This window comes from Lamprobacter sp. (assembly GCF_034860625.1).
Classification (GTDB): Bacteria; Pseudomonadota; Gammaproteobacteria; order Chromatiales; family Chromatiaceae; genus Lamprobacter.
In genome coordinates this window covers 1-48,228 of record NZ_JAYESN010000031.1, presented here as the reverse complement: position 1 = coordinate 48,228, position 48,228 = coordinate 1, and the positions used below count along the sequence as shown (strand labels likewise).

The window sequence follows — 48,228 nt, the reverse complement described above, 5'->3', positions numbered from 1 at the left end:
CGCATCGCGGTGCGCACGGTCTTGCGCAGCTTGGCGGTATCGAGGCCTCGCTCGGTCACATGCGCGGCCAGATTGACTGATCCCAGGTTGCAGACCGCGATCTCGCGATCGTTGGTGTGCAGGGTGATCTCGGTGCAGAGGTTCGAGCTATGCACCTGCCCGACGTGCTGATTGGTGTAACGCAGGTTGCAGGGGTCCTTGAAGGTGATCCAGGGATGGCCGGTCTCGAACAGCATCGCCAGCATCTTGCGCCAGAGGTCGACCGCCTTGATGCGCTTGGTCACCTTCAGCTCGCCACGCTCGGCGCGCGCCTCGTAGCCGAGATAGGCCTGCTCGAAGGCCTGCCCGGTCAGGTCATGCAGATCTGGCGTCTCGTCGGGTGAGAACAGGGTCCAGTGCTGATCCTCGGCGACGCGCTTCATGAATAGATCCGGCACCCAGTTGGCCGTGTTCATGTCGTGGGTGCGGCGGCGGTCGTCGCCGGTGTTCTTGCGCAGCTCGACGAACTCCTCGATGTCGATGTGCCAGGTCTCGAGATAAGCGCAGACGGCGCCCTTGCGCTTGCCGCCGTTGTGCACCAGGGCAGCGGCGGTCATGTAGCTCTCATCGCCCTCGACTTTGAGGTCGTGGACTTCCGCCACGGGCGTGATTGGCTCGACCGCCTTGACGCGGGTAAACAGCCAGTTGCCGAGCCGGAACCAGTTGTGCTTGGTCAGCGCGGGCACGTCGAGCAGAGCGGCGATGCGCGGGTCGGCCGGGATACGCAGATCGAAGGCGCGGCTGACGCCGGTGAAGGCGATCACGCTGCCGTCCGAGCGGGCGCCCTGATGATCGCCGGCGCGCTCGCGATATTGGCCGGCACAGGGGATGCCGAGCCGCAATAGCTGATAGCGCAGCCCCTCTGCCAATAGCGCCGACGTACTGGTGAAAGAGATCTCCTTGCCACGGCTGATGCCACCGTCGGTCTCGAGCAGGCCCTGGATCAGCGCCAGCGCCTGATGGTGTGGCAGATGGCTGAAGCGCCGAGCGATGCGCTTGTTGCGGGCGGCGTCGTACAGGTCCTCTTCGGTGAAGGGCAGGAGCGCCAAATCCTCGCCGACCCAGCGCCCGGTGGTCGCGCAGCGGGCGAGACCGCGACCGATCGCCCACTTGATCTGCAGAGAGGTCTCGCCACGGACGTTTTCCCAGTAATGGATGCCGCGCGCGTCAAGATACTTGCGCACGAATTGCAGATGATTGCCATCAGAGGCCGGATTGCCGGAGACCCCAAATTCCCGACCTCTGGTCAGATGTCCATCGCCAAGCAGGATGCCATAGAAGCGCGCGTCGTCCTCAGTCAGCCCTTCAACCGGCACCACCTCACTCGGGATGACTTGTGCGACATAGTCGCCGGCGCTGAGCGCTCCAGCCTCGACCCAGTCGGGCCGATAGCGACCGTTCTCGATCTGGTTCAGGGTGCGCTCGATCGACTGCTCGGCTGGCACGCCCGGGATGGCCCAGAACGGATGCCCCGCAGTGACCTTGAGATCATTGACCGAGTGCTTGACCCGCACCTGGACCATGGGCGCATCCTTCTGCGCGTAGACGAAATGTTCGCTGACCTCGCGGTAACGCCCGCGCTGACCGAGCACCAGATCGCCGACCTTCACATCAGCAATCGACTTGGGGCCGTCGGCGGTGAAGACGGTGGTTTCGGGCGCGAAGCATTGGTTCACGGCCACCGCCGTATCATTCGCCACCTTGAGGAAGGGCACCACTCCCTGACTCTTGCCATTGGTGCCCTTGATATGCGCGCCCATGCCGCGCACGCGGCTCCAGTCGTTGCCGAGGCCGCCGGCGAATTTGCTTAGCAGGGCGTTATCTTTGATGGCGCCATAGATGCCATCGAGATCATCCGGAACCGTGGTTAGATAGCAGGAGCTGAGCTGTGGGCGCAGGCTGCCGGAATTGAACAGGGTCGGCGTGCTGCTCATAAAGTCGAAGCTCGACAGCAGCTCGTAGAACTCGATCGCACGCTCCTCGCGGTCGATCTCGTTGATCGCCAGCCCCATTGCCACGCGCATGAAGAAGGCTTGCGGCAACTCGATGCGCGGGCCTTCGGCCTTGTGGATGAAGTAGCGGTCGTAGAGGGTCTGCAGGCCGAGATAGGTGAATTGGAGATCACGCTCGGGCTTGAGCGCGGCACCCAACCGGGCCAGGTCGTAGCGGCTGAGCTGCCTGTCAAGCAGCTCCAGATCGCCGGCGGTCTTGATGTAGGCGCTGAAATAATCGGCATAGCGCTCGCCGAGATCGGCCTGGGTCTCGACCCCGACCGCCATGCCCAACTCGCCCAGTGCCTCGCGCCGCATCACATCGAGCAGCAGCCGCGCCGCGGCCTGGCTGTAGGCCGGCTCGCGCTCGATCATCGCGCGTGCTGACATCACCAGCGCTTGGCCGACATCGGCTTCTTTGACCCCATCGAACAGGTTACGCAGTGTGTCGGTGATGATCGCTTCGTCATCAACCCCATCGAGCCCCGCAGCGGCCTCACGCGTCAGTCGGCGCAGGCGCTCGACGTCCAGCGCTCGCGTGCTGCCATCGGCGAGGGTGACGTTGATGCCTGTCGCCTCACTGGCCGCCGAGGGCGTCGCGCTGGCGGCCTTCTCGGCACGCTCACGGGCACGGGCGTCGCGATAGATCACATAGTCGCGTGCGACCTTGTGTTCACCGGCGCGCATCAGCGCCAGCTCGACCTGATCCTGGATATCCTCGATATGGACGGTACCGCCACCTGGTAGTCGGCGGGTGAGCGCCGAGACCACCTGCTCAGCAAGCTCGTCGACCAGATGATGGATGCGACTCGAGGCGGCCGCGCCGCTGCCCTCGACCGCGATGAAGGCCTTGGTCATGGCGACCTTGATCTTGCTCGGGTCGAAGTGGGTCACCTTGCCATTGCGGCGGATGACCTGGACCTGCCCCGGACGATGGCTGGCGACCTCACTGTTTGAGCTCAGCGCCGAGATGGCAGCCGAACTAGCAGCCGAACTAGCAGCCTGAGATGACTCCGGCTCGACGCGAGGCTGGTGCAGGTTGGGCGTTTGCGCAGTGGCGTCGGTCTTCTCGGAGGCGGCGGCCATGGTTCAGTCCTCGTCTGATGTTGTCTGGTGCGAACGCAAGAAGGACCGCTCATCGGTCCGAATCCGGAGATTGCGGCTGGGCCTGCGGCTGAGCGACAGTCGGGCAGTGCCACTGTCAGCATGTACGATCGGCCCTTGAGGCGGCGGTTTTAGGCAGCGAATCTCCCACCTGTGGAAAAACAGAGGTGGCCACCGCGAGTGCATCGAGGGTTCGCGTTGAGGTTTCGCAATATATACCCATCAGGCTAGCTGTCAACCACTACATCTTGTGGTTTAGCTGTGATTATCCGCGTGGGCACCCTGTGTGCGAGCTGTGGATAATTGTGTTTAATTCAGCGTTTGAGGGCGCCGTTGAGGGGGTTTGCTGTGGATAACCTCGGCCTGTCGTTGGCCCTTGTTGGCTTGGGCCGAGACGGCATCAGCAGCGCTATACTCGACCCACGCCGTTTGCCCAGATGGGACGCTGCGGCGCACACTCGAAACAACACCAAATAGCGCCGTCCGAGCCAAGCCACTGCGGTGATGGCCTTGACGGCACAACGGAGGAGACTGTATGAGCCGAACGATGCTGCGCACCTGCATAACCCTACTGGGTTGTGCGCTGGCGATGCCGTCGCTGGCCGACACGGCGACTGAGCGCTCGAGCGACATCGGCCCTGGGGCTGCGGGTGTAACACCTGCCGAGTCCTCAGAGGCGGCCCCAGCCGAGACGCCAGCCGAAACCCCAGCCGAGATTGCCAAGCGTGAGTACGATCAGGTCTTGACGCTGACGCCAGATATCGAGCGCGGGCGCAGGGTTTATCTCACCTGCGCCGTTTGCCACTTGCCGGAAGGCTGGGGCAGCGTCGATGGGATCTATCCACAGATCGCGGGTCAACTGCGCACGGTGATCATCAAGCAGCTTGCCGACTTCCGTACCGGCAATCGCGACAATCCGCTGATGTATCCATTCTCCGTGCCGGAGATCTTGGGCGGTCCGCAGGAGATCGCCGATGTTGCCGCCTATGTCGCCGCATTGCCGATGACGGCGAACAATGGACTCGGGCCAGGCACCGACTTGGCGCTTGGCGAGCAACTCTATGGTGAACATTGCGCCGGTTGCCACGGTGCGGCTGGCGAGGGCGACGAGGCTGAGCACATTCCCGCCCTTGCTGGGCAACATTACGCCCATCTGATGCGGCAGTTTGATGCCATCCGCAGCGGTGAGCGCAAGAATGCGGACTCGAAGATGACCGACGAGATCAGGGACATCAACGCGCAGCAGCAGTCAGCGATGCTGGACTATACCTCCAGGCTAAGGCCTGCCGCCGACAAGCTCGCAGCCGAGGGCTGGCTGAATCCGGATTTCCCCCATTATTTGCGTGATGCCATGGGATTGCGGGTGGCGCCGCCGGCAGTGCTTGCTCCCGCGGCATCCGGCGCAGAGGAGTCGAAGCACTAGCCGGCGTTGGCGCGTGCCCGGCGCTTGGCATGGTAATGGGCTCCAGGTGAGCCCTAGGTGGTCTGGGATCGCTCAGCGATCCGATACTGATCCCGACCCGCTCGCTTGGCTTCGTACAGCGCCATATCGGCTCGATGGATCAGGCCCTGGAGCGATTCGTCGGGCTCGCGCTGTGCGACGCCAAGACTCGCGGTGACTTTGAGGGGCGCGTCTGCATCGATGTCGAACGCATGCTGCCCAATGTCGTGGCGAAGCCGCTCGGCTAGATTGGTCGCACCCGCTTCCGTCTGACCGATCACAAGGACCAAGAACTCCTCTCCGCCAAAGCGCACCGGAACGTCGACACTGCGACACTGGGCTCGGATCAATTCGGCAACCTGTTCCAGTACCCGATCTCCGGCGCTATGGCCATAGGTGTCGTTGATCTGCTTGAAGTGGTCGAGATCGATCAGCACCGCAGCGACCGGCGGCGCCATGTCGCGCTCCTGCAGGGCTAGGTGGCGTTTCATCACGTCCTGCATGTAGACGCGGGTGAAGAGTTTGGTCAGTGGATCACGGATTGAGCGTTGATAGGCGCGCTCGCGCTCGAGATCGATCGAGCGATAGATCACTTCGCGCTCAAGCGCGATCTTCAGCGGCTCGACCATCTGCACGATCAATTGCGCGATGCTAGAGGTGATCAGGGGGCGCTGAGCGAATGCGAGGATCGCCATCGCGTCGATCTGCTCACTGTCTTGGGCCGTGAGTGGAACCGCGATCGAGGCCGCTTGTGGGTCGGCCTCCGGCTGCATGCAGAACCCTTCGGCATGCAGTTCGTGGTTGGCCATTCTCCCGTCCTCGACATGTGCGCGCCGCCAATCGCTGAGCGTTTGTCCGATGAATCGACAAGGCTCTGGAGTCGAAGGGTCGACGATACCGACGAAACGCGCCTTTGCCGCGAGCGACAGTACCTGACCATCCGGCAGCGCCGCATAGTAGTCGATCCGCTTGACCGGCAGATTGCGCCGAACAACCTCGAGGAGTCGGGTCGCAATGTCGCGGAAATCGCGATAGAGCAGCATCGTCTCGGTAATGTCACGCAGCGTTCGGTTGAGCTGCGAGAGCCGCCGAATATCGGTATCACCCTGTCCGAGCAGGTACAGGCCGCAGTCCAAATGCCGGAGCTTGTCGATGATGAAACCGACTAGATGCTGCGGGATGATGGAGCCATGCTGGGCGGCGATCATCTGTACCGGGTAGCGCTCGATCTGGTTCAGCGCATAGTCGAGGATGTCACTGCTCGGCATGTAGTGCTCGTGGAATGGGCGGACCGCGTCGAAGTGCGATTCATCGAGGGCGACCAATTGCGGCGTTTCGGTGAAGCCGCCAAACAGATCGCTCGAAAAGAGCAGGCCGGTGCGGCGCTCGAAGCTGCAGAAAGCGCCCGGGAAGTGCGCATAGGGCGTGAAGATGAATTCAAGCGTGCGATCCTCCAGCTTGAGCTTCCAGTCGTGTTCGTCGATCAGCCAGAAGGGTAGTTTCAGGCCGTAATGCTTGAGCAGCGTCTGCGCTCGCCAATGGGTCACCACCGCGGCGTCGCTGCGCGTATTGAGCTCATCGATCAAGGGAAGTGCCGCCGCGATGTCGGGATCTTGATGATGGCAGACGTAGTAGCGAATGGAACTGAGCGGCGTGACCTCCTCAATCTTGCGCAGCGTGTGGGCAAAGGTCAGGCGCGACCCAGGATCAAACAACACCGATTGGTCACCTTGCTCAAGCAGGTAAACATGGCACTGGAACTTGTCTTCTGGGATGACATGGCCGACCCACCAGATGCGATCTGCGATCTCGATGGCGTGATGGGTGTCCGCGTGACGGAGGGTTTCGACTGTTGCTAGCATCGCTCGCTGAATCGTTAAGCGGCGTCCGATGCCGGGCTGAAGAAGGCTCCCGTGGTGTCCAGAAGCACTGCATCCTGGGTGCGAGTCAGTGCTCTCGGACCATGGTTCGGTGGTTGACGCCTGCCTCGCAGATGGAGTGGTCTAAGACTGCGCCAAATCGGCCAGCTTCTGCAACTCGTTCGCGTTGATCTGACCGGGCTCAGGTTGTCAATCGGCCTAAACTTGGGCCTAAACCTGACCAGATCGCCCGCTGATCGCCGCCGATGCCATCGGCGAGACATCCTTGGGTGATAGCTCTGTTGGGCAGGTTTCGGTATGGGGCTCGGTGCGATCCTGGGTGCGATCAGGATGCGTGTCGCGGGCCGCCAGCAGTCGGTAGATGCTCGGCGCCAGCAGCAGCGAGACTAGGGTCGAGAAGCTGAGTCCAGCGACAATCGTGACTGCGAGCGGACTCAGCATCTCCGAGCCCTCGCCGATACCGAGCGCGAGGGGCAACATGCCGAAGACCGTGGTGAGGGTCGTCATCAGGATTGGCCTTAATCGCAGTCGTGCCGCCTCGATGATGCCTGCGTCGCGTGGGTCGCCCGCGCGCCGACGCAGCTCGATGAACTCGACCAGCACGATCGCGTTATTCACAACGATGCCGGCGAGCATGATCATTCCCAGCCAGACCGGCATCGATAGGCCGGTGTCTGTCCAACTCAGCCCGAGTGCCACGCCGATCAGCGCGAAGGGCACCGAGAGCATGATGATCAAGGGATTGCGGAGGGATTCGTACTGCACAGCCATCACCACCAGCACGAGAAACAGGGCCAGCCCGAGCAGGCGTCGGCCAATGTCCTGGCCCTGCTGTAGGGTCTCCAGGCTGCCGGCTTCGTAGAAACTGTAACCGGGCGGTAGCGGCACCTCGGAGGCCGCCGCCAGCGCCTGCTCGATCGCGGTGCCTAGCGTCAGGTCGCCGCCGACCGATGCGCTGATCTCGACGATACGCTGCTGGCGATCGCGCAGAATCGTCTCCGGCTGCGGCAGGAGGTTGACCTGAGCGAGGTCGCCGAGTCGGATCGGTCGCCGGCCGGCATCTAGCCTGACATCACCTTCTAGGCGCTCGCGTCTGCCAGGCTCGCGCCCGAAGAGGATGATCGACTCGAGATCTCCTGGGGCTGCGATCGCCTCGCGATCCAGGCGCAGGCGCACATCGATGCTGCGGTCGCCCTCGATCAGCTCGGTGATGACCTGGCCCTCAAGCGCAAGGCGCAGGACGTGGCCGATGTCTTGCACGTCCAGCCCATGGCTTGCAGCGCGCTGCCGGTCGATCTCGATCGAGAGCTCGTGTGTCGGCTCCTGATTGGAATGCTGCAAATTACGCAGGCCATCGATGCCATTGAGCCGCTCGACAATCTGGTCTGCGAGCGCGATCAAGGTGTCGAGCTCGGGACCTTTCAACCGCAAGCTGAGATCATCATCGCCGCGATTGAAGCGGATGCCGCGAATGCCGCGGGTAAAGAGATAGACCCGAAGTCCTGGGATCGCTGCAGCCTTGATCTCTTCTTTCACGCGTTCGATCCAGTCACCGGTGCGGATGTTGCGCTCGGCAAGCGGGGCGAGTTGGACCTGAAGACTGGCGCGGTGGCTGTTTTCGAAGCTCGATCGGCCGAAGACAAAGCCGCCGACGGTGGTGAAGATCGAGCGGGTCTCGGGTTGGGCCTCGACGATAGCCTCGATCTGGCGGGTCAATGCGTCCATCTGCTCCAGGTTAACCCCGCTATCCGCGCTGAGGCTGATGCGTATATCGCCTTCGTCCAGTTCTGGCAGGAAGGCGGGGGCGGTTGAGATCAAGCTCGGCACTGTCAATAGCAGGGCGGCGACGAATGGAGGCAAGACCAGCCAGGGCCGCGGTAGCAAGCGCTGCAGCAGCCAGCGATAGCCGTTTTCCAATGCCTGCAGACTACCGTCGATGGCGCGCCGGAGTGGCCCCAGGGGGGCGCCCTCGGGCCCAGTCTCTGGCCCGCTCGGTATCTGCCGTGCGAGCGCTGGAACCAGCGTGAGCGCGACTACCAAAGATGCGACGATTGCGGCTGAGATGGTGAAGATGAGCTCGCGGAACAGGAGTCCGATGAGACCGCCGATGAACAGGAACGGCAGCACGGCGGCCAGGTTGGTGGAGGTGGAAGCGATGATTGCGCCAGTGACCTCGTGCGCGGCATGACTGGCGGCTATGCGCGGCGGCTCGCCGCGACGCTGGTGACGATGGATATTCTCGAGCATCACGATGGTGCTATCGACCAGCATGCCAATGCCGAGCGCAAGACCGCCGAGGGTCATGATATTGAAGGTGAGCCCGAAGGCGGCCATCAGGATGAAGGTGACCAGGATCGCGATCGGGATGGCGCTGCCGATGATCAGGGTTCGGCGTAGGCTGCCCAGGAACAGGTAGACCACCAGCATCGCCAGCAGGGCGCCGCCGACGGCGGCCTGGATGGCGTTGCTCAGCGACTGGCGGATGTAGCGGGCCTGGTCATCCACCTTGGCGATTTGAAGATCATCAGGCACCAGGCCCTCTTCCACGCGTCGAGCGAGCTCCGCATCAACAGCCTCGACCACGGCAACCGTGTTGCTGAGCGGTTGTTTCTGAATCGAGAGCTTGATCCCGGGTGAGCCGTTGAGTCGGATGCGCAATCGCTCCTCAGCGCCGCTGTCGAGCACCTGCGCTACCTCACCGAGTCGCAGCTGCTCGGCGCCGCGGCTAGCGGCATCACCCAACGGCAGCGCGGCGATCTGCTCGACCGAGTCGAAGCGCCCTGCAGTGCGCGCGCTGATCTCGCCATCGCGCATCAGTAGACGTCCAGCGGGAAGATCACGATTGGCGGCTTGCAGCCGGGCTTGCAGATCGAGCACATCGAGCCCGAGACCCGCGAGCCGACATTGATCGACGCTGATGCGGACCTCGCGCTCGGGTCCGCCGCCAACCTCGGCTGCGGCGACGCCAGGCAGGGTCAGCAGTTGGCGTCCAAGGTCATAGTCGACCAGGTCGCGCAGCTCGATGGGATCGCGCAGCGCTGAGCTGATCACGTATTCAGCGACGGGTAATTGGAACGGATCGCGCTTAAAGATGATCGGCGGCTCGATGCTGTCCGGTAGAAAACGCTTGGCGCGGTCAAGTCGAGCGCTGGCATCGCGCAAGGCCTGATCCACATCGTCACCGTAGCGAAACGAGAGGTCGATGGCGGACCGGCCTTCGCTGGTGCGCGATTGAATCGCGATCGCGCCCTCGGTAATGGCGAGCTGCTCCTCCAATTGGCGGGTAACCTCGTCTTCCATGACCGTTGCCGGTACGCCAGCGTCAAGCACGCGAACCCGGACATCTGGGTAGGTGATCTCTGGCAACAGATCAACGTTGAGTTGTTCGAGCGCGAAACCGCCGAGCACCATCACCGCGAGTGTCATCATCACCACGCCGATGGGATGTTGGACAGACCAGGTCGAAAGTCCTGAATTCATTGATGATTCCGAAAGCAGCAAGCGATCTGCGGTTGAGCTGCGGCGCTGGTGCTGGCCAAGGGTTCAGTCGGCCCTCTCTGGGCGGGCATGCAACCAATGTGATCCAATCCGCAGACATGAGGGGGTGGGTCGTGGATAATATAGAAACCGTCGGGTTCAGACGGTTCAGCGCTTGCCCTTGGCAAAGACCGTCCGATGGGCACCATCGTTTCAACGCCAGACCGAGTCTATCGAGCACATGTCACTGAAGCGCCGCGGCCGACAACCCGATCTCTTCAAGGTTCTTGTGATCGCGTTGGCGGTTGGCATGACCCTAACGCTTGGCTACCAGATCAATCTGTATCATCTTGGCCAGATCCAGCCGATGGCCGAGCGCACACTCGTACCGCCCATCATCGATGGCTAATCGGGGACCGCGGGCGTGAGCCAACCACATCCGCTGAGGGTTGGGGTCGTCGGCGTTGGCTACCTCGGGCGCTTCCATGCGCTCATCTATGCTCGCCTCGCCCAGGTCGAACTGGTCGGAGTCTGTGATACCAATGCTGAGCGCGCCGCAACGGTCGCTGCGGAAGCCGGCTGCGCGGCTTGGGATGATCCGCTAGCGCTGATCGGACGGGTCGACGCCGTCAGTATCGCGGTGCCGACCAGCGCCCATCATGCCGTTGCCTGTGCCTATCTCGAGCAAGGCGTTCATGTGCTCCTTGAAAAGCCGCTCGCGGTCGATGCCCGCGAGGGCGCGGAGATTGTGCGCCTGGCCGAGCAGCAGGCGGCGGTCTTGCAGGTCGGGCATCTGGAACGCTTCAATGCCGGGGTGATGGCATTGGCCGCGCGCATTGATCGACCGCGCTACATCGAGGCGCAGCGGATGGGTGGTTTCGTCGAGCGCGCGACCGATGTCGATGTCGTCGCTGATCTGATGATCCATGATCTCGACATCATCCTGGCCTTGGTCGATGCCGAGCTCGTCGACGTTCGGGCCGTTGGGACCCCGGTGCTGACCCCGCGTGTCGATATCGCCAGCGCACGCCTCGAGTTCAGCAATGGAACCGTCGCTAACGCTGTCGCCAGCCGCGTCTCGGATAAGAAGACCCGGCGTATCCGCGTGTTCCAGTCGCAAGGCTATCTGTCCCTCGATTTCATCGGCCAAACCCTAGACAGCGCGGTGCCGGAGCAACGCGAAGCCGGTCAGCGCCCCGAGATCCAGCGCGCTCGGGTGATGGTCGAACCAGTTCAACCGCTCGATCGTGAGCTCGAGGCCTTCATCCACTGCGTGAAGCATCGAGCGCGGCCACTCGTCGATGGCCGTACCGGGCTGCGAGCGCTTGAAGTCGCGTTGCAGGTGCAGGCCAGCATCGCCGATCAGCAACGCGCAATCAGCGGTTGAAAGGCGCCTGTCGGGATCATCACTTGCTCGGGGTCGTCTTGCGGTGGTGCGCCTGCACCATCGCTGCTGCAAGTGCGATAGCTGCGCTCAGGCTGCCGAGATGCGCACGGCCAGTTCCGGCAATGTCGAGTGCCGTGCCATGGTCGACCGAGGTCCGAATGATCGGCAAGCCGAGGGTCACATTGACCGCTTGTCCGAAACCGAGATGCTTGAGTACTGGCAAACCCTGATCGTGATACATCGCTAGCACGGCGTCGGCCTGCTGAAGCCGGTGCGGTACAAACAGCGTATCAGCTGGTAAGGGTCCCTGCAGATCCATGCCCTCCGCCAGCAGCCGCGCGATCACCGGCATGATCACCTCTTGCTCCTCCTGTCCGAGGTGCCCGCCCTCGCCGGCGTGCGGGTTCAGTCCACAGATCAGGATGCGTGGTTTGGCGATGCCGAAGCGCCCGCGCAGGCCGTCGACCATGATCCGGATGATGCGTTCAAGCCGCGGCTCAGTGATGGCCGCTGGCACCGCTGCGAGCGGCAGATGGGTCGTCGCCAAGGCCACCCGCAGCCCGGGGGCTGCGAGCAGCATGACCGGGGTGGGGATGGGCTCCTTGTCTTGCTGGCAGCGCTCGGCAAGGAATTCGGTGTGTCCGCTGAAGGCTAGGCCGGCGTCGTTGATGATGCCCTTGTGCACGGGGCCGGTCACCATGGCGTCCCAGCGTCCGCTGAGACAGCCGTCGCAGGCAGCGCTTAATGTGTCGAGCACATAGGCAGCGTTTGTCGGGCTCAGCTGGCCTGCTTGTGCTGGGCTCGCAAGCCTAGCTGTGGCGTCGAAGAGAAGCCTGCCTGATGCCGAGGGTGCTGGCGGGCGCTCCGGGTCGAAGGGCTCCAGAGCGAGTGGGAGTCTGAGCCGCTCTGCCCGTTCGGCCAGGAGCGCTGGATCGCAGACCGCGACGAGCTCCTCCTTGTGCTCTTGTTGTGCAGCTGCGATACAGAGGTCAGGGCCAATCCCGGCCGGCTCGCCCGGGGTCAGCGCCAGCCGGGGAGTCTCAGTCATCGAGCTCATCCAGGCGAACCTCCACATAGGCCTCGTCACGCAGCCGCTGCAGCCAGAGCGCTCGCGTCTCTTCCGCCTTGCGTAAGCGGAGGGCTTCTTTGGCACGCAGCCTGAGTAGCTCATCGGCCGTATCTTGGTCGCGACGCTCGGTGACCTGGACGATATGCCAGCCGAACGGGCTCTCGAACGGCTGGCTGATCTCGCTGGGGCCGAGTGCGTCCATCTCACGCTCGAAGGCTGGCACAGTATCGCCGGGGCTGACCCAGCCGAGGTCGCCACCATTCAGGGCCGAGCCGGTGTCGTCGGAATGTGAACGTGCCAAGGTCGCGAAGTCGTCGCCGCCGAGGATACGCTGGCGCAACTGCTCGAGCCGCCGCTGAGCGTCTTGGTCTGACACGACCTCACTGGTGCGGATCAGGATGTGTCGCGCCTGGGTTTGCCTGATTGGTTTGGGGGTCTCTCCTTTGATATCGCTGATCCCGATGATGTGAAAACCGCTCGGGCTGCGGATAGGGTCCGTGACCTCGCCGCGAGCCAGGGTTTGCGCTGGCTGCGCGGCCAGGCTGGGCACCTCTCCGACCGGGAACCAGCCGAGGTCGCCGCCATCCTGGGCGCGAGCGCCATCCGACTGTGCGCGTGCGAGCGTGGCGAAGTCTTCGCCCTGCCGGATGCGTCTTGCGATAGATTGGGCCTGATTGCGGGCCTGCTCGACCTGATGCTGACTCGCCTCCTCGGGCAAGGCGATCAGGATGTGGTTGAGCCGCACCTCACTGCGCGTGATCAAGCTGTCGCGTTCGGTCTCGACAAAGCGATCGACCTCCTGATCACTGACTCGGACCTCTTTTACCACCTCCTCTTGTTGCAGCCGCGAGGTGATGATTTGGCGGCGGGTGTCTTCGCGAAACGCAGCGAACGACAGGTTGTTGGCCTCGAGAGCGTCGCGCAATTCCATCAGACCCATGCCATTGCGGGATGCGATGTTGGTCAGCGCCTCGGTTAGGGTGGCCTCGTCGACCTCGATACCCAAGGCTTGCGCACGCTGTATTTGCAGCCGTTCTAGGATCAACTGCTCGAGCACCTGCTCTTCGAGGGTGGCGGTGTCGGGCACGGGCGCGCCGCGTGATTGCAGCTCCGGGATGAGCAGCGCGATCTGGGTGTCCAGCTCGCTCTGCACGATCACATCGTCATTCACCACGGCCACGATCTGATCGAGCGGTTGTATCTGGGCCTGGGCCCAATGACCGACCCCGCTGCTTGCCATAGAGAGGCTCAGGAGCACGACCAGTGACGGCAGAATGGAGCGCCGTCGGCCCTTAATCGACTGGATAGCCATAGACTTCTCGTTGCAAGAAACTGTCGACGGAGCTGCCAAAGGCGCCTAGGCCTGCGAGCTCCACTTGTAGCATCACCGAGGTGTTTGCTGGGCTGTCGGTGCGGTTCTTGGAGTGACGCCCGAGCAGGCGTATCTTCCAACAACACTGGCCAAACTCGATACCGGCGAAGGCGTCATTGGTTTCCTCGGTCTCGAGCGAATAGAGCCAGCGGCCGACGACGTTGACCGCGTTTGAGACGGGCATTCGGAAGGAGAGATCCGTGGTCTCAAAACGATTGTCGATGCTGGTGCCGCGATCAAAGCGATAAGCCAGGTTCACCAAGCGCTCGGCATTTGGCTCCCGGTATTGCAACTGCAGGGTGCGGCGGCCCCATTGATCGGTCTCTTCTGCTGGGTCCCACTCCAAGCTTGCGCGCCCGCGCCAGCGATCGAAGAGCTGTGCTGCGACCTCGCCGGTGATCGGCGACTCGTCTGCGACCTCCGTCGGTCCGACGACCTGCACGCGCCGATCGGCAAAGTAGAGGATGCGCCCAACGCTCAAGCGCAGCATCTCCTCCCCGGTGCCCGCATTCAGGAAGCGCGAGCTCAGTGCGGTCGTGACCTGATTGGCGTCGCCGATCCGGTCGCGCCCAGTGAAGCGATTGCTTCTGAACAGGTTGGAGAAGGTGAACGTCAAATCAGCGCTATCGAAGACCGGAGTCGCCGACTGATCTTCATAAGGGGTATAGAGGTAGTAGAGCCGCGGTTCTAGGGTCTGGAGCGCATCGGTGCCAAACCAATCGGCGTCGCGCTCGAAGACCAGTTTGCCATCAACCTCGACCGTGGGTATCGAATGACTCGGCGAGGTCGGCTGGCCCAGCGCCGCGTTGGACAGGTCGTAGCCGCTGAGGTTGAGTGAGAGCCTTGGGATCAGGTGTCCATAGCTGCGCCGAAGCGGCAGGCTCAGGCTGGGCTGCATCGCCAGGCGTTGACCATAGACAATGTGGTTGTGATCGAAGTAATCGTACTCGGCGTTGACGCTGGCGATGAGGCCGGCACCCACCTCGACCGGGCTGAGGTTAAAGATCACTTGCGGCAGTCGGCCATAGGGTCGTTGCTCAGGGGTGATCTCAGGGTCAACCGTCTGGTAGCCCTGAAGGGCTGTCTGCAGTGACCAGCCATCGCTAAAATAGCTCACCGTGCCACGTTGCAACAGTTGGCGGGTACTGGTGATATCCAGCCCGTTACCGAAATCTTCGAGATAACTGTCGTCAGAGACCGCGCTGAATTCGAGCAGTGTGCTGAAACGACCCAGCCAAGTGCCGTTTTCCTCCAGATTCAGCGCCCAGCGCGCGCCGTTTCCGGCGTACTTTGCGTCGTCGGGGATGAATTCGGCCTCGATCCGGCCGCTGTCGTGACGCGTCAGGTAGCGCAGCTCGGTCCCCATCAGCAGACCACGTTCACTGAGGAAATGCGGCGAGAGGGTCATATCCAGGTTCGGAGCGATGTTCCAGTAGTAGGGCGCCACCAGCTCGAGCCCGCTTGCGTCCGAGGTGCCGACGGTTGGGGTCAGGAAACCGCTGCGGCGCCGACCATCAATCGGGAAGCGCAGGTAGGGCGTATAGACCACAGGCACGCCTTTGATCCGGAGCCGGGCATCTCGGGCAACGCCGATGCCCTCGTCTTGGTCCAGCTTGAGCGTTGATGCCTTGATCGACCAGGCGTTGCTGCCCGGTGGGCAGGTCGAGTAGACCAACCCGCTGTAACGCGTCTGGTCAGAATTCAGTAGTTCGGCGAGATCCGCCGTACCGCGCAGATTCGCGCTTTGGGAAAACCGATAGCTGACATGCTGCATCTGGCCCTGAGAGGTCTCTAGATTGAGTCGGGCCTGGTCACCGATCATCCTCAGCCCAGGCCGCTCCAGCAGGGTCGCACCTTGGGTCTCGATATTGCCGCTGTTGCGGTCATAGGTCAGGCGATCGGCCATCAGGCGTTCTCCTGCCCGACGCAGGTCGACCCCGCCGCTGAGCGTGAGGATGCCGCTGTCCCGTTGATAGGCGAGGGCGCCGGTATCGATCTCGATCGGGGTATCCGGGGCGAGTGGAGCTGTCATCGGCGCCGAGCCGAGTCGAGCGGGGCGGGGACCACAGAAGTCCCAGTCTAGGCCATCGTGCAGCAGCGCCTCAGGGTCTACCCGGCTCGCCGGTTCAGCGCCTGGATTTGGCAGCTTGTCTGAAGCCTTTGGCTGATCGAACGCTGACGACGTCTCGCGAGTCTCAGCTTGGTGCTCCGAAGCCGTTGTTGTCGGCTGCTCGAGCACAGCGCCGCGGAGCTGCGAGGCGGGCGGTGGGATGGGGTGAGCTGATGGCGCTTCGCTCAGCGCTTGGAGCCGCGACTGAGCCCAAGCCAGCGGAACACTGAGCGTTGAGAGTGCAAGCGCAGTCATTCCCGCGAGAAGTCGTCGGCGGTCCGGAGCAGTCATGCGTTCGATAGCTGGTTGCAGAAAGGCGCGTGCCGGGCGCGGCAAAATCAGTGTAAGGTCGCACATCCGCCGCAGCGCGGCAAACTTGGGGTGCTCTTGGGCCATTGCGGCCCGTCCCCCGTTAGGACTTAGCACAGTTGGCGATCAGGGGGCGTAGTGTCGCGCGAACGAGAGGTCTTATTGCAGCAATGGCTGGCCAGGGTGTTGCCGAATGGCGTCGGAAGGCTTGTGCCAGCCTCAGCCGATGCGAGCTTTCGCCACTACTGGCGTTTTGACTACCAGGGGCGGACTCTGATCGCCGTTGATGCCCCGCCTGAGCATGAGGATAGCGCCCGGTTTGCGCGACTGGCCAGGGCGTTTCGCCATGCGGGCCTGAACGCGCCCGAGGTGTTGGCGGAGGATCACGCGCAGGGGTTCATGGTCGTGACCGACCTTGGCGGGCGAACCTATTTGAGCGAGCTGACTCCAGCGCGGGCTGACTCGCTGTATGCGGATGCGATCGCCGCTCTGATCAAGCTGCAGCTTGGCCTCTCGAGCCAGGGGCTGCCGGTCTACGATGAGCCCTTTCTGCGCCGCGAGCTGGACCTGTTCAGCCAGTGGCTGCTCACCGAGCTCTTAGGGATTCACCTGGGCGATGCTGAGGTGCAAGCCCTGGAGCGACTATGTGCTCGTTTGATCGAGAACGCACTCGAACAACCCCGGGTCGCGGTCCATCGCGATTTCCATAGTCGCAACCTGATGTTGACCGACAAGGCCAATCCCGGGGTGCTTGACCTGCAGGATGCGGTCGCCGGCCCCATCACCTACGACTTGGCCTCATTGCTGAAGGATTGCTACATCGGCTGGCCACGCGAGCGGGTGCTGGGTTGGGTCTCGCGTTACGCCGAGCGCGCCGAGGCCGCCGGGCTCCTGAAGGCTGCGGATCAGCCTCGGCTTTTGCGCTGGTTCGACCTTATGGGTGCCCAGCGTCATCTCAAGGCAGCCGGCATCTTCGCGCGCCTAGCGGTTCGTGATGGCAAGCGCGGCTATCTGTCCGATCTGCCGCGCACGCTGGGCTATCTGCAGGAGCTCGGGGCGCTCTACCCGGAGCTGCAGCCCCTGGTAACGCTCATCGATCAGCGCGTTGTGCCACGTTTAATCGCCCGGTGACCAATATCGCGTCGATAAAAGGCGCCCTCAAACTGAATCTGGTCGGCGCGTCGGTAAGCGTTGTCGGCAGCCTCGCCGACATTTGCACCGAGCGCAGTGACGCAGAGCACGCGGCCGCCATTGGTCAGGATACGCTCGCCGTCGCGCTGGGTGCCGGCATGGAAGACTTTTGTGGTTGCGCTGCCATCGTCCGGCTGATCTAGACCCTCGATCCGATGTCCCTTCGCAGAGTCGCCGGGATAGCCGCCCGCGGCCATCACCACACCTAGCGCTGCCTCCTGGGTCCAGCTTGCCCGCACCCCGGCGAGCTGGCCATCGGCGGCGGCTAGGCAAAGCTCGACGAGATCGCTGTCTAGGCGCATCAAGATCGGCTGGGTCTCGGGGTCGCCGAGTCGGCAGTTGTACTCGAGCACGCGCGGTGCGCCATCGGCGTCGATCATCAGCCCGGCGTAGAGGAAGCCAATGTAAGGCATGCCTTCGGCGCGCAGACCGGCGACGGTAGGACCGATCACCTCACGCTGGATGCGTTGCTCTAGCTCGGCGGTGACGATGGGGGCTGGCGAATAGGCGCCCATACCGCCGGTGTTCGGGCCGTGATCGCCCTCATCACGGGCCTTGTGGTCCTGCGAGGTCGCCAGTGGCAGCACCTGCTCGCCGCTGACCAGGACGATGAAGCTGACCTCTTCGCCGAGCAGCTTCTCCTCGATCACCACCCGATGCCCGGCGCTGCCGAAGCGCCCTTGGCCGAGCATTGCCTCCACGGCCGCGCGCGCCTCGTCAAGGTCCTCGGCAACCACTACGCCCTTGCCGGCGGCCAGGCCATCGGCCTTGACTACCACCGGCGCGCCAACCTGGTCCAGATAGGCCATGGCCTGATCCCGATCGGAGAAGGTTTGATACGCCGCGGTTGGGATGCCGTGGCGGTGCATGAAGGCTTTGGCGAAGTCCTTCGAGCCCTCGAGCTGCGCGGCTTGTTGCGAGGGGCCGCAGCAAGGCAGGCCGGCCGTGACGAGCGCATCGCTGACGCCAGCGACCAGCGGCGCTTCTGGGCCGATGATGCAGAGCTCGACCTGATGATCGTTGGCGAATGCGATGAGTCCTGCGGCGTCGGTCGGGTCCAGGTCGACATTCTCGACCCCCGGCTCAGTGGCGGTGCCGCCATTGCCGGGGGCGACAAAGACCCGGTCGGCCTGCGGCGATTGAGCGGCCTTCCAGGCCAGGGCATGCTCGCGGCCACCGGAGCCGATGATGAGGATATTCATGTGCTGTTCTACCGAATGAGGGTGACTGTATGAGGATGACTGTATGAGGATGACTTCCGCCTTCTTGAGGATGGCAGTGCGACTGCAGCGGGGGCTGTCCTTCCGCGCCGGACGGTTCAAAGCCCGCATGATACCGATGCCAGCCTGAGACGGCAGCGGCTGATGATCGACCCAAGGTTGCCGCGAGCCGCTGGGGGAGGTCGGTATATACTGCCGCGGTTCCCACTGATGATTCGCGTTAGGGCCTGTGCCGACTTGGCGCTGATATGACGCGGACGGGCAACCTGAATGCTCTCACTGAATACTCTCACCGTAATGTTCTCACCGAATGCTCTAGGGGAAACGCCATGCATCTGCAGCCCGTGATCCTATCCGGAGGCTCCGGCACCCGACTCTGGCCACTCTCGCGCGAGGCCTATCCGAAGCAGTTCCTGCCCCTCACCGGCAGCAACAGCATGCTGCAGGACACGGCGTTGCGGCTCGACGGGCTGGTTGATGAACATCCGCGTCTGGGGCTCCTGCTGCGCGACCCGATCATCGTCTGCAACGAGGCGCATCGGTTCCTGGTGGCCGAGCAATTTCGGTTGCTTGGGCGCTCCCCGGCGGCGATCCTGCTCGAGCCGTTCGGGCGTAATACCGCACCGGCGCTGACGCTGGCCGCGCTCGCGGCGGCTGTGGTTGGCGCAGCGGGTGCGGTTGGCGCGGCCAGCGAAGATGACCCGATCTTGCTCGTCGCCCCTGCCGACCATGCCATTGCCGACGGCGAAGCCTTCCGCCGCGCGGTCGCCGATGGCGCCCTGCTGGCCGAGCAGGGCGCGGTGATCACCTTCGGCATCGTGCCGGCCAAGCCCGAGACCGGCTACGGCTACATCCAGCAGGGCGAGAAGCACGCTGACGCTGAGCTGAACGGCACCGCCTATCGGCTGCACGCCTTCGTCGAAAAGCCAGATCGCGAGACCGCTGAGCGCTATCTGGCGAGCGGCGAATACCTCTGGAACAGCGGCATCTTCATGCTCCGCGCCTCGGTCTGGCTGAATCTGATCCGGCGCTTTCGGCCCGAGATCGCCGAGGCCTGTGAATTGGCGATGGCAGCGGGCCGGGCTGACGGCGAGTTCCGTCGGCTGGAGACCGCGGCGTTCAAGGCCTGCCCGAGCGATTCGATCGATTACGCGGTGATGGAGCGGCTCTCGCAGGCCGATGCCGCGCCCGAGCATCCGGCCATCGTCCTGCCGCTCGCTGCCGGTTGGTCCGACGTCGGCGCCTGGTCGGCACTCTGGGAGGTGCGCGAGCAGGATGGCGAGGGCAACGTGCTCGATGGCGATGCCTTCGTGCATCAGTCGCACAACAATCTGCTGATTGCGCAGAGCCGACTGCTCGCTGCAGTTGGGGTCGATAACCTGATCGTGGTCGAGACCCCGGATGCGGTCTTGGTCGCTGATCGCGAGCGTGCGCAGGACGTGAAGGCGGTGACCAAGTTCTTGAGCGAGTCACAGCGCAATGAGCACCGCCACCATCAGCGCGTGCACCGCCCCTGGGGCGCGTTCGAGTCGATCACCATGGGCGATCGCTACCAGGTCAAGCGCTTGACGGTGAAGCCCGGTGAAGCGCTCTCGAAGCAGATGCATCATCATCGCGCCGAGCACTGGGTCGTGGTCTCCGGCACGGCGAAGGTGACCAACGATGACAAAACTTTCCTACTGACCGAAAACCAATCGACCTATATTCCGGTGGGTGCCACCCATCGGCTGGAGAATCCTGGCACCATTCCGCTCGAGATCATCGAGGTGCAATCTGGCAGCTATCTGGGCGAGGACGACATCGTCCGCTTCGACGATCTCTACGATCGCGGCGGTGACAGCGGTTGCTGAGCGGGTGATGCGCATCTGCTTTTTCCATGCCTCAGGGCTTTCCGCCCGGCCCTTTGCTAGCGACCGCTTGAGCATCATGGCCAGCACTGTGCCGACGGGCAACGCGCTTGCTGAGGCTTGAGTAGCCGTGTCGCCACTGGCCGCGCCGGCTGGCTTCGGCTACTATCGCCAACTTTTGTCTGCGGGGCACCAGCATGGGCTTCAAATGCGGCATCGTCGGGCTGCCCAACGTCGGCAAGTCGACCCTCTTCAACGCGCTCACCAAATCCGGCATTGCGGCGGAGAACTATCCCTTCTGTACCATCGATCCGAATGTCGGCGTGGTCGCGCTGCCGGATGAGCGGCTCGACGTCATCGCCGGTATCGTCAAACCGGCAAACGTCATCCCCACCACCATGCAGTTCGTCGATATCGCCGGGCTGGTGGCTGGGGCCTCCAAGGGCGAGGGGCTTGGCAACAAGTTTCTCGCCAATATCCGCGAGACCGATGCGATTGCGCATGTGGTGCGCTGCTTTGAGAGTGAGGATGTGGTGCATGTCGCCGGTCGCGTCGACCCGCTTGGCGATATCGAGGTGATCGATACCGAGCTCGCGCTGGCGGATATGGAGACGGTCAGCAAGGCGTTGGATAAGGCGATCAAACAATCCAAGACCGGCGACAAGAGCCAATTGGCGCGCAAAGCCGTCTTGGAGCGGGTTTCAGCCCAGCTTGACCAAGGGCGCCCGGTGCGCGCGCTCGAGCTCAGCAGCGACGAGCGCGCTGAACTGCGCGAGTTGTTCCTACTGACGTCAAAGCCCACCATGTACATCGCCAACGTCGCCGAAGATGGCTTCGATGACAACCCGCTGCTCGAACGTATCCGCGCGCATGCGGCGGAAGAAGGCGCCGTGGTCGTGCCCGTCTGCGCGGCTATTGAGGCCGACATCGTTGAGCTTGAAGAGGCCGAGCGGGTTGAGTTCATGGTCGACCTCGGATTAGACGAGCCGGGCCTCAACCGCGTGGTCCGCGCTGGTTATCGGTTGTTGGGGCTTGAGACCTACTTCACCGCCGGTCCCAAGGAGGCACGCGCTTGGACCATCCCAGCCGGCGCCACCGCGCCACAGGCCGCAGGCGTGATCCACAGCGACTTCGAGCGCGGCTTCATCCGCGCCGAGGTCATCGCCTACGATGATTTCGTCGCCTGCAAGGGCGAGCAAGGCGCTAAGGAAGCCGGCAAGCTGCGCAGCGAGGGCAAGGAATACATTGTCAAAGACGGCGATGTGGTGCACTTCCGCTTCAATGTCTAGCGTGCAGCATGGCTGGCCCCACCAGCCGCCCGCGCTAGTCTTGCGGGCCCAACGCTGCTTGACCATGCCTCAGCGTCACGCTAAAATCCGCCATCTTTCTGGCTACGTAGCTCAGTTGGTTAGAGCGCAGCACTCATAATGCTGATGTCGCTAGTTCGAATCTAGCCGTAGCCACCAGAAAAGCAGAATCAAATCAGCCGCGTCAATGCGGCTTTTTTGTGCCAGGTGGGTTGGATGCGCTGATCGTCGTTGAGTAGCCCGGCCCACCAAAAGGCGACCAGCGCGGCGACGCTAGCAGGACAAGGCTGCAGCGCGCGCGGGCAGGTCTCGATGGCGCGCAGGTCCAGACGAGAGATCCTCGGCAGATAGAGGTTCGGCGCCGTTGTGGCGGGCCAGGCCGCCTCATCGAGGGTGCGCGCGAGCATACACTTGATCCAGATCGTCGGGCCGGTGCGCTCGGCAGGCACATGCTCGCCGAGGGTCAATAGCTCTGGGAGCAGCTCGCGCAGGCGCTCGGCCAGGCGCTGCCACTGGTGCTCATGGTCGGTCCAGAGCACAGCCGCCGGACTTGAGACACAGCCGGATCACCCGTCGGAACCCGGCAGCATGACCCAGTCTAACGCCGGCGCGATGGGCGGCACGCCATGATCGAACGCGCACTGGACCAGGAACTGCTCCAGCTTGTCGCGCATGGCGGGGTCGATGCCGATGATCTCGCCCCGGTCGTCGACACCGAACACCACCAGCCCTCCCTCGGTGTTGGCCATCGACACGAAGACCTCGGCGATCGCCTTTGGTGCCCGCCCCGAGAGCCGCTTCGATACCCGCACCGAGATCGCACTCGATGGTGAGTGGAATCTGCATCCCCTGGTGCAGTGGGGACCTTACAAGACCTGGAGCTTCCACTACCGACTCAACCATTCCTGTTTGCGCCAAGGGCCGCGCGCCGAGGTACCGCTCTTCTCCGGCAGTACCTGCGTGATCTTGCCTGTCATCTCCATCTTGCCTGTTGCCTCCGCAGTGGCGTTTTCGTGAGTTAGGGATCATGGTAATAGCGCTGTCTTGAGGATGCGCTGAATCCCTGACTCATGTAGCGGTGACGCGATCCTTCCTGCTTCAGCGCAACATGCTCGGGTTCTACATCATCATCATGTAGTCGTAAGCTCCAGGTCCGCAGCGGCGTTCGAGCTGTTTTAGGATCTGTCGCTGAATCGCTGGAGTATCGTTGGGGCCATTGATGTAGAACGGCTTGCCGTTCTGGCCAAAGGTATAACTCACCGGGCATGCATTCGCCTCGATGTCACCGAAGATCAAGCGTGCGATCCGGTAGTCCGCATGCGGCTCGAAACCGAGATCCTTGGCATAGGACAGTGCCCCTTCGACGATTTTGCGTGCGCAACTCGGATGCTGAGGTTCCATGGATTCCGCGGAGTTCGAATGGATGCGAGCCAGAATTTCTGGATACTCAGCTGCTTCGACGATCTTGTACAAGGCGTTTTTGACGCCAAGACAAAAGACATCCACGAGGATTCCTGCGATCGCATACCGACCATCGGGCAGATGACGAGACAACCAAACCGTGCCAATGCCTTGCTCGAAGAGAGTCGTCGGGACGAACACGTCAGCGATAGGAGCCTGGCCCACCCCGGCCCATTCGCGAGTCAACGACAGTGCACCGGAGGAGGTTCTGACAGACTTCGTCTTCGTTTGCTGACGTTTCTTTTCTCGTTTAGCTCGCTTTTTTTGCAAAGCTTTTTGGTCAAGCGCCATTGGGACACCCTCATGTTCGGGAAATGATAGGGGTAACGCTCACTGAGGGCAGGTCATCAACATCCAGACGTCGAGTCGATGAGCCCCTGTGCGTTGTCTGTGTCGAGGCCGGCATGATAACAGCGCCAGTCACATCCGTAGCGCGTCACCGCCCCTGTAGGTTTGCGAGCAACCTTGAGCGACTGAGGACCCCGTAGTGTTTATAGATGCGTTGCATATGGCGGTTAACCGTATGCGGGCTCAGCGCGAGTCGCGCCGCGATCTGCTTTTCTGACTCGAGTGCCGACTAGTGCTTAGCTGTGAAAATCCTGATACCAAATGCCCAATCAAGCCGCGAGCGGCTTACCGGTATCGATCCAGCGAAACGGCTTGGCGAGCTTGCAAACCTCGGCGAGGAATGCGTTGTCGGCCAGAACTTCGAGGTCGTCGAGGGGCTGGTTGTTTTGGTCACTGGTCGGATAGCTCATAACTCCCGGTACCTCACTACATATGCATTCTCCATCCCCTGTAGCCGCGTAATCCGCTGCTGTCGCTTGAGCTCCCAGGCATCCGGTGGATCGAGATTGTTCCAGGCTGTGAAGAGCTGCTCATCCTGCCATGAGAGCCGGAATCCATAGGTATCGCGCATATAGAACATGATCCGTGCGATATCGCCACGGAGTGCATCCGGCGGCTGTGCGCGCCTGCTGCCGGCATCGATGCGGATGTCGCAGGCGCCATAGCGCTTGCCAGTGGGGACCATGCCCCAATTGTAGTCGCGTCGGTCGCCGTTGATCATGCCGACCGCGGGGATCAGATTCTGCAGGTCGTTGTGCGCGACGAGGAAGGTCTTGTCCACTTTTAGGCAGCAGGCTCTGCCGGACATCAAGGTGCCATTCGCTTCGCGGCAGGCCCGATAGGCCTCGGGCTGGCGCCAGCAGCGGCGGAAGTTGCCGAATTGGGCGGCGGGAAACACATGCTCGGCTTCCACCCGCCGCGCGCGCTCCGTGCTGGCGAAGCCCTCGAGCCCGCAACTGCGCAGGTTGACCTGGCGCCGCCCGTTGTAGCTGCAGTCGCAATAGGCGGTCAGCCGGTGCCGGCGATAGACCTTGTCGTAAAGCAGCTTCTTGGCGGCCGAAAAGGTGCCAGCCACGCGTGGCAGGTCGCCACCGCCGGCGGGCAGGGTTGGCTGCGGCCACCACTCATCAATGAGGCCGCCAAGCAGATCGCCGAAAAGCGTCCTTGGGTCGGGCAGCAGGTCGCCGAGGCGCGGAAGCATTGCGCCCAGGTCGATCTCGCCGGCATGCTCAAGGCTGTCTGCAAGCGCATCCTCGCCTTGTTCAAGCAGTTCGGCGCCGGCATGGCCTAGCCAGTCTGCGCCTGTGTCGATGACGTTGCTGCCGACATCGATCAGCAGCGTTCGCACCTCGCGCGCAATGGCGATCGCCCGCTGGGCATTCGGCGGCCAGTCAGCGCTGACCGACGCTGGGATGAACGAGACCGCTGAGACCAGGGCCAGCCCGATCGCGATGTCGCGCAGTTTGGTGCCGACGAGGCGCAGCCTAGCCAGGCTGCGCGAGGGCGACATCGCGGATGAGTTGCGTTGCTGAGCCGCGGAGCGCGGGCTGTTGGCGGGGCGGGATCGGCTGCGGCGACCGTTAGGATTGCTGTTGGAGCGGGATGAGGAATCGGTGGAACGGCGAGACATAGGGGTTCAGGTGATCGGGACCGGCGATTGAAAAAGACGGCTATCTTCGTTGATAGTCGGCCCTGCTCGGGATAACGTTGCGAATGCCGCCCCTCGGGTTCTCGACATCGCCGTGATAACGAGGCAAGAGAATCAGGTGTAGATGATCAATGCTTCTGCCCGCTGCCCGGCCATCGTTGTTGCCAACCGTGTAGGCGTCAGGCTTGCTGCCTAGGAACGCCAGCCGTAAGACGGTCTGAATAGGCTCTTTTGGCCGATCTTTTAGGTCATCCCGAGCCAGCATCTCTTGATAAAGCGCCCTCAGGTCGGTGGTTTCAATGGCGGCTTTGACGCCTCGAATCGCATCAAAGTAGTCGGCCTGTTCACGCTCATTGAGATCAAAAATGGACAAGACGTGCCGCCTGGGGATGACCAAGGCGTGCCCGGGATTGGCGGGATTTGCATCAAAGATCCCAATAAATGACCTGTTCTCGTAAACGAAGGGATCGGCCTCGCCCGCTGCCACCCTGCAAAAATAGCAAGCCTGGCCTTCTGGTCTGTTGTTCATGGCAGGGTCCTGGTGTTGCGACTGTGAATGTTGTGCAATTCATCTTTCGGGAAGGCGATCGTGCCGCCCGCCTGCGCTTGGAGCCGATCAATGCAAGAGACCTCATTACTCTCCCAACTCCGAACCTGGTTCCTGCAAGGCATTGCCCTGCTCGCGCCACTGACCATCACCCTGGCCCTGTTGATCTGGCTCGGCCGATCGGTGGAGCTGTTTGTGGGCGGGCTGCTTCGCCATCTGTTGCCAGGGTCTTGGTATGTTCCGGGGATGGGTTTGGTCGCGGCGCTGATCGTGACACTGGCGGCGGGGCTGCTCGCCAACCTGTTCTTGGTGCGCTGGCTACTCGAGCTCGCCGAGCGCGTGCTGGATCGGATTCCGCTGGTCAAGAGTCTATTCCAGGGGCTGAAAGACGTCGCCCGGTTCTTTGCACGGACGGGCGACCAAGACTTGGGTCGGCCGGTGGTGGTGACCTTGCCGGTTGGTGATGCCTCGATCCAGTTGGTCGGATTCATGATGCAGGAGCACGCGGAGCTGCCTCTTGCTCTGGCGAAGAAGGAGGCTGAGGTTCCGGCTGGCACTGAGACGCCGGCAGATACTGTGGCGGTTTACCTGCCGATGAGCTATCAGGTCGGTGGTTATACCCTTTATCTCGATCGCAGCAAGGTGCGACCGCTTGCCGTGGGCGCGGAGCAGGCGCTGCGATCGGTGATTACCGGCGGCGCACTGAATGAGGAAGCGGGTAGCACAGTGAAACATGGCTCCGTCAATCCCATTGGTGCTCGCCGACGGATAAAGCGGGACCAGGAATCGCGGGACCAGGAATCACGAGCCTCCGAGCGAGGATGAGACAGGCTGAGAGGCCTGGCCAACCCTGGTGTGCGGGGCGCGATTCAAGGCCGTTGGATGTCCATCGGGTTTGAGCGAAGCGGCCAAGCGCTGAGGTCACCAGCAACATCCGTCACCTGGAAACGGACGAAGATCGACTCGGTGAGCCAGTCTTCCTGACGGGCTGCGCGCAGGGCTCGATGGTGTGGGCTCTGTTGGTAGGCGAAGGCGCGCATCTGCTCGACATCCTGCCAGATGCTGAAGGTGGCCAGGGTGCGCAGCGGACCCTCGCCAAAGCCGATATGAAATAGGCAGCCGGGGGCCTGGCGCAGATGCTGGCGAATCCCAGGCACGGAGCGCCAAAAGGCCCGTACCCGTTGCGGGCGCACACGGGCATGGGTCAGCACCGCAAATGGACCCGTGGGACCTTCCGCCCGGCGCTCGCTGCTGTACTCGAAAGGCTCGCCTCCATCCCAGGTGCCGTGGCCGGAGAGCGGCCGCAGCCTGATATGGAGCTGTGCCTGGCTCGGTTTGGCAATGCGCTGATAGAAGCGGCTTTGGCGTAAGCGCTGGTCATCGGCTGGATCGGGCAGCGCGCTCATCAGGCAGTAGGTGCGCGGGTCAGGCAGGATCGAGAAGCCATCACCGCCCCCGCAGCCCATCAGGCGAACATCGCCTGCGGGCAGGTCGTCGCCGATGAACAGGCGGCGAAAGCCCATGACCATGAACGCGACGGGGCTGTAGCCGAGTGGGTAACGGAAGAAGCTGAAGGTGACGCGATTGCTCGGCATGCGGCGGGACGTAAAGTTGGCGAAACGGGTGTTGATGACCTGGTAACCGGGTGACCGGTGACCGGGAATTGCGTCAGGCGTTGGATGAGACAAGTACCCTTGCCATGCCCGGCCCGAGCCAGAACTCGAAGGGCGCGGGCAACTCGGCCATCGGCCAGTCTGGTGAGAGGTCGCGAATCGGACCCGGCGACTGGATCAGATGGCGCAGGTCATCACAATAGAAGCGCTGGCGCGCCCAGGGATCTTTGTTGATGATCAACAGGGCCTGGCCTTGGCCATCGTCTGCATGCTTGCGCAGCACCAGGACTGCCGGGTCCGGGTGATCGAGCCGCTCGATGCGGCCTTCGCCATCGAGCACCGGCACCGCGTCCTTGATCGCGTTGACCTGGCGAATGAAATCCGTGAGATCCAGGTTCGGTGTCTCCCAATCGTCCGCCGTCGTCTCGACCACATCGAGGCGGCGGCGGAAGCCGAATTCAAAGCCCATCGGGATCATCACGCCGCTCGCGAACAGGGCGGTGAACAGGTAGCGCTGGCGCAGGGCATCCGCGTTTTGGTGGAACTCCTCATACATCCGCGGCGTGTCATGGCTCTCCGGAAAGCCGATCGAGGGCGCAATCTGGCGCGTGAGTTCGTATTGATCGAGCAGCCAGTTGCCGTTGAAGTCCCACCACTTGGCGCTGTTGAAGATGGCGTCGAAGCCGGCCCCGGCGGTCTCGCGGGTCTGCTCCGGGCTGCAGCCCAGGGTTTCGGCGACGAAGAGGGTATCCGGATGGCGATCGCGAATCTGGGTGATCAGTTGCTCCCAGAGCGCGGCCGGTAGCTGATAGGCCGCATCGCAGCGGAAGCCGCGGAAGCCGAGCCCGATCAGATGCTCGACCAGGCGCACGAAGTAGGCGAGCAGACCATCCGGATCATCGGCTTGCTGCAGCGCGCGCTGATGATCGAATTGCGCCAGATCGCGCCAGACCACCTTGTTGCCGTTGGCCTCGACGCAGAACGGATGCGCGATGCGATTGTGGTGGCGGACGAACCAGTCGGGATGATCGGTCACCAAGGGGCTGTCTTCAGCGCAGTGATTGATGACCAGATCGATCATCAGCGAGAGCCCCTGCTCGCCGGCGATCTCGGCCATGGCCTGGACTTGAGCGTCTGGCTCTAGGTTGGAGTCGGGGGAGAGCAGGGCCTTGTTGATGGCGAAATAATCGGCGATCGAGTACAGGCTGCCGGAGCGGCCGAGCTGCTGGATCGGGTTGACGAAGATCCAGTCGAACCCCATCGCCGCCGCGCGCTCTAGGTGCGGTGTCCAGTGATCGAACGGGCCGGCGAGCAGCGGGAACAGGTTGTACAGCTTCATTCAGTGTTTCGCTCTTAGTCCTTGGGTTGGTTCTTGGGCTGGCGTTCTTGTTGATAGCCCTGCTCGAATTCCTCGGCGCCTTGCTCGACGGCGTTAATGGCCTTGCCCGTCGTCTTGCCAGCCCAGGAGCAGGCGCCAAGACTGCTCGATAGGATCATCAGGGTCAGAGCGTAGAAAACAGTTCTCTTCATAGGGAGCTGCCATAGCGGTTTCTGGTTTCAACTGGCGCTTAGTATACCCGCGGAGCTGATGTGAGCGCCTGAATCCTATTGGCCCTGTTCGCGCGATCGGGCGTGCTCGGGTTGGATACGGTTTTGGCAACTCGCTTTTCCAGGGTGACACCGCGCCATGGGCGTTAGCGTTTAGCTGCTTAGGGCCTAGCTGCTAAAAGCCTAGCCGCGAACGTCCAGTCAGGTTTCGTAAGCTGATAGACTGGACGCACTTTGCGAGACACTGATCCTGTTCAGGACGAGAGACAAGAGCTATGCGCGTGCACTTTGATCCCGGTGGAACTCCCGATGGTCTGCTCGCCGCGCTCCATGCGCTGACCGCCGAAGGCGCCATCGGCGGCCTGATGGTGCTGGCCTGTGACGCCAACGGTTGGCAGCCGGAACAGCTCGATCCGATCCTGCAGGCCTGCGAAATACCCCTGTTCGGCGGGATTTTCCCGCAGGTGACCCACCAAAACCAGAACTATGAACGCGGCACCTTGTTGATCGCGTTCGGCGCCGTGCCCGAGGTCGCCTGCGTGCATGGACTGAGCGACGCGGAGGCGGATTTCGACGAGCGGGTCGAGCTCGCGACCGAGCACTGGCCCGAGCCGCCGGAGGTGACCACGATGCTCGTCTATGTCGATGGGCTGTCGAGCCGGATCAGCGCGCTGGTCGATGGCTTGTTCACCAACTTCGGCCTGGAGAACAATTTCATCGGCGGTGGCGCGGGGTCGCTGAGCTTTCAGCAAACCCCCTGCATCCTCACCAATGCCGGGCTGCTGGCCGATGTCGCCGTCCTGGCGCGCTTGCCGATCCGCAGCCATCTCGGTGTCACGCATGGCTGGCAGCCGATTAGCGAGCCAATGAAGGTCACCGGCGCCCAGGGTAATGTCGTCATGACCCTGGATTGGGAGCCGGCCCTTGACGTCTACAAGCGCATGGTGGAGGCGCATAGCGGCCAGGTGATGCATGCGGAGGAGTTTTTTACGCTGGCGAAATCCTATCCCTTCGGCATGACCAAGCTCGACACCGAAATGGTGGTGCGCGATCCCCTGATGGTCGCCGACGGAAGCCATCTAGTGTGCGTCGGCGAAGTGCCCGAGGGGGCCTTTTTGCGGCTGCTCAATGGCACGCCAGACAGCCTGATCGCCGCCGCGACCAAGGCGCGCGAGCTGGCTAATCCTGAGGAGGTTGGCGAGGAGGCGGCAAGCTACCTGTTCATCGATTGCATCTCGCGTGTGCTGTTTCTCGGTGAGCGCATCGTCGATGAACTGAATGCGGTCGGGCAAGAGCAGCCGGTGAATGGAGCCTTTACCCTCGGCGAGATTGCCAACACTGGCGACGCTTTCCTCGAGTTCTATAATAAGACATCGGTGTTCAGCATCTTGTTCGACGAGGTGCTGTCGACGAGAAGCCTTTAATGAGACAGAGCTGATTAGACACAGGTGCTGACAGAATCCTTGTTCATCGTCCTTTACCGCGTCGACAGCGATTCGGCATCGGGGCGGCATCCGCGGTAATGACTCATGCAAGAGACCCCAGCCAAGATCCTCCTGGTGGACGATGACCCCACGATTCGTCTGCTGATTCAGTATGGCTTGACACGGGCCGGTTATCAGGTGACTGAGGCCAGCAATGGCCTTGAGGCCCTGGAGTGCTTCGAGACCGCCAAGCCCGATCTGATGCTGATCGACGTCAGCATGCCCGAGTTGGATGGCTTCGAGACTGTCGCCGCGATTCGCCGGCGTGAGGGGGGCGAGATCATCCCCCTAGTCATGGTGACGGGCTCCGATGACAACGAGTCAGTGACCAAGGCCTTCCATGCTGGCGCGACCGACTTCATCACCAAGCCGATCAATCTGCCGATCCTGACCCAGCGGGTGCGCTATGCGCTCGCCAGTGCCGAGCGTGAACAGCGCCTGCGCCGCATCCATCTGGAACAGCAAAGCGCTTGTGAACTGGCAAAGCTGGGCTTTTGGCGGCTCCAGATCGAGACCGGGCAGCTGCAATGGTCGCAGGACGCAGCGACCCTGCTTGGACGCTCCGCGGCCATGCCGACCAGCGTTGCCGCACTCATCGAGGAGGCGCGGCCAGATCAGCGTCAACGCCTGCGGCAGGCCTTCGATCAAGCCGGGACGCGGGCGGCGGGGCTGGATCTAGAGATAGAACTGGCGCGCACCGGCAACGCCTGCATCATCAAGCTGCAAAGCAGTCCACAGATCGAGGATGGCGTCATCGTCGGCGCCTTTCAGGATGTGACCGCTCTGCGCGCGTTCGAGGATCAGACGCTCTATCTGGTCGAGCATGACGAGCTGACCAATCTGCCGAATCATCGGCTGTTCTCCCGCTTGCTCGCGGATCGGCTCGAGCGCGACCAGCACGCCGAGGCGCGCACTGGCATGCTGGTGATCGATATCGATCGCCTGCATCGCATCAACGAAGCCTTTGGTCCAATGCAGGGCGATGAGGTGATCGTCACCCTGGCCAACCGGCTTCGACAACTGCTGCCCTCCAATAGCCTCTTGTGCCGGCTCGAGTCGGACAGTTTTGGCATGGCGATCCCGCTGGAGAGTACCGATCTCCCGACGCTCCAAGCGCAACTCCTGAGCCAGTTGATCCTGTCCTTGCCGATCAATGGGCGCGAGATCTATATCGATTGCAGCATGGGCCTGGCCATCCATCCCGACGATGGTCAGGAGGCGGCTAGCCTGATTCAGGCCGCGCAAGCGGCGGAGCGAGAGACCAATCGGGATCAGAGCCGGCGCTTCATCCAGTTCTCGGAGATTCGCGAGGCGCGTGAGGAAGGGCGGGTGATTCTCGAAACCGATCTGCGCCGCGCGCTCGAGAAGCAGGAATTCTTTCTCGTCTACCAACCCCAGCAGTGTCTGGCGACCCAGCGTATTGAGGGCGTGGAAGCCCTGTTGCGATGGAATCACGCTGAGCGCGGGATCGTGTCGCCGGTGGATTTCATCCCTATCCTGGAGGAAACCGGACTCATCCATGAGGTCGGTGATTGGATCTTGGAGGAGGCGGTTCGCCAAGCCGTCGACTGGTTGCAACAGGGGCTGAATCTGCGGATGTCGGTCAATCTCGCCGCGGCACAAGTCGAGAACCCGCAACTGATCAATCGCTTGTGCGCGCTCGTCAAGGACTATCAGCTGCCGCCCGGGAACCTCGAGCTCGAGATCACCGAGAGCACCGCGATGCAGGTGCCGGAACAGACCCTGCTCAATCTGCGAAAATATAAGCAGTGTGGTTTCCGAATCGCGATCGATGATTTCGGCACGGGCTATTCGTCGCTATCCTATCTGCTGCAATTTCCGCTGGATACCTTGAAGATCGATCGGGCCTTCGTCAAAGAGATCACCCGCGGCAAGCGCAATCGCGCGATTGTCACCGCCCTCAGTACCCTGAGCTTCCACCTGGGATTGACCACCATCGCCGAGGGCGTCGAGCTCGAATCCCAACGCGATTATCTCGATGCGCTGAACATCGATGAGATTCAGGGTTTCTTGATCGCTCGCCCGCTCGTGCCAGAGCAGTTGTTTGAGTTCATGAGCGCCCACGACGCCGATGCCCAGCCGAGCCCTCGGCAAGCCCGAGAGCCGTCATGACCGAAACGGATAACCACAAAGAGTTCGAGATCCTCTATGAGATCTCGCTGGCGATTGGCCACAGTCTGGATCTGCAGGCCATGCTCAAGCAGTCCGTGGGCACGATCATGCGCCAGTTGAACTGCCAGGCTGCCCTGGTCTTGCAATACGCATCCGATGATGACGAGCAGGTCAGGAATGGGCGATCGCGAGAGCCATCGCATGAGCAGGCGCAAACGTGCGCGCAGGCAGCCTTGACTTGGAATGATCTCTATGTGGTGCCGAAGACCGCGCGCAAATCGTCTGAATTGCAGGACTTCGTCACCGAATTGAAGCTGCCGAGTCATCAGGCCGAATTCGAGGTTTGGCAGACGGCGGCCGAGGCTGGTGCCTTGCCGCACGTGAGCGAGCGCAGCACCTCGACCTACTGCGCCTTTTATCTTGCGAAGATCGGCGTACTCATCCTGAAGCGTATCGGCCCGAGCCTTTCTCGCAGTCTGCTGCTGTCGTTGAATGTCTTAATGGACAAGTTGGCGTATTCGGCGCTCGCCTGCCTGCACGATGCACAGCTGAAACAGCAGATCGAGGCTGCTCAAGCAGCTAATGTGGCCAAAAGTCAGTTCCTCGCCAACATGAGCCATGAGATCCGCACGCCGATGAACGGTGTGATGGGGATGCTGGACATTACGCTAGAGACCGAGCTTCAGCCACAGCAGCGTGATTATCTCCGCCAGGCGCGCTTGTCGGCGCAGCATCTGCTCGAAATTATCAATTTGATCCTGGATCTCTCCAAGATCGAAGCGAAGAAATTCAAACTGAAACCGGAACCGACCGACCTGTTCGAGTTCATCGGAGAATTGATCAAGAGCCAGGTGCCTCACGCGCTGTGCAAGCGGCTCAATCTGCTTTACGACGTCGAGCCGACGCTGCCGCGCTGGGTCGAGATCGACCCAACTCGGTTACGCCAGGTGATGTCGAATCTAATCGGTAACGCCTTGAAGTTCACCGATCAAGGCAGCGTCAAGCTCATCGTGTCTCCCTGTCAGGGGCCAGCGCATGCGCCCCAAGCAAGCAACGCTCAATGGACCTGTTTCGAGGTCGAGGATACCGGCATCGGCATCCCAGCCGAGCAACAGTTGAATATCTTCAATGCCTTCGAGCAAGTCGACAGCAAAACGACACGCAAATTTGAGGGTACCGGACTCGGCCTGACCATCACCCGCGAACTGGTCGAAATGATGGGTGGACTGATCGAGGTTGAAAGCGAGGTCGGCCAGGGCACCTGTTTTCGTGTGACGCTGCCACTGAAGTCAGCCGCTGAGCCTGGCGTCGAGGCTGTCCGCATGCCGGCGTTACCGGCAACCACCTATCGGATCTTGGTAGTTGATGACGAGCCACTGAATCGTTCCGTGATTCATCACATGCTCGGGATTCTCGGGGTTGCCTGTGCGACCGCGGTGAGTGCGCCGGAAGGGTTGTTAGTGCTGCGCAAGGCGATTGAGGACGAGCAGCCGTTCAATCTCTTACTGCTGGATGCCAACATGCCGGGTATGGACGGCTACGCCATGGCGAAGGAGGTGCTGCGTGAGGGATTGCTCTGTCCCGCGCAAATTCGTATTTTGAGCTCTTCCGCGTTTGCCGGAGAGGAAGAACGCGACCAGGACTACTTGGCTCACAACCAACGTGTCTGCCAACAGGCTTGCCCATTCTACAATGGTCAGGAAACGCACTGTCGGCAGCGCGAACAACAGGAGTATTTGACGAAACCGGTGACGCTTGCCGACCTGCGCCATCTCCTCTTTCGACAAGACCAAACCACGGATGGCGTCTTGACCCGGTCTCGCTCATCGCTTGCCGATCAGCAGTTGAATATACTGGTCGCGGAAGATAATCCGATCAATCAGCAGGTGATCATCGCCCTCTTGAGGAAGTTTCAGGTGGCTTATACCTTGGCCAATAATGGTCGCGAAGCCGTCGAATGGGCTTGCAAGGAGCGGTTTGACCTGATCTTCATGGATATCATGATGCCGACCATGGATGGTTTGGAGGCGACCGAGAAGATCCGCGCATACGAGCGTCAGCAGCAATGGCCGCCGGTGCCGATCATCGCCCTCACCGCTAAGGCGATGAAAGGGGATCGCGAGGACTATCTCCAGCGCGGCATGGATGGTTATGTCGCCAAGCCGATCAACTCAAAATTGTTGTTTGAGGAAATGGAGCGGGTGTTGCCTAAGCGCGATGCCGAGGCTCGACTGCCGGGCGATGGAGCCAAAGCGCAGAAAGATCAGGCCTCTTCGGATCTGGATGCCTGGCTCGGCGCTGGCGAAGAAGACAAGCCCTCGGCGCCCTTTGCCGATGCGGACTCGGCAACCCCAAGCCAGCCCTCCGCGACAGCTACCGACCCGCCCCAATTCGATTGGGATCAGGCGATCAAACAGCTGGGCGCGGAAGAGGAATTACTGATCCTGTTTCTCTCGCGTTTCCTGGATGATCTCCCCGCCGCCGAGCAACGCCTGAGAGCGGCCTTGGAACAGCGTGATGCACTCTCGCTCAAGCTGGAGGCGCACACACTAAAAAGCCTCTGCGCAACCCTCTGCATGGAGCAGGCAAGACAGGAGTTCTGGGCGCTGGAGCAAGCCTGTCGGGATCAACCGAACGATTGGGCCGATGTCGACAGGCAAGTGAACGCGGTCTTCGAGCGCTTGCAGCGAGTGCGCCCTCTGCTCGATGACAGGCTTGAGCAACATCGGTCTGATTCATGATTGAACATAGCGACCATAGCCCTTACTGCATCGCGCTGCAGCCAATTTGCGATCGCAAGCTGCATCATGTAGCCGATAAGCTGCTCTATCGCTCCCATTGTGGAGCGGATGCAGCGTCCTTTGATGATCCTTTTCTCGCGACGGTGCGCTCCTATTCAACGGCGGTCTACGAGGTGGGAATCGAGAACCTGGTTGGCGACCGCATGCTCTTATTCACGGCGCCATTGGAGTGGATCGAGAATACAGGGTTTTTCGAGCTCCCCGCCGAGCAGTTGTTCGCGGAGTTGACATTGGATTTCTTCGCATCGCCGATGGCGCTTGATGCGATCCAGCGCTTACGCGCCATCGGCTATTTGATTGCCGTGCCGCAGGCTGTTTTCGAGCATTATGCCGAGATCCCCATTGATCTGGTTGATCTCGTCAAGATCGATAGTCGGCGCCCTGATTGCTTGGATCTCGCCGCGCGCTTCAAGGGGTTGGGTCCACGGCTACTGGCGACCTTTGTCGAGGACCAAGCAACCCTGGATCGCGTTCATGCCGGCGGATTCGATTGGTTCATGGGGTTCGTGTTCTTGCCACCGAAGCATGTCAAGGAGAGCGGTCGCAAGCGCTCGAGCAATCGTGCCGTCGAGCTCCGATTATTGGCCGAGCTCAGCTCGCGCGAGATCCAATTCGAGCAGCTTGAGGCACTACTGGCTCAGCATCCGCATTTTTGCGTCCTGTTATTCGCGCAGGTGAACTCAGCGGCCTTTTCGCGCGGGAATCGTCGTATCGAATCCCTGCACGAAGCGGTGGTGAGGCTCGGCTTAGAACGGATCAAGACCATGGCGTCCTTCCTGCTGCTCAGTCGCAATGATCCGGTCGAAGCGGTACAGGTGCGCATGCTCTTGACGCGCGCCGCAATGGCGGTCCGCATTGCCCGACGCGTGCGCAGCATCGATCCGAATACCGCCTTCACCCTCGGTCTGTTTTCACGTCTGGATGCCTTCGAGGGCCTGCCGATGACAACACTGCTCCAAGGCATGCCGTTTTCCGTCCCGATGCAACATGCCTTGCTGAAGCGCGAGGGCGAGATGGGCAAGCTGTTGGATGTGCTGGATGCGCATGAATCCGGTGATCTCTCGAGTCTCAGTCCTACCGTGGTGGCGAAGCTGAATGAGGATTTCGTCCATGCGGTCGCCTGGACCGAACAGTGGTTGGTTGGGGAGCCGCCCCAATCGCCTGGCTAACGTCCCTGAGGAGATGAAAGCAATGTCAACGACACTCGTCCATATCCAGGTGCTTCCCGAGGCGCGGGATCGATTCATGGCCGCAACGCACGAGAATTGTCGCCAATCCCGACAAGAACCGGGCAACCTGCGTTTCGATCTGCTGCAAGGGGAGGCCGATCCGAATCATTTCATCCTCTACGAGGCCTATGTCGATGCTGAGTCCGCGCGTGCCCACAAGGAGACAGCCCATTACTTGGCCTGGCGCGAGACCGTCGCCGAGATGATGGCGCGCCCGCGCGAAGGCGTTGCCTATCAACTGCTGGTGGCTGAATAATGGCGGGCCTGTCAGCGTTCTCGATCGCCCGCTTGCCGCGCATCGCGTTTGGCGCCGGCCTGCGCTCGACAGTTGGCGACAGCGCCGCTCGCTATGGACGGCGCGCGCTGTTGGTGACCGGTGGGACATCCTTGCGCGCCGGTCCCTTCTGGGCGGAATTGGAGCAGTCCTTCGCCACAGCCGATGTGCATGTGGAGCAGGTCCAGATCGCTGATGAGCCGAGCCCGGATCAGATCGATGCCGCGGTGCGCGCCTATCATCAGGCCGACATCGATGTCGTGGTCGCCATCGGTGGTGGTAGCGCGCTGGACGCTGGCAAGGCCATCGCCGGTCTGCTGCGTCCTGGCAACTCGGTGTTGGATCATCTCGAAGGGGTGGGGCCGGAACGTCCCTATCAAGGGCCGGCGCTGCCCTTCGTTGCGCTGCCAACCACCGCAGGTACCGGCTCGGAGGCGACCAAGAATGCCGTGCTGAGCCAGCGCGGCGCGGAGGGCTACAAGAAATCCTTTCGCGACGAGGCCCTAGTGGCGCGTGAGGCCCTGGTTGACCCGGATTTCCTGCAAACCTGTCCGCGCTCGGTGCTGGCGGCTAACGGCATGGATGCCCTGACGCAATTGCTGGAGTCCTTCGTCTCGACGCGCTCGAACCCGCTCTGCGCGGCCTTGGCCCTAGACGGGTTGAAACAGGCATCTGATGCGCTCTTGCCGCTCTACGAAGATCCAAACAACGCCGAGGCCCGAGCCGGCATGGCCTATGCGTCACTGCTCTCAGGCATCTGTCTCGCGCAGACCGGGCTCGGCTCGGTGCATGGCTTGGCCTCGCCGCTCGGCGCCTTCTTCCCGATTCCGCATGGGATGGCCTGTGGCACCTTGGTCGCCAAGGCCACCGAGATCAATCTGAGCGCCATGCAACAGCGTGAGCCCGAGCATCCGGCCCTGGAGGCCTATGCCACGGTTGGCCGCCTGTTCGCCGGTGAGCAGGGTTTGAGCCGCCAAGCAGCCTGGGATGCGTTACTCGATAGGCTGTGGGACTGGACCGAGCGCTTGCAACTGCAGCGCCTCTCAGCCTGGGGCGTCACCAGCGCCGATCATCCGCGTCTCGTCGCCAACAGCTGGGGCAGCAGCATGAAGACCAATCCCATTGTGCTCAGGGACGAGGAGATTGCCGCCATTCTCGCTGTGCGGCAATAAGTTGAGGCAATAAGGCGCGGCAATAAGATGCGGCCATCAGTGGCCGCGGTGCGCTCATCGCTAGGCGCAGCGGCTCTGGTGGAAATGCTCCAAGACCTTTTCGATGCGCTCGGGATTCAACGGCTTGACCAGGAAGCCATTGACCTTACTCGCAGCCGCCTGACGCACATTGGCGACCGTGCTATGCGCAGTGATCATGATGATCGAAACCGGCCGCTCGTCTTGCCTGAGCTCGTTGAGCACGGCGATGCCGTTCATCTCGCCTGGCATCTCGATGTCCAAAAAGACGAGGTCGAGAGGGTTCTTCTGGCAGAGCTCCACGGCCTCTTGACCTGACTCTGATTCGAGAATGTTTGTGTGATCCAGTGACCGCAGTGTTGTGCGCAGGAGCTTGCGCAGCATCGGGTCATCGTCGACGATCAGAATGCGGACGTCATTGGGGTTGCATGACCAAGGCATTGAATAACCATCTAATTCTTAAGTTGTTGAAGGCGCTCGGCTTCGGTCATGATGGGGTCAATATGCGCGATGACCTCGCCAAGCGAATATCCTTGACGTAATAAGCGCTCTGCCGACGCGGCGAGCGTGCCAAGCTGGTGATAGCCAAAACTTCCCGCAGACCCTTTGAGCTTGTGCAGGACGGCCTGAGCTTGACTGGCGGAATCTTGCTCTAGGGCTGACCTGAGATCCTTAAGATAGCTGCTGTTCAGCATCTCGAGGAAGGCTTGTTGCAAGGCACGCAGCTCCGCGTCATCTAAGGCCGCCGAGTTGGCCGAGGTAGGCTCGGATCTCGACCTTTGCAGACATTCCTCGAGCAGCGTTTTCAAGGCGTCGAGAGCGATCGGTTTCCACAGCAAGTGGCAACCCTGTGATTGCAGTCTCGCTATTTCGGCCTCCGGCAGAGGGCTCGCAATGACAACGATCGGCGCGCTTTGGCCTGATCCACGGATCAGTTGGATACTCTCCAGCACCTCATCGATTTGGTCCAGATTGAGGTCGATGAAGGCGATGTCAATCTCGGCCGTCAGCAACTGCTCGATCAGCGCCTCACTGCTGCTGACGGAGATGACATCCAGATTGAGTGCTAGGAGCTGTTCTCCAAGGAGTGCGTGGCTCGCGGGATCGCTATCGGCGATGAGCGCGCGTCTTTGAGTCTGTTGCCGGAGATGGTTCACCACGGGTACCGGGTCTTGATGATGCGCTGCAGATCCTGCCAGCCCTTGGCCTTCTCGGCAGGGCTGCGGAGGTAATATGAGGGGTGATAGGTGACGATCAGCGGGATCGGTGCTGTGCCCTGGCTGGGCTGGTACTGATGCGGCTTGCCGCGGAGGCGACCGACCGCTTCGGTATTGCCGAGCAGGTTGTTGGCGGAAACAGCGCCAAGGCTGACGATGAGCTTGGGCTGGATCAGCGCGATCTGGCGCTCGAGGTAGGGGCGACAGGCGCTAGCTTCGTCGGGCTCTGGGTTGCGATTACCCGGTGGGCGGCATTTGACGATGTTGGCGATATAGACCTGCTCACGCTTCAGGCCTACCGCGGCGAGCATCTTGTTCAACAGTTGGCCGGCGCGGCCGACGAAGGGCTCACCCTGTCGGTCCTCGTCCTGGCCGGGGCCTTCGCCGATGAACAACAGCTCGGCCTGGCGGTTGCCGGTGCCAAAGACGGTCTTGGTACGGGTTTCGCAGAGCTTACAGCGGCGACACTCGGTGACGTTGGCGTCGAGCGCATCCCAGTCCATGTTGGCGATCGCGTGCTGATCAGCGGCCAAGTCGGGGGCTGGTCCAGGGGCCTGGGGCCTGCGATCCTGCGCGATGTCGCGGGCGTCTGCCTCGGTTGGCCAAGGCGGTTGCTCGTCATCGCTCCAAGGTGGTGGCTCGTCGAGCCAGGGTGGAGGATCATTGGCGTTGGCAGAGAATCCTGAGGCAGCTTTCGGAGCCGGGGCTGAAACGGGAGCTGTCACGCCTGGACGCTGAGCTGCAGCCGCGGCTGCGGGCTGAGCCGGAGCCGCAGCCGGGGGCTGTGATCGCGGGTCTTGGCGAGAAGGGGGCTTCTCGTTTCTTGCCTTACGGGCTGCCGAGGCGCGCGCGATCGCTTCCAAAGCCGCTTGGGCACCGGTCTGACGGGTTGCTGGCGCCGAGTTGGTGGTAGATGAGGCTGGCGATGGTTTGCGAGTCCGCTCCTGTAGCGACCACTGACCGGATGCCATTTTGGCGTCTGGCGCTTGGGGTCGGGCAGGTGCGGTTCTCGATTGATCTTGCTCAAACGCGACCGGCGCTTGCGTTCCGACCGACTCGCCAGCGACACGTTGCAGCCAGACCTGGATGCCCATGGCCTGCAGGTAGTATCGTCGGCGGGCTTCATCCATGGACAAGCGCTGCCCTGCGGTAGATAGGGATCTCAGACATCCCCAGTCTGCGGATGCGCGCGCTCGCGGACATTGCTGAGCTTGTTCAGGGCGTTGAGATAGGCCTTGGCGGAGGCGATGACAATGTCGGTGTCGGCGCCGGCACCGTTGACCACGCGTCCGCCTTTCTCGAGCCGGACCGTGACCTCACCCTGGGCATCGGTGCCGCTGGTGATGGCGTTGACCGAATACAGCTTGAGCGTGGTACCGCTGTTCACAATCGACTCGATAGCACGGAAGGTCGCATCGACCGGACCACCGCCGATCGCGGTACCGGGCTCCTCCTCGCCGTCGACACTCAGCACGAGGTCGGCGCGCGGGGTCTCGCCGGTCTCGGAGCAGACCCGCAGCGAGATGAGCTTGACGCGCTCGTTGGCGCTGGTGAGCGTGGTGTCGGTGACCAGCGCTTGCAGGTCTTCATCGAAGATCTCGTGCTTCTTGTCGGCGAGATCCTTGAAGCGGCGGAAGGCCTCGTTCAGCTCCTCGACCGTGGCGAGCTGTACGCCGAGTTCCTCGAGGCGGGCGCGGAAGGCATTGCGGCCCGAGTGCTTGCCGAGCACCATCCGGTTCTGCTGCCAGCCGACGTCCTCGGCGCGCATGATCTCGTAGGTCTCGCGATGCTTGAGCACGCCATCCTGATGGATGCCGGACTCATGGGCGAAGGCGTTGGCGCCGACGATGGCCTTGTTCGGCTGCACCGGGAAGCCGGTGATGCCGGAGACCAGGCGCGAGCAGTTGAGGATCTGGGTGGTATCCAGCCGGGTGTCGCAGTGGAAGTAGTCCTGGCGCGTGCGCACGGTCATCGCCACCTCTTCCAGCGCGGCGTTGCCGGCGCGCTCGCCGAGGCCATTGATGGTGCATTCGACCTGGCGCGCGCCATGCTGGACCGCGGCCAGCGAGTTGGCGACGGCGAGGCCAAGGTCATTATGGCAGTGCACCGAGAAGATCGCCTTGTCGGCATTCGGGATGCGCTCGCGCAGTTGACCGATAAGGCTGCCGAATTGATGCGGCACGGCATAGCCGACGGTATCCGGGATATTGATGGTGCGCGCGCCGGCGTCGATCACGGCTTCGAGGATGCGGCATAGGAAGTCGATCTCGGAGCGACCGGCGTCCTCCGGTGAGAACTCGACATCGTCGCAGTGCTGCCGAGCGCGCTTGACGGCGATGACGGCCTGCTCAACCACCTGATCCGGGCTCATCTTGAGCTTCTTCTCCATGTGGATCGGTGAGGTGGCGATGAAGGTGTGGATGCGCCCGGCGTTGGCGTCCTTGAGGGCCTCGCCGGCGCGGTCGATGTCGCGTTCGAGCGCGCGCGCTAGGCCACAGACGGTGCTGTCTTTCACCGCGCGGGCGACGGCTTGCACGGCCTCGAAGTCGCCGTTGCTCGCAGCGGGGAAGCCGGCCTCGATGACATCGACCCGCAGCCGCTCCAGGGCGGTGGCGATGCGCAGCTTTTCATCGCGGGTCATGGACGCGCCCGGGCTCTGCTCACCGTCGCGCAGCGTGGTGTCGAAGATGATCAAGTGCTCTTTGTCGGTCATGATGGGTCTCAGGCGGACGTTTTGGATGGGTGTGGGTCAACCTGACCTAGGTTGACTTAAGTACATGCAATCATTGTAGCCTTCGTCATCGATGTTGCGGGACTTTACTCAGGCATCTCTGTGCGCGCTTTGCGCTACGCCTGCCTGATTGGCAGCGGCGGCTGGCACTGATCCGCGAAGAGGCACAGCGCAAGAGCGCAGTGTTTCTGGTCGCGACGGCGAACGACATTGCACAATTGCCATCCGAGTTGTTGGAGGCGCAGATCGCCGGGCTTCGGCAGTGGGCGCGAGGGCGTACCGCCCCGGCTGGGGCTGAGCTGAGCCGTACTGAGTGGCATTCAGTGGCGCTGACTGGCATTAAGCTGCACCGTGCAGAGCTGGAGTGAGTGCTGTATCAGCGCTCGGGTTAAGATTGCCACAGGTGCAACCTTTTTAGGTGCAGGTTTCTTTGAGTCGAGAGTCACGATGGAATATAAGGATTACTACAAGATCCTGGGGGTCTCGCGCGAGGCCAAGCCCGACGAGATCAAGGCCGCTTATCGCAAGTTGGCCCGTAAATATCACCCTGATGTCAGTCAGGAGCCGAATGCCGAGGAGCGTTTCAAGGAGGTCAATGAGGCCAATGAGGTCTTGAAGGACCCCGAGAAACGCGCGCAATACGACGCGCTCGGCAGCGGTTGGCATGCGGGCGACCACTTCCGTCCGCCACCAGGTGCTGGGTCTCGGGAGGGTTGGCGCGGTGATCAGTTCTCGGAAGAAGAGGCCGCTCAGTTCAGCGACTTTTTCTCCAGTATCTTTGGCGGTATGGGCGGCGGGCGGAGCAGCCGATCCAGCGGATTTGGTGGCTCTGGTATGCATGCTGACCCCTTTGCTGGGCGTGGACGTGATCAGAGCGCGCGTATCCGTGTCTCGCTTGAAGAGGCTTTTAAGGGTGGGACGCGGCAGCTGCGGCTCGAGGTGCCGGAGATCGATGCACAGGGGCAGTTGAAGATGCGCGCTCGGACCTTGAATGTGCGCGTCCCGGCGGGCGTCACCGAAGGGCAGCAGATCCGGCTTGCTGGCCAAGGCGGTCCGGGCCTTGGTGGAAATGGCCAGGCGGGCTCGGCGGGTGATCTGTATCTCGAGGTCGAGTTTGAGCCGCATCCGGTCTTCCGCAGCGAGGGCAAGGATATCCATCTGAAACTGCCGATCGCTCCCTGGGAGGCGGCGCGCGGTGCCACGGTACCGGTTCCGACGCTCGGCGGCACCGTCAGCCTGAAGATTCCAGCCGGCTCACAGAGCGGCCAACGTTTGCGCTTGAAGGGACGTGGCTTGCCGGGAAAGCCGGCAGGCGATGCCTTCGTCCAGTTCGAGATCACCAATCCACCGGCTGAGAGCGACGAGGCGCGGGCGGCCTTCGATGCGCTGGCCGAGCGTTTCAAGTCATTCAATCCGCGTGCAAAGCTGGGGGTCTGAGCCATGCCCGATAAGATCAGCGCAGTCGAAGGTGTGATCCTGGACGAGCGTACTCTGGTCAGTGTAACCGAGCTGACCCGTGTCTGCGGCCTGAGTCTAGAGCAGGTGCAATCCATGGTGAGCGAGGGGATGTTGCATCCGGATGGATCGGCTCCCGAGCAATGGTGCTTTACCGGCGTTGAGGTGCGTCGCACACGGCGCGCGCTGCGCCTGCAGCAAGACTTGGAGCTGAATCTGGCGGGTGTGGCGTTGGCGTTGGATCTGCTTGACGAGGTGGAGCAACTGCGCAGCCGGGTGCGCTGTCTCGAGCATCAGCTTGGCAGCCTCTACGATGCCGAGGGTGTTGGCTGAATGCGCCGCTGTCGGGTCGACTGGCAGTCCAGGCTTGGCATTGGATCAGGCAGGGACGAGCGAGCAGGCGGGGTCGCCCTGAGCCTGAGCTTGGCCCTGGGACTGTCATTGAGCCTCGCCTTCGGCTCGCCGCAGGCGGCCGAGGCCCCGGTGTCTGCAGTACGGGTCGTTGCCCGCTACCCGCATGATCCGGGCGCCTTCACGCAAGGCTTGGTGATCGTTGAGGGTGAGCTGTACGAGGGCACGGGCGGCTTCGGTGAATCCTCATTGCGCCGTGTCGAGCTGAAAACGGGGCGGGTGCTCGAGCGCGTCGAGCTGCCCAGTCGCTGGTTTGGAGAGGGCATCACCGATTGGCAAGACGAGCTCATTCAACTGACCTGGCGTGCTGGCATTGGTCTGCGCTATGCGCGGGCGAGCCTCGAGCCGCTTGGGCGTTTCGCGATTGCGGGGGAAGGCTGGGGGCTGACGCATGACGGTCGCCACTGGATCATGAGCGATGGCAGCGCTGATCTGCGTTTCCTCGATCCGGTGGATGGACGGGAGCTGCGTCGACTGCGCGTGTTAGATGGCGCTGCGCCGGTAGACCGGTTGAATGAGCTGGAATATGTGCGGGGCGAGATCTGGGCCAACCTCTGGTATCAAGATCGGCTGGTGCGGATCGATCCTGCCGATGGGCGTGTGCTGGGCTACGTTGACCTCAGTGATCTCTGGCCGGCCGGCCAGCCGCGCAGATCGGAACAGGTGCTGAATGGGATTGCCTTCGATCGCGAGACTAAGCAGCTGTTGGTCACCGGCAAGCACTGGCCTTGGTTGTATGAGGTTGAGCTGGTCGACGATCGCGCTGCCGACTGAACCCAGTTGTACGGTTTGGCATCGGTAGTTTTAGCTCGCGGGTCGCCAGAGTTGGTAGTTTTAGCTCGCGGCTGATGTGTCTCTACCTACTGATTTTAATAGGTTTTTTCTCTTTTTTTACCTCCTATTCTTTCCTTATTTTCTTTATATATCCTTCTTATCCTTCGGCACGGCCCTGTGGATAACTTTTCGCCTAGCGCAAAACAGAGCAAGGTGATCCATGTAAAAGAAGCCGAGAGGTCTTGCTGAAGCAGATTCGTGGTTTCGGTGACCCAGGCTCGGGGTATCACACACCCCTAGCCCTCGTTCGCTTTGGCAGGACAAGTTAGAAGTAGGAAGAGAAGAGGCTTAGGACGGGTGAAGCAGGCTGATCACAAGGGTGTAAAAACCAACCGCCTACGGTCGATGCGGGTCTGTCAGGAGGAAGAGAAGAGCTTAGGAAGGCGAGGAGGGGACTGCAGACTCGGAGCCACCAACAACCTCCTGTAGCTGATGATGGCTCGTCAAAGGAAAGCACCTAGGAAGGGAGTAGGGCTGAAGTGCGAAGTCTACCTACCACCCCTGTAGATGTTAAGAGCACATCTGAGAAGAGGCTTGGGAAGGGGGAGGAACAGTCTGATTACAAGGGGGATAAAAGTCCCCCTACGGTCGCTGTAAGCCTGTCAGAGGGAAGAGAAGAGCTTGGGAAGGCGAGGAGGAGGCTGACGAACCCTCAGCCACCAACAACACCCTGTAGCTGATGGGACGTCTTCTTGGTGACCAGCGAGGTACGCAGCGAGATTCGTCGCCAGGGTCGATTTCGCGGTTCCGTCCTTGATGCCAGCGATCAGCGCGATCACCGCGAGCTCTACTGAGCCTCAGTGAGTTCGTTGGCCTATGTCCGGCTGTCGATATAATCGAATGTTGACCGCTCCGGTAGCGTTCAGTCTCGCTGTTCCCCTGGATACTGTCTGAATGTGCAGTTCCAGCTCAGGCGGCGCAGAGTGCCAACTACAGTTGTCAAATGGCTCGCCGTCGTCGAGACTGCGCGTATGTTTGAGATTCTGAAGACAACCACCTTTGATCGCTGGCTCAGCGGGCTCAAGAATCGGCGCGCGGTTGCCCGGATCAATGCCCGGCTACGTCGGGTCAGCGCTGGCAACCTGGGGGATGTCGAGTCTGTGGGTGAGGGGGTCTCAGAATTTCGGATTTTCTACGGACCGGGGTACCGGCTCTATTTCATGCGCCAAGGCAGAGCGATCATCGTCTTGCTGTGTGGCGGCGACAAATCGACGCAAGCCCGAGACATCGAACAGGCTAAGACCCTAGCGCGCGAACTGGAGGAGCAGTCATGACCGAGCGCATTACTCGCTGGGATGCCGCTGATTACCTGAACAGCGACGAAGACATCCAGCTCTATCTGGAGGCATGCACCGAAGATGATCCTGGCGACGGATCGTTGATTCGGTTAGCGCTCGGTGATATTGCCCGTGCACAAAACTTCAGTGCCTTGGCGCGTGATGTCGGGGTCAGTCGAGAGGGGTTGCGCAAAGCGCTCTCTGCAGAAGGCAATCCGTCGTTTGCGTTGATGCTGAAGATCACGCATGCGCTTGGGCTCAATGTCCACTTGAGCCCGGTTGCCTTCGATCGCCAGAGTGATGGGGACCGAACCGACCAGCCCTGTGGTGATCAGGCCGCGTGCTGATCCACTTTGAGCACTGTTTTGCTTGAAGGTCAGCACCGGCTTGTGTCCGAACGCTGAGCAAGGCTTCCACCTTTCTCGAGCAACTCATTAAGAAACTGAATCCATGAGACTTTCTTGGAATGAGATTCGCGCCAGAGCAGCGACCTTCGCGACTGATTGGGCCGGCGATGGCTACGAAAAGGGGCAGACTCAGCTGTTCTACCGCGATCTGTTCGAGGTGTTTGGCGTCCCAGTCCGACGTGTTGCAAGCTTCGAGCAGCCCGTCAGGAACCTGGGTGACAAGCGTGGATTCATTGATCTGTTCTGGAAAGGCGTCTTGCTGGTCGAGCAGAAGAGCATCGGTCGAGACCTGACCATCGCCAAAGCGCAAGCGTTCAAGTATTTCCCTGGTCTCAAGGACGTCGAGCTGCCTCGCTACATCCTGCTGAGCGATTTCCAGACCTTCGAGCTGTACGACCTGGAGGAAGACGATCAGATCAGCTTCAGCCTTGCTGATCTGCCTGCGCATGTCGAGAAGCTGGGCTTCATTGTTGGCGTGCAGAAGCGCAGCTTCCAAGACCAAGATCCGGTCAACATCGAGGCATCGGAGCGGGTTGGTCGGTTACACGACGCGCTGAAGGAGTCCGGCTACAGCGGACACGACTTGGAACTGTTCTTGGTTCGGCTGGTGTTCTGCTTGTTCGCGGACGACACCGGTATCTTCGAGCCGCGAGACCTGTTCCTAGACCTGCTGGAGAGTCGTACCCGAGAGGATGGATCAGACCTCGGCGGGTGGCTCGCGAGCCTATTTCAGGTGCTCGACACCCCAGAAGATCAACGGCAGCGCAATCTCGATGCTGATCTTGCTCGGTTTCCCTATGTCAATGGCGCCCTGTTCAGTCACACACCGCGCATCCCAGCTTTCGACGCAACGATGCGCCGGTTATTGCTCGATGCCTGCGAGTTCGACTGGTCGAAGATTTCACCGGCGATCTTTGGCTCGCTGTTCCAGTCGGTCATGGACAAGCAGGAACGACGCCAGCAGGGCGGTCATTACACGACCGAAAAGAACATCCTCAAGGTCATCGAGCCTTTGTTCCTGGATCAGCTACGAGCTGAGTTTGCCGCGATCAAGGCGCGTAAGGACACCCATCGGCGCAAGCTCTTACAGGATTTCCAACGCAAACTCGGCGCGCTGGTGTTTTTCGATCCAGCCTGCGGCTGCGGCAACTTCCTCATCATCACCTATCGGGATCTCCGCGCCTTGGAGATCGAGGTGCTGCGCGAGCTTCGCGCCTATACCCTGGCTGCAGGTGGACAGGCTGAGCTCGATGCAGCCGAACTGTCGATCGTCAACGTCGATCAGTTCTACGGTATTGAGATCAGCGAGTTTCCAGCGCGGATCGCTGAAACGGCTCTGTGGATGATGGACCACATCATGAACAACCGCCTCAGCCTGGAGTTTGGCCAGAGCTATGTCCGCATCCCGCTGCGCAAGTCGCCACACATCCTGCATGCTGATGCCCTCGAGACCGACTGGACCACACTGCTGCCAGCGACAAACTGCAGCTATGTGCTCGGTAATCCGCCCTTCATCGGGGCCAAATACCAGAGTACGCTACAGCGCGCCCAGGTTCACCGCATCGCGGCTTTGGGAAAGTCTAAGGGGACGCTCGACTACGTGACGGCTTGGTTCATCAAGTCGGCTGAGTACATCCAACCGAGTGACGCCAAGATCGCGTTCGTGTCGACCAACTCGATCACCCAGGGCGAGCAAGTCGCGCAACTCTGGCCAGTCTTGCTCGACCGCCATGGGCTAGAGATCGCCTTTGCGCATCGAACCTTCGCCTGGGGCTCAGACGCTCGCGGCAAGGCGCATGTGCATGTGGTCATCATCGGCTTGAGCAAGCATGGCAAAACGCCGACAGAACGACGGCTGTTTGACTATCCGGACATC

The 48,228-nt window shown here is 61.7% G+C and carries 41 protein-coding genes and 1 tRNA gene; 21 read left to right on the top strand and 21 right to left on the bottom strand.

Translation table 11 applies throughout. The annotated features are described in order from the left end of the window. Positions 1–3,116, bottom strand: a 3,116-nt coding sequence (locus VBE63_RS10475) for a ribonucleotide reductase N-terminal alpha domain-containing protein (RefSeq protein WP_323682972.1), incomplete at its 3' end; no start/stop codon positions are given. Positions 3,117–3,669: 553 nt separating this feature from the next. Here VBE63_RS10475 and VBE63_RS10470 point away from each other — a divergent pair. Beyond that, positions 3,670–4,557 carry a c-type cytochrome gene (locus VBE63_RS10470; protein WP_323682971.1) on the top strand — a complete coding sequence of 296 codons (888 nt, stop codon included), beginning with the start codon at positions 3,670–3,672 and terminating at the stop codon, positions 4,555–4,557. A 53-nt stretch (positions 4,558–4,610) separates the two neighbouring features. Here the strand turns inward: VBE63_RS10470 and VBE63_RS10465 are convergent, their stop codons facing one another. Further along, complete coding sequence (locus VBE63_RS10465) at positions 4,611–6,437, bottom strand: diguanylate cyclase (RefSeq protein ID WP_323682970.1); 1,827 nt, start codon at positions 6,435–6,437, stop codon at positions 4,611–4,613. A 228-nt stretch (positions 6,438–6,665) separates the two neighbouring features. Then, positions 6,666–9,935, bottom strand: a complete 3,270-nt coding sequence (locus VBE63_RS10460; protein ID WP_323682969.1) for an efflux RND transporter permease subunit — start codon at positions 9,933–9,935, stop codon at positions 6,666–6,668. A gap of 238 nt (positions 9,936–10,173) precedes the next feature. Here VBE63_RS10460 and VBE63_RS10455 point away from each other — a divergent pair, with 238 nt between their 5' ends. Further along, positions 10,174–10,341: a hypothetical protein gene (locus tag VBE63_RS10455; RefSeq protein ID WP_323682968.1), complete on the top strand. Its 168-nt coding sequence runs from the start codon at positions 10,174–10,176 to the stop codon at positions 10,339–10,341. A 15-nt stretch (positions 10,342–10,356) separates the two neighbouring features. Next, the gene (locus tag VBE63_RS10450; protein WP_323682967.1) at positions 10,357–11,319 is read left to right on the top strand and encodes a Gfo/Idh/MocA family oxidoreductase; all 963 of its coding nucleotides are present in this window, start codon (positions 10,357–10,359) and stop codon (positions 11,317–11,319) included. 19 nt (positions 11,320–11,338) lie between these two features. Here VBE63_RS10450 and pdxA read toward each other — a convergent pair whose 3' ends face one another. From pdxA to lptD, 3 genes are read right to left on the bottom strand one after another with little or no spacing between them, the layout of a single operon-like run. Further along, entirely contained in the window at positions 11,339–12,367 is a 1,029-nt protein-coding gene (gene pdxA / locus VBE63_RS10445) for a 4-hydroxythreonine-4-phosphate dehydrogenase PdxA (protein ID WP_323682966.1), read from the bottom strand. Further along, complete coding sequence (locus VBE63_RS10440) at positions 12,360–13,700, bottom strand: peptidylprolyl isomerase (protein WP_323682965.1); 1,341 nt, start codon at positions 13,698–13,700, stop codon at positions 12,360–12,362. Before VBE63_RS10440 ends, pdxA begins: the two co-directional genes overlap by 8 nt. Further along, positions 13,681–16,125 (bottom strand): LPS assembly protein LptD, encoded by a 2,445-nt coding sequence (lptD, locus tag VBE63_RS10435; protein ID WP_323682964.1) that lies wholly within the window; start codon positions 16,123–16,125, stop codon positions 13,681–13,683. The genes VBE63_RS10440 and lptD overlap by 20 nt, the downstream gene beginning before the upstream one ends. Before the next feature lie 192 nt (positions 16,126–16,317). Here lptD and VBE63_RS10430 point away from each other — a divergent pair, with 192 nt between their 5' ends. Next, positions 16,318–17,310: an aminoglycoside phosphotransferase family protein gene (locus tag VBE63_RS10430; RefSeq protein ID WP_323682963.1), complete on the top strand. Its 993-nt coding sequence runs from the start codon at positions 16,318–16,320 to the stop codon at positions 17,308–17,310. On the opposite strand, the gene purD is transcribed toward VBE63_RS10430, so the two are convergent. Next, positions 17,277–18,572: a phosphoribosylamine--glycine ligase gene (purD, locus tag VBE63_RS10425; protein WP_323682962.1), complete on the bottom strand. Its 1,296-nt coding sequence runs from the start codon at positions 18,570–18,572 to the stop codon at positions 17,277–17,279. The genes VBE63_RS10430 and purD overlap by 34 nt on opposite strands. A 347-nt stretch (positions 18,573–18,919) precedes the next feature. Between purD and VBE63_RS10420 the strand changes: the two genes are divergently transcribed. The 3 genes from VBE63_RS10420 (at position 18,920) to VBE63_RS10410 (ending at position 21,903) form a co-directional block, all read left to right on the top strand. Beyond that, entirely contained in the window at positions 18,920–20,440 is a 1,521-nt protein-coding gene (locus tag VBE63_RS10420; protein ID WP_323682961.1) for a mannose-1-phosphate guanylyltransferase/mannose-6-phosphate isomerase, read from the top strand. A 194-nt stretch (positions 20,441–20,634) separates the two neighbouring features. After that, entirely contained in the window at positions 20,635–21,726 is a 1,092-nt protein-coding gene (ychF, locus tag VBE63_RS10415) for a redox-regulated ATPase YchF (RefSeq protein WP_323682960.1), read from the top strand. Positions 21,727–21,826: 100 nt separating this feature from the next. After that, positions 21,827–21,903: transfer RNA gene (locus VBE63_RS10410), tRNA-Met, on the top strand. 11 nt (positions 21,904–21,914) lie between these two features. On the opposite strand, the gene VBE63_RS10405 is transcribed toward VBE63_RS10410, so the two are convergent. Beyond that, the gene (locus VBE63_RS10405; protein WP_323682959.1) at positions 21,915–22,283 is read right to left on the bottom strand and encodes a hypothetical protein; all 369 of its coding nucleotides are present in this window, start codon (positions 22,281–22,283) and stop codon (positions 21,915–21,917) included. A gap of 27 nt (positions 22,284–22,310) precedes the next feature. Further along, complete coding sequence (locus tag VBE63_RS10400) at positions 22,311–22,493, bottom strand: ATP-binding protein (protein ID WP_323682958.1); 183 nt, start codon at positions 22,491–22,493, stop codon at positions 22,311–22,313. On the opposite strand from VBE63_RS10400, the gene VBE63_RS10395 reads away from it, so the two are divergent. Continuing rightward, the gene (locus VBE63_RS10395; RefSeq protein ID WP_323682957.1) at positions 22,486–22,761 is read left to right on the top strand and encodes a hypothetical protein; all 276 of its coding nucleotides are present in this window, start codon (positions 22,486–22,488) and stop codon (positions 22,759–22,761) included. The genes VBE63_RS10400 and VBE63_RS10395 overlap by 8 nt on opposite strands. A 102-nt stretch (positions 22,762–22,863) precedes the next feature. On the opposite strand, the gene VBE63_RS10390 is transcribed toward VBE63_RS10395, so the two are convergent. The 5 genes from VBE63_RS10390 to VBE63_RS10375 all read right to left on the bottom strand — a co-directional run bounded on the left by VBE63_RS10390 (position 22,864) and on the right by VBE63_RS10375 (position 25,730). Further along, entirely contained in the window at positions 22,864–23,496 is a 633-nt protein-coding gene (locus VBE63_RS10390) for a hypothetical protein (protein WP_323682956.1), read from the bottom strand. A 145-nt stretch (positions 23,497–23,641) separates the two neighbouring features. After that, on the bottom strand, positions 23,642–23,758 hold the full coding sequence (locus VBE63_RS31345; protein WP_416274533.1) for a hypothetical protein: 117 nt from the start codon (positions 23,756–23,758) through the stop codon (positions 23,642–23,644). A gap of 64 nt (positions 23,759–23,822) precedes the next feature. Beyond that, a complete protein-coding gene (locus VBE63_RS10385; protein WP_323682955.1) occupies positions 23,823–23,963 on the bottom strand; it encodes a hypothetical protein in 141 nt (46 codons plus the stop codon). Next, positions 23,960–25,063 (bottom strand): endonuclease, encoded by a 1,104-nt coding sequence (locus tag VBE63_RS10380; RefSeq protein WP_323682954.1) that lies wholly within the window; start codon positions 25,061–25,063, stop codon positions 23,960–23,962. The genes VBE63_RS10385 and VBE63_RS10380 overlap by 4 nt, the downstream gene beginning before the upstream one ends. 160 nt (positions 25,064–25,223) lie before the next feature. Beyond that, complete coding sequence (locus VBE63_RS10375) at positions 25,224–25,730, bottom strand: HIT family protein (RefSeq protein ID WP_323682953.1); 507 nt, start codon at positions 25,728–25,730, stop codon at positions 25,224–25,226. Positions 25,731–25,820: 90 nt separating this feature from the next. On the opposite strand from VBE63_RS10375, the gene VBE63_RS10370 reads away from it, so the two are divergent. Then, positions 25,821–26,573 (top strand): DUF502 domain-containing protein, encoded by a 753-nt coding sequence (locus tag VBE63_RS10370; protein WP_323682952.1) that lies wholly within the window; start codon positions 25,821–25,823, stop codon positions 26,571–26,573. A gap of 44 nt (positions 26,574–26,617) precedes the next feature. Here the strand turns inward: VBE63_RS10370 and VBE63_RS10365 are convergent, their stop codons facing one another. From VBE63_RS10365 to VBE63_RS10355, 3 genes are all read right to left on the bottom strand, one after another. Beyond that, positions 26,618–27,343 carry an aminodeoxychorismate lyase gene (locus VBE63_RS10365; protein WP_323682951.1) on the bottom strand — a complete coding sequence of 242 codons (726 nt, stop codon included), beginning with the start codon at positions 27,341–27,343 and terminating at the stop codon, positions 26,618–26,620. Between the two features lie 73 nt (positions 27,344–27,416). Next, complete coding sequence (locus tag VBE63_RS10360) at positions 27,417–28,700, bottom strand: alpha-amylase family glycosyl hydrolase (RefSeq protein WP_323682950.1); 1,284 nt, start codon at positions 28,698–28,700, stop codon at positions 27,417–27,419. A gap of 14 nt (positions 28,701–28,714) precedes the next feature. Beyond that, positions 28,715–28,891, bottom strand: a complete 177-nt coding sequence (locus tag VBE63_RS10355; protein ID WP_323682949.1) for a hypothetical protein — start codon at positions 28,889–28,891, stop codon at positions 28,715–28,717. A 293-nt stretch (positions 28,892–29,184) separates the two neighbouring features. Here VBE63_RS10355 and VBE63_RS10350 point away from each other — a divergent pair, with 293 nt between their 5' ends. From VBE63_RS10350 to VBE63_RS10325, 6 genes are all read left to right on the top strand, one after another. Next, positions 29,185–30,333, top strand: coding sequence for an FIST signal transduction protein (locus VBE63_RS10350; protein ID WP_323682948.1), 1,149 nt, complete (start codon positions 29,185–29,187; stop codon positions 30,331–30,333). Positions 30,334–30,438: 105 nt separating this feature from the next. Then, positions 30,439–32,526: an EAL domain-containing protein gene (locus VBE63_RS10345; protein WP_323682947.1), complete on the top strand. Its 2,088-nt coding sequence runs from the start codon at positions 30,439–30,441 to the stop codon at positions 32,524–32,526. Next, the gene (locus tag VBE63_RS10340; protein ID WP_323682946.1) at positions 32,523–35,267 is read left to right on the top strand and encodes a response regulator; all 2,745 of its coding nucleotides are present in this window, start codon (positions 32,523–32,525) and stop codon (positions 35,265–35,267) included. Before VBE63_RS10345 ends, VBE63_RS10340 begins: the two co-directional genes overlap by 4 nt. Next, a complete protein-coding gene (locus VBE63_RS10335; RefSeq protein WP_323682945.1) occupies positions 35,264–36,496 on the top strand; it encodes an EAL and HDOD domain-containing protein in 1,233 nt (410 codons plus the stop codon). Before VBE63_RS10340 ends, VBE63_RS10335 begins: the two co-directional genes overlap by 4 nt. A 22-nt stretch (positions 36,497–36,518) precedes the next feature. Beyond that, positions 36,519–36,812, top strand: coding sequence for a putative quinol monooxygenase (locus VBE63_RS10330; protein ID WP_323682944.1), 294 nt, complete (start codon positions 36,519–36,521; stop codon positions 36,810–36,812). Continuing rightward, positions 36,812–38,002, top strand: a complete 1,191-nt coding sequence (locus VBE63_RS10325; protein ID WP_323682943.1) for an iron-containing alcohol dehydrogenase — start codon at positions 36,812–36,814, stop codon at positions 38,000–38,002. The genes VBE63_RS10330 and VBE63_RS10325 overlap by 1 nt, the downstream gene beginning before the upstream one ends. Positions 38,003–38,062: 60 nt before the next feature. On the opposite strand, the gene VBE63_RS10320 is transcribed toward VBE63_RS10325, so the two are convergent. The 4 genes from VBE63_RS10320 to VBE63_RS10305 form a co-directional block, all read right to left on the bottom strand. After that, complete coding sequence (locus tag VBE63_RS10320; RefSeq protein ID WP_323682942.1) at positions 38,063–38,461, bottom strand: response regulator; 399 nt, start codon at positions 38,459–38,461, stop codon at positions 38,063–38,065. Positions 38,462–38,472: 11 nt separating this feature from the next. Further along, the gene (locus tag VBE63_RS10315; protein WP_323682941.1) at positions 38,473–39,180 is read right to left on the bottom strand and encodes an Hpt domain-containing protein; all 708 of its coding nucleotides are present in this window, start codon (positions 39,178–39,180) and stop codon (positions 38,473–38,475) included. Further along, positions 39,174–39,962 (bottom strand): uracil-DNA glycosylase, encoded by a 789-nt coding sequence (locus VBE63_RS10310; protein WP_323682940.1) that lies wholly within the window; start codon positions 39,960–39,962, stop codon positions 39,174–39,176. Before VBE63_RS10310 ends, VBE63_RS10315 begins: the two co-directional genes overlap by 7 nt. 437 nt (positions 39,963–40,399) lie before the next feature. Continuing rightward, on the bottom strand, positions 40,400–41,950 hold the full coding sequence (locus VBE63_RS10305; RefSeq protein ID WP_323682939.1) for a 2-isopropylmalate synthase: 1,551 nt from the start codon (positions 41,948–41,950) through the stop codon (positions 40,400–40,402). A 465-nt stretch (positions 41,951–42,415) separates the two neighbouring features. Between VBE63_RS10305 and VBE63_RS10300 the strand changes: the two genes are divergently transcribed. From VBE63_RS10300 to VBE63_RS10275, 6 genes are all read left to right on the top strand, one after another. Then, on the top strand, positions 42,416–43,405 hold the full coding sequence (locus VBE63_RS10300) for a DnaJ C-terminal domain-containing protein (protein ID WP_323682938.1): 990 nt from the start codon (positions 42,416–42,418) through the stop codon (positions 43,403–43,405). Positions 43,406–43,408: 3 nt separating this feature from the next. Beyond that, positions 43,409–43,756, top strand: coding sequence for a chaperone modulator CbpM (locus VBE63_RS10295; protein ID WP_323682937.1), 348 nt, complete (start codon positions 43,409–43,411; stop codon positions 43,754–43,756). 90 nt (positions 43,757–43,846) lie between these two features. Further along, positions 43,847–44,608 (top strand): glutaminyl-peptide cyclotransferase, encoded by a 762-nt coding sequence (locus tag VBE63_RS10290; RefSeq protein WP_323682936.1) that lies wholly within the window; start codon positions 43,847–43,849, stop codon positions 44,606–44,608. Positions 44,609–45,639: 1,031 nt separating this feature from the next. After that, a complete protein-coding gene (locus VBE63_RS10285; RefSeq protein WP_323682935.1) occupies positions 45,640–45,942 on the top strand; it encodes a type II toxin-antitoxin system RelE/ParE family toxin in 303 nt (100 codons plus the stop codon). Next, positions 45,939–46,292, top strand: coding sequence for an addiction module antidote protein (locus VBE63_RS10280; protein WP_323682934.1), 354 nt, complete (start codon positions 45,939–45,941; stop codon positions 46,290–46,292). Before VBE63_RS10285 ends, VBE63_RS10280 begins: the two co-directional genes overlap by 4 nt. Before the next feature lie 103 nt (positions 46,293–46,395). Beyond that, on the top strand, positions 46,396–48,228 hold a 1,833-nt coding region (locus VBE63_RS10275; RefSeq protein ID WP_323682933.1), incomplete at its 3' end, for a DNA methyltransferase.

Bases quoted from the DNA above. Each gene is read 5' to 3' on its own strand.
- VBE63_RS10320 (WP_323682942.1), bottom strand. From the start codon at position 38,461: ATGCCTTGGTCATGCAACCCCAATGACGTCCGCATTCTGATCGTCGAC.
- VBE63_RS10285 (WP_323682935.1), top strand. From the start codon at position 45,640: ATGTTTGAGATTCTGAAGACAACCACCTTTGATCGCTGGCTCAGCGGG.
- VBE63_RS10300 (WP_323682938.1), top strand. From the start codon at position 42,416: ATGGAATATAAGGATTACTACAAGATCCTGGGGGTCTCGCGCGAGGCC.
- VBE63_RS10400 (WP_323682958.1), bottom strand. From the start codon at position 22,493: ATGGCCAACACCGAGGGAGGGCTGGTGGTGTTCGGTGTCGACGACCGG.
- VBE63_RS10305 (WP_323682939.1), bottom strand. From the start codon at position 41,950: ATGACCGACAAAGAGCACTTGATCATCTTCGACACCACGCTGCGCGAC.
- VBE63_RS10360 (WP_323682950.1), bottom strand. From the start codon at position 28,700: ATGAAGCTGTACAACCTGTTCCCGCTGCTCGCCGGCCCGTTCGATCAC.
- VBE63_RS10440 (WP_323682965.1), bottom strand. From the start codon at position 13,700: ATGGCTATCCAGTCGATTAAGGGCCGACGGCGCTCCATTCTGCCGTCA.
- VBE63_RS10345 (WP_323682947.1), top strand. From the start codon at position 30,439: ATGCAAGAGACCCCAGCCAAGATCCTCCTGGTGGACGATGACCCCACG.
- VBE63_RS10325 (WP_323682943.1), top strand. From the start codon at position 36,812: ATGGCGGGCCTGTCAGCGTTCTCGATCGCCCGCTTGCCGCGCATCGCG.
- VBE63_RS10380 (WP_323682954.1), bottom strand. From the start codon at position 25,063: ATGTCGCCCTCGCGCAGCCTGGCTAGGCTGCGCCTCGTCGGCACCAAA.
- ychF (WP_323682960.1), top strand. From the start codon at position 20,635: ATGGGCTTCAAATGCGGCATCGTCGGGCTGCCCAACGTCGGCAAGTCG.
- VBE63_RS10385 (WP_323682955.1), bottom strand. From the start codon at position 23,963: ATGAGCTATCCGACCAGTGACCAAAACAACCAGCCCCTCGACGACCTC.
- VBE63_RS10365 (WP_323682951.1), bottom strand. From the start codon at position 27,343: ATGCCGAGCAATCGCGTCACCTTCAGCTTCTTCCGTTACCCACTCGGC.
- lptD (WP_323682964.1), bottom strand. From the start codon at position 16,125: ATGACTGCGCTTGCACTCTCAACGCTCAGTGTTCCGCTGGCTTGGGCT.
- VBE63_RS10375 (WP_323682953.1), bottom strand. From the start codon at position 25,730: ATGAACAACAGACCAGAAGGCCAGGCTTGCTATTTTTGCAGGGTGGCA.
- VBE63_RS10460 (WP_323682969.1), bottom strand. From the start codon at position 9,935: ATGAATTCAGGACTTTCGACCTGGTCTGTCCAACATCCCATCGGCGTG.
- VBE63_RS10370 (WP_323682952.1), top strand. From the start codon at position 25,821: ATGCAAGAGACCTCATTACTCTCCCAACTCCGAACCTGGTTCCTGCAA.
- VBE63_RS10295 (WP_323682937.1), top strand. From the start codon at position 43,409: ATGCCCGATAAGATCAGCGCAGTCGAAGGTGTGATCCTGGACGAGCGT.
- VBE63_RS10340 (WP_323682946.1), top strand. From the start codon at position 32,523: ATGACCGAAACGGATAACCACAAAGAGTTCGAGATCCTCTATGAGATC.
- pdxA (WP_323682966.1), bottom strand. From the start codon at position 12,367: ATGACTGAGACTCCCCGGCTGGCGCTGACCCCGGGCGAGCCGGCCGGG.
- VBE63_RS10355 (WP_323682949.1), bottom strand. From the start codon at position 28,891: ATGAAGAGAACTGTTTTCTACGCTCTGACCCTGATGATCCTATCGAGC.
- VBE63_RS10420 (WP_323682961.1), top strand. From the start codon at position 18,920: ATGCATCTGCAGCCCGTGATCCTATCCGGAGGCTCCGGCACCCGACTC.
- VBE63_RS10335 (WP_323682945.1), top strand. From the start codon at position 35,264: ATGATTGAACATAGCGACCATAGCCCTTACTGCATCGCGCTGCAGCCA.
- VBE63_RS10390 (WP_323682956.1), bottom strand. From the start codon at position 23,496: ATGGCGCTTGACCAAAAAGCTTTGCAAAAAAAGCGAGCTAAACGAGAA.
- VBE63_RS10350 (WP_323682948.1), top strand. From the start codon at position 29,185: ATGCGCGTGCACTTTGATCCCGGTGGAACTCCCGATGGTCTGCTCGCC.
- VBE63_RS10330 (WP_323682944.1), top strand. From the start codon at position 36,519: ATGTCAACGACACTCGTCCATATCCAGGTGCTTCCCGAGGCGCGGGAT.
- VBE63_RS10470 (WP_323682971.1), top strand. From the start codon at position 3,670: ATGAGCCGAACGATGCTGCGCACCTGCATAACCCTACTGGGTTGTGCG.
- VBE63_RS10455 (WP_323682968.1), top strand. From the start codon at position 10,174: ATGTCACTGAAGCGCCGCGGCCGACAACCCGATCTCTTCAAGGTTCTT.
- VBE63_RS10465 (WP_323682970.1), bottom strand. From the start codon at position 6,437: ATGCTAGCAACAGTCGAAACCCTCCGTCACGCGGACACCCATCACGCC.
- VBE63_RS10280 (WP_323682934.1), top strand. From the start codon at position 45,939: ATGACCGAGCGCATTACTCGCTGGGATGCCGCTGATTACCTGAACAGC.
- purD (WP_323682962.1), bottom strand. From the start codon at position 18,572: ATGAATATCCTCATCATCGGCTCCGGTGGCCGCGAGCATGCCCTGGCC.